Source organism: Vibrio sp. 10N.247.311.13 (genome assembly GCF_041467595.1).
GTDB lineage: Bacteria > Pseudomonadota > Gammaproteobacteria > Enterobacterales > Vibrionaceae > Vibrio > Vibrio crassostreae_C.
Genome location: NZ_JBFSUX010000007.1, coordinates 1 through 57,671 on the forward strand (window position 1 = coordinate 1; position 57,671 = coordinate 57,671).

A 57,671-nucleotide genomic window follows, 5' to 3' on the forward strand; every position below is an offset into this window, starting at 1 on the left:
GCTTGTACGGTGGTGTGAGAGGACGGAGGCCGTGAGGCCTCCTCCTACTCGATTTCTTTCTCTCTTTTCTTTAGCCAATGATCGATTGAGAACAGTTGGTACTTCGCTAATGAAAATCCCGAGATTTGGTTTTCAAGCCAACAATTTCATCGGTAATATCGATAAGTTTTCCCGCGATAACATGCACGACTTCACCTTCTTTTTCTAATATCCCTTGTACTTTTAACGCCTTGGCTGTGAGATAAGCTTGCTGTTGAGCGCGTGCGGTTGCTCCCCATACCACGACATTAATATTGCCAGTGCTATCTTCCAGCGTAACAAAGGTGACACCTGCCGCGGTGCCGGGAGATTGTTTACCTGTGACTAATCCGACAACGGTGACCATAGATTTGTGTCTTTGCTGTATTAAATCTTTCATGTGTGTGAATCGACCTAATCGTCCTGCTTCTTCGAGCAAAGTGATGGGGTGCTTGTTCAATGAAATTCCGACACTGGTGAAGTCTTCGAGTAGATCTTGCATCTCATTGGGCTTGTGCAGTACATGTTCGTCATGTCCTGCCTCAGCATCGTCATAGGCTTGGCTAAACAGAGGTAAATCCGACGCCGAGTCCATGATCGCCCAGCGAGTCTGGAAGCGGTCTCCAGAAACGTTATGTAGCGCATTGGCCGATGCCAGTAGCTCGATATCTTTCTTATTCATCGATAACTGTTTCACCTGACTAGGGTGGCGATAACCGGATGGTGGACGATTGGCGAGCACGCTTTGAATTCCATGCTCGCTGAATCCTTTGATTTGTCGCAGCCCTAAGCGAATCGCTAGACCATTCTGATGAGGGGCAACCGTGTGGTCGTTTTGAGAAGCGTTCACACATACCGGAAGTATCACCACATTGTGTCGTTGTGCGTCTTGTACCAACTGTGAAGGGCTATAAAACCCCATCGGTTGGCTATTCAACAGAGAAGCGTAGAAGCACTCTGGGTAGTAGCATTTCAACCAAGCGGAGCAATACGCTAACACCGCAAACGAAGCGGAGTGGCTTTCAGGAAAACCGTACTCGCCAAAGCCGCATATCTGTTTAAAGATCTGCTCAGCAAACTCTGTCTCATAGCCGCGCTTTTGCATTCCTTCGATGAGTTTGTTTTTAAACTTAAAGACGTTGCCATTTTTCTTCCAAGCGGCCATTGCCCGTCTGAGTTGATCTGCTTCTCCGCCTGTGAACCCTGCAGCGACCATCGCGAGTTTGATCACTTGCTCTTGGAATATCGGTACACCTAAGGTGCGCGACAGTACTGATTCCACGTCTTTAGATGGATAACTGATTGGCTCAATGCCATCTCGACGCTTTAAGAACGGATGAACCATATCGCCTTGAATTGGTCCTGGACGCACGATAGCGATTTGAATCACCAAGTCGTAATAAGTCTTCGGTTTAAGCCTTGGCAGCATGCTCATTTGTGCGCGTGACTCAATTTGGAATATCCCGACTGTGTCTGCTCGCTGAATCATGCCGTAAACCTGAGGATCGTCCTTAAGGCGAGTGATCTCAGCAATGGTCAGTGATCGCCCGTGAATACGTTTGATCAGGTCGAAACATTTACGAATCGCAGAGAGCATACCCAACGCGAGCACATCAACTTTCAGCAAGCCTAAGGTTTCTAGATCATCCTTATCCCATTGGATAATGGTTCGATCGTGCATCGCTGCATTTTCGACGGGAACCAGTTCATACAAAGGCCCTGAAGATATGACAAAGCCACCAACGTGTTGAGATAGGTGACGTGGAAAGCCGATGATCTCATTCACCAAGTGGATAAACTGTTGCCCCTTCAAAGAATCAGGTTGTAGACCCAATTGAGTGAGCTGAGCCTGCCAACCTAGGCTTTTGTCCCTACGGTTGGTGTTCTTGATGAAGTAGTCGAGCTGGGTTTCTTGTAGCCCTAATGCTTTACCGACATCTCTTACCGCACTTTTAAAGCGATAAGAGATGACCGTTGCGGCAAGTGCAGCCCTTTCTCTACCGTATTTTTGATAGATGTATTGAATAACTTCTTCACGGCGTTCGTGTTCAAAATCGACATCAATATCGGGCGGCTCATCGCGCTCTTTACTGATGAAACGTTCAAATAGCACTGAAATCTGCCTTGGGTCGACTGAGGTGATTTCTAAGCAATAACACACCACGGAATTGGCAGCTGAACCTCGACCTTGGTAAAGAATGCCTTGGCTTTTAGCAAACATCACGATGTCGTGAATGGTGAGAAAAAAGAAAGGGTAGTCAAGCTCGTCAATTAATCCCAATTCTTTATCTATGATTTGTTGAATGTCATTAGGGACACCTTGTGGGAAGCGAGTTCGTTTTCCCTTTTCGACCAACATGCGCAGATAACTCATGGGTGTCTCACTTTGAGGAATCAGTTCACTGGGATATTCGTATCGTAAGCTATCTAAATCAAATTCACACAACTCAGCGATGCGGTTGCTCTCTTCTAGCCACTCCGCTTTGAAGATATGAGAGAGCTTATTGATACTCCGTAAACAACGTTCTGCATTAGCGAGTAAGTGACTGCCCACTTCGGTAATGGGTTTTTGATATTTAATCGCAGTGAGTGAGTGCTGCAAGGGTAAGCGATTCGCATTGTGCATCAACACACCACCACAAGCTGTAATCGGCAGTTGGTGATGTTGTGACAGCTCAACGCAGTAATCTGTGTACTGCTGGTCGGTTTGCTTTAGGTGTCTTTGTAAGCCGATCCACAACCGACCTGAATGATGCTGGGAGAGCCATTGCCCCCAGTGTGCGTCTTCATTTTTCTGTTGAGGAAGCCAAAGAATAAAGCAGTGCTTAGCCGACATGATATCCCACTCAGAGAGCTGATAATGTCCCTTGCTGCTACGACGTCTCGCGTTGGTAATAATACGGCACAGCTCGGCGTAGGCTTGTCTGTTTGGGCATATCAAGACCACTTGGCACTCTTCATTTAGCCAAAACATGCTCCCGACAATTTGCTTGAGTGATAGTTTATGTTGCTTGATCGCAGAGTGAACCTTAACGATGCCCGCGACTGAGCACTCATCAGTAACCGCGAGTGCTTTGTAACGCAAGAAATCGGCCTGTAAAACAAGCTCCTCTGCGTGTGAGGCTCCCTCAAGGAAGGAGTAATTGCTTTGGCAAAATAGCTCTGAGTATTGCTGAGACATAACGTAATCTCACTTAACCATTGCGAGTGAACATGATTGAAAAGGGACGCTGAAATTGAATAAGTAGAACGGAGGAGCTAACAAAGTTTCTTGCTGACTTACGTTCTTACCGACTAGCTAAATAAGCCGTGCAAAAACCACTGTTTATCTGGCGTTCTAAATATCCAGAGCCACCGACCGTTTTCGCTGTGAGCAATAAAGTAGTCACGAATGACCTTCTCTCCGTCCCACCAGCCAGACACAATGCGCTCTGGGCCTTGAGATAAGGTGACGCTTTCGGTTAAGGCTTCGGGCTCTGGTAGTAAAATACTGGGCCTGAGCCGCTGTTGAACGACGCTGAGAGCTATGGTTTGTTGCTCGCTCTCTGGGGGTGTTTGCCTTTTTGTCACAGACTTACTCAGTGTTGGGAGCGAATACTGATTGGCCTTTTCTGGCCTTGGGTCGTGCTGTATTTTTGGTGTTTGAATACAGGCTTGTCCAAGCTTTGCTTGCAGTAGTGAGAGCAAATCTAACGCGGCAAGTGTTCCGGTATTACCATCAAAAAGATCATGGTAGGCCATTTGGGGTTCTCCATGACGAACCAAGCTGAGGGTCAGTCCTTGAACCGGTGCGGTGAGCTTGAGTGACTCTAAGGTGAGATGAGTAAGGTTCGCCCATTTTTCAGCAAGGTAATCACCTTGTGCCGAATAAAAAGAGACAGGGTGATCGTCTTTATCTCTTAGGTGTAAAGTCAGAGTTAACTCGAAAGCCACTCGATCGCGTAGCTTCAAAAAACATTCGAGTTGATTCAGTAATTTCAGCAACGGCTTTTCGATAAATAGGATGTTTTCAATATCAAACAATAGCTCCAAATATTGCTGGAAATTCTCTGGTGGATGATAGAAATCAATCGGGTGCTTGAACTGGCCGTTAAGGCGACCGACATAATTCACCAAGTCGATATCAAAGCGGCGTGCGACCTCTTGCAAAGGCAGCTTTAATAAGTCTTCAACGGTATTGATACCGACACGGTTCAGGCGTTCCACTTGCTTGGTCGGTAGCTCACTGGAAATTAATGCTTGTTGATTGACCCAAGTTTTCATCTGCTCAATATTGTTTGTTGCTTGGTTGATCGCTTGCTTACCCAAAAGGATCGCAGAAAGCGGCGAATAACCCGTAGCGAAGCTGAACTGGATATTGAGCGTTTCTAAGTGGCTTTTGAGCTCATGCCAGTAGTTATCTAGCCCGTCGTAAAGTGACAGCATGTTAGAGGCTTTAATCAACAAACCATTAGGTGGCAATAACGCCATGTCGGAAGTGACCAGATACGCCCATTGAGCGATCTCTTTAAGCTTACTTTTCTCCAGTTCAATACTGTAAGGGTGGACGTGTAAGTTGTGGCACAAAGCTGCTGCAGACCCTAAGCCCATACCAAGCGAAATTCCCGATTGCAGCGCAGCTGGGTTTGCTTGCAGTACATGGTGATCTTTTTCATCCACGATGATAATAGGTTGTTCGCGTGAGTCTTCGCTCGAACCCAATTCATTAGAGTTAAACAAGGTATCCAACTGCAGAGATGGAAAGTGCAGATAAAGCCACAACATACGTTAGCCTTGCTTCGCAATAGGAAAAGCCAGCACAGTGTTACCAGACAAAGCGCGGTCTGAATTGTCTTCATAAACGACTTTCTCTGTGAGTAACGGCCAGTAGTGTGTCATGTCTAGAATAAAGCTGCCATACGACCAGCTGCCTTTTCTCTTAGTCACTTCAACCTTTAATCCCTGCGCGTGAGAAGAGAGTTTCATGCTTAAGGAAACGGGCAGGGATAATTGATTATGGCTGGTGGCTTTAAAGTGAAACTGCAGGCACTTACCGGTTTCACTGGCTGCTTGTAGGCGCTTTGTTTGGTGTATTTCTAGATCGGCTCCCCATAGCAATACAGAGTGACAAGCGCCGCTTTTGAGGCACTGCTCAGCTGCCCACAACGCATCGAGATCGCGTTGAGGCTGGATAACGAGAATGTTTTCTAATTCAATGCCTTGGCTGTTAAAAAACTCAGCACAGATCTTCCCTGGCGGGTTAATGAATATGGCCAGTTTTTGCGAGTTTTGTTGAGATAAATAGGGCGTAAGGAGGCGAAGCTCGCCGATCCCTTGTTGTGATTCAACTTCAATAACGCCGTGCGTCGGGAAGCCGCCATCAAGCTGTTTATCCAGTTGAGGATAGCCTGTTGAAGTGGTACTTCCTTGCGTTGTTGATTGTAACCCTTTCCAGATTAGCTGGCGGTCTTGTAAGTTTTTTATTAGTTCATGCATAATTAAATACCTGTATATCTATACAGTATATTTAACAATGAAAAAGATGCAAAGAGAAATGATGAAAATTAGCGGCAGTAAGTATTAGATGGTTGATTTAGATACAAAAAAAGTCGCTATGGAAGCGACTTTTTACTGTTGGTTAATGATATCAGTTACTTAGGTTGAGCATCGATACATTGGCCATTAATATCTGTCACGCTTGGGTTCATTAAATGTAGGTACAGTGGGATGATGTCGAGTGGCGTTTTTAGCTTATTCGCATCTTCTCCTGGGTACGCTTTTGCACGCATGCGTGTTTGAGTGCCGCCCGGGTTGATTGCGTTAACACGGATGTTCGTGTCTTCAAGCTCGTCCGCTAAGATTTGCATCATACCTTCGGTAGCAAACTTAGAAATTGCGTAAGTGCCCCAGAATGCACGGCCAGAGTGACCAACCGTTGAAGAGGTAAATACGATACGACCTGCTTCTGCTTTTTTAAGTGCAGGTAGCAGAGCTTGAGTCATCAAGAACTCAGACTTCACATTGATCTGCATAACATCATCAAAGGTTTCTTCATCAATCTGCTCAAACGGGCTCAGAGTGCCAAGAACGCCAGCATTATGAAGTAGACCGTCTAAACGACCGAACTGTGATTGAATGGTTTCAGCCATATCAACGTAGTTCTGCTTTGTCGCACCTTTTAAATCCAATGGGATAATCGCAGGTTGTGGGTAACCAGCGCTTTCGATTTCATCGTAAATGAATTCAAGGTTTTTAACATTGCGGCCTAACAGAATGACAGTTGCACCATGTTGAGCGAAGCTTAGTGCTGCTTGGCGACCAATGCCAGCACCGGCACCTGTAACCAAAATTACTTTATCTTTGAGGGCATCTGTAGAGATTGGGTAATCCACTGTGCTTATCCTTCTTTCTTTTATTATGTTCGTCATTCCATTGATGTTTAATCACACAGATAACCGCAGGAATGATGAGAAATTCTTGGTAATCGTGACAAGATGGTTACAATACACTAATTCATACAATAGGGGATATGACATTGGAATTTTTGTTGGACTACGGCTTGTTTTTAGCCAAGATTGCGACCGTTGTAATCGCCATCATCGCAATTTTAGTGATTGCTAAATCTGTGGGTGGGAAATCAAGCGCGATTAAAGGTGAGCTGGAAATCACGAACCTATCTGAACATCATAAACAGACGATTGAACAACTAGAGCACCATCTACATGATGATGCTTTCATCAAAGCCCGTGATAAAGCAGAAAAGAAAGCGGAAAAAGAGAAAGTAAAATCACGCGGTAAAGAAGTGAAGAAAGCAGCGAAAGAGGGTGAGCTTGATAGTAAGCGTGAACCACATCTATTCGTTCTTGATTTTAACGGCAGCATTGATGCGAAAGAAGTGGCTTCATTACGTGAAGAGGTAACGGCGGTTCTGGCTGTGGCTCGTGAAGGTGATGAAGTATTGCTGAAACTTGAGTCTGGCGGTGGCATGGTTCACGGCTATGGTTTAGCGTCTTCTCAACTTGATCGCATCAAAGCGGCAGGTTTGCCTCTGACTATCTCGGTAGACAAAGTGGCGGCAAGCGGCGGTTACATGATGGCATGTATCGCAGACAAAATTGTATCTGCACCGTTTGCTATTGTTGGCTCTATTGGTGTTATCGCTCAACTGCCAAACTTCAACAAACTACTTAAAAAGCACGATATTGAGTTCGAGCAGCTAACGGCGGGTGAGTACAAGCGCACACTGACTATGTTTGGTGAGAACAGCGATAAAGCACGTGAGAAGTTCAAAGAAGAGCTAGAAGAGACACACGGCTTATTCAAAGACTTCATTCGTGACCATCGTCCAGCGCTAGACCTTGATAAGGTTGCAACGGGTGAGCACTGGTTTGGTACACAAGCACATGAACTTGGGCTGGTGGATGAGATCCGTACTTCTGATGACTTAGTTGTTGAAGCATGCAAAGACAAGACGGTTCTAGCGATTCACTATGTACAGAAGAAAAAGCTGTCAGACAAGCTAGCTGGCGTGGCAGGTAAATCTGCAGACAGCGTGCTGATGAAGCTGATTGAACGCGGTCAAAAGCCGATTGTTTAAGCTTATTGAGTTCTAGTTCTAGTTCTAGTTCTAGGCTTGGTGCCTTACGTTCATTTACAGACGTTTGAGCCTTAAAAAGAAAGCGCATAAGTCATCAGACTTATGCGTTTTTTTATTGCTCCACTTCCGAGCGGGTGACCACTATGTTGTAGGGGGAGCGGAGTTTTATACCAAACACTGACTTACTGTGATTGATATTAAATCTTGGCTCCATAATCATTACGTTTTGGACAAGTCGTCAGGATTTCTCGATGACCCGTGTCTTTGAGCTCTTCCAAAATCACATCAAAGCCCCACAAGCGATAGAGATGCTTCATCACTTCGTCGTAGCCTTTATCAAGCGGGATGCGGTCGTGAGGCACATATTGCAGTGTCATTGAGCGGTCACCACGAACATCGACATTAAACACCTGAATGTTTGGTTCAAGGTTACTTAGGTTGTATTGCGCCGCAAGCTTCTCACGAATCAGGCGATAGCCCGGATCATCATGAATAGCACTCACCTCAATGGTATTTTTACGGTCGTCGTCGAGTACAGAGAACAGCTTAAAGTCTCGAATGATTTTTGGAGAAAGGTATTGGCTGATGAAACTTTCATCTTTGAAGTTGTGCATCGCAAAGTGCACCGCTTCTAACCAATCACTTCCGGCTAACTCAGGGAACCACTCTCTATCTTCATCGGTTGGCTCTTCACAGATGCGTCGGATGTCTCTAAACATCGCAAAGCCAAGCGCATAAGGGTTTATCCCGCTGAAATAAGGACTGTTGTAGGCAGGTTGTGCGACGACACTGGTATGGCTGTGTAGGAATTCTAAGATGAACTTATCACTCACCAAGCCTTCGTCGTAAAGGTGGTTAAGAATGGTGTAATGCCAGAAGGTTGCCCAGCCTTCGTTCATCACTTGAGTTTGTTTTTGAGGGTAGAAGTATTGGCTCACTTTGCGAACGATGCGAACACACTCTCGTTGCCAAGGTTCAAGCAGTGGTGCGTTCTTCTCGATAAAGTAGAGAATGTTTTCTTGAGGCTCGCTAGGAAAGCGGATCTTGGTCTCTTCTTCCTTACTTTTATTTTGAGGAACGGTTCGCCATAGCTCATTCACTTGAGATTGCAGATAAGCTTCGCGTTCTTCTTGTCTTGCTGTCTCTTCTGCAATGGAAATCTTCTCAGGGCGTTTGTATCGGTCTACGCCGTAATTCATAAGTGCGTGACAAGAATCAAGGAGCTGCTCGACTTCAGCAACACCATATTTCTCTTCACAACCACTGATGTACTTCTTAGCAAACAACAAGTAATCGATGATGGAACTGGCATCGGTCCATGTTTGGAACAGGTAGTTGCCTTTAAAGAAAGAGTTGTGGCCATAACAAGCGTGAGCCATTACCAGCGCCTGCATTGTGACCGTGTTCTCTTCCATCAGGTAAGCGATACACGGATCGGAGTTGATTACGATTTCGTATGCCAAGCCCATTTGGCCATGCTTGTAGTTTTGCTCGGTTTGAATGAATTTCTTACCAAAAGACCAGTGGTTGTAATTGATAGGCATACCAATGCTCGAGTAGGCATCCATCATCTGTTCTGAAGTAATCACTTCAATCTGGTTTGGGTAAGTATCTAAACGGTAATGCTGCGCAACACGTTTGATTTCTACGTGGTATTTCTCCAAGAGGTTGAACGTCCAATCTGGACCATCAGGCAGCATCTTGTCGTTTTTCTTTTTTGCAGCTTTGTTTTTCTCTGCAACGTTTGATTTCGCTGTCATGGCAAACTCCCTTACGCTGTCTCTTTCTGGAACAGTTCTCTAAACACAGGAAAAATATCATCCACCGTTTTAATGTTTTTCATGGCGAAGTTGTCAAAGCTACTCTCGAGTTTTTCGTATTCGTGCCAAAGTGTTTGATGAGAGCGGCGTGTTATTTCGATGTAAGAGTAATATTGGCAAGTTGGCAGAAGCGTATTGACCAGTAACTCTTTACAGCGAGGAGAGTCATCAGCCCAGTTATCGCCATCAGAGGCTTGTGCTGCATAGATGTTCCACTCATTAGCAGGGTAGCGGTCTGCGACAATTTCCTTCATCAGTTTCAGTGCGCTTGAAACAATGGTGCCACCCGTTTCTTGTGAGTAGAAAAACTCATGTTCGTCGACCTCTTTAGCCTGAGTATGGTGACGAATAAACACAACATCGACGTTTTCGTAGGTGCGATTTAAGAACAGATACAGAAGAACATAAAAGCGCTTCGCAATATCTTTTGTGGCCTGATCCATAGAGCCCGATACATCCATTAGACAGAACATCACGGCTTGGCTAGATGGAATAGGGCGCTTCTCGTAGTTTTTAAAACGTAAGTCGAAGGTGTCAATGAACGGCACGCTTTCAATCTTTTTACGTAACTCGGCAATCTCTTCTTTGAGGCGACCTTCCTCAAAAGGTTGTGCCGGCTCCGTCATTTTAACTTGGTCAAGCTGTTCCATCAGTAGGTTAAGCTCGCGCTTTTTACCTGCTGTCATCGCGGTTCTACGAGCCAGAGATTGCTGTAGTGAACGAACGATAGCGATGTTGGATGGAATCCCCGCGCTTTGGTAACCAGAGCGGTGAGTTTTCCATTCGGTGATTTTGTTGACCTGATTTTTCTCTAGATTAGGTAGAGCTAAATCTTCAAAGAGAATATCAAGATACTCATCTTTTGAAATTTGGAAGGTAAATTCATCTTGGCCTTCGCCATCAGGGCTTGCGTCGCCTTGGCCTGAGCCACCACCTTGACCACCACCTTTAGGGCGTTCGATTTTATCGCCAGTGATGAACTGATCATTACCTGGGTGAACGCGCTCTCTTACGCCGCCTTGACCTTGGTGAAAGTTCGGCTCTTTGATGTCTTTATGGGGAATAGTGACGTCTTCACCTGTTTCTGTATTGGTGATTGAGCGTCGGTTAACTGCATCGGCCACAGATTCTTTGATTTGCTCTTTATGGCGTCGTAAGAAACGCTGTCTATTCACAGCACTCTTATTTTTGCCATTGAGCCTCCGATCGATAAATTGTGCCATAAGAACTCCCTCTCAGCTGATGTCGCGATCCTACTTTTTATTCGGGTATAAGAGTTATTGATTTACTAAGGTATAAAAGTTATTGGTTTATACGAGCTGCTCAGTTGAGCAGCTCAATACCGTTTAGTTATGAGGATTTACGAACTCTTAGGTACCACTCAGATAGCAGTCTCACTTGCTTCTCGGTGTAGCCTTTTTCCATCATACGAGCAACGAAGTCGTCATGTTTTTTCTGATCATCCGTTGAGGTCTTAGCATTGAACGAAATAACAGGAAGTAGCTCTTCTGTGTTAGAGAACATTTTCTTCTCAATCACAGTGCGCAGTTTCTCGTAGCTCGTCCACACTGGGTTTTGACCGTTATTGTTGGCTTTGGCACGAAGCACAAAGTTCACAATCTCATTTCGGAAGTCTTTAGGGTTACTGATACCGGCTGTCTTCTCGATTTTCTCTAGTTCACCATTCAGAGAAGCACGGTCAAATAGTTGGCCTGTTTCTGGGTCGCGGTACTCTTGGTCTTGAATCCAGAAATCTGCGTAGGTGACATAGCGGTCGAAGATATTCTGACCGTACTCAGAGTAAGACTCTAGATAAGCGGTTTGAATTTCTTTACCGATGAACTCTACGTAGCGTGGCACTAGGTATCCTTTCAAGAACTCTAGGTACTTCTCGGCGGTCTCTTGAGGGAACTGCTCCCGTTCGATTTGCTGCTCAATAACGTAGAACAGGTGCACTGGGTTCGCGGCCACTTCGGCTTGGTCGAAGTTAAACACACGAGACAGGATCTTAAAGGCGAAACGCGTTGATAGCCCAGACATGCCTTCGTCAACGCCAGCATAATCTCGGTACTCTTGGTAGCTCTTCGCTTTTGGATCGGTGTCTTTTAGAGTCTCACCATCGTAAACACGCATCTTAGAGAATAGAGATGAGTTTTCAGGCTCTTTTAGTCTCGAAAGAATGCTGAATTGCGATAGCAGATCGAGTGTGCTTGGTGAGCAAGGCGCTTGGGATAGCTCACTGTGCTCAAGCAGTTTCTTGTAGATCTTAACTTCTTCAGACACACGCAGACAGTAAGGGACTTTTACAATGTACACACGGTCGAGGAATGCTTCGTTGTTTTTGTTGTTACGGAAGGTCTGCCACTCAGATTCGTTCGAGTGAGCGAGAATCATACCGTCAAATGGCAGTGCAGAAAGCCCTTCGGTACCGTTGAAGTTACCTTCTTGTGTTGCCGTAAGTAGAGGGTGTAATACTTTGATTGGCGCTTTGAACATCTCCACGAATTCCATCACACCTTGGTTGGCTTTACAAAGCGCACCAGAGTAGCTGTAGGCATCAGGATCATCTTGAGAGAAGTGTTCAAGTTTACGAATATCAACTTTACCAACCAGAGACGAGATATCTTGGTTGTTTTCATCACCTGGCTCCGTTTTCGCGATCGCAACTTGATCGAGAATAGAAGGGCGCAGTTTGATGACTTTGAATTTGGAAATATCACCGCCAAAATCGTGCAGACGTTTCGCTGCCCACGGAGACATAATTGAGCGAAGATAGCGTTTCTCAATGCCATATTCATTCTTCAATAAGTCGCCGTCTTCGTTAACGTCGAATAGACAGAATGGGTGATCGTTTACTGGGCTTCGTTCACCGTCAGCAGACAATACATAGATTGGTAGTTTCTGCATCAGGGCTTTGAGTTTTTCAGCGAGAGAAGATTTACCACCGCCCACAGGGCCAAGTAGGTAAAGGATTTGTTTACGTTCTTCTAAACCTTGCGCAGCATGTTTTAAGTAAGAAACAATCTGTTCAATCGCATCTTCCATACCGTAGAAATCTTTAAATTCGCTGTAGCGTGAGATGACACGGTTCGAGAAAATACGACTCAGTTGAGGGTCTTGAGCAGTGTCAATAACCTCTGGTTCGCCAATGGCTAGTAATAAGCGCTCGGCAGCATTAGCGTAAGCACTTTTATCGTCTTTACACAGCCCTAAGAACTCCTGCAATGTCAGCTCTTCTTCCTTGGCTGCTTCATAACGTGATTGATAGTGGTCAAAGATACTCATAGTCACATTCCCCTTGTTAACCAGTCAAAACTGACGAGCGATTGAAAAATAGGCTCTCCCTACATTTTAAGGTTAGACCCGCTTCCACAATTTTGCTTAACAATTATGTATTTATTTACAATTTTGCGTGTGAAAAACGTGGCGAGCGCAATAGGCAACTTGAGGCGCGTAGAATCAAATTATTTTCCATTCGAGGGGATCTGGTCGTTTGTTTTGAGATTTTAGGTTGCTTAATAATACCCGTGCTGGATTTATGTATGTTAGATACATAGCCGAGCCTTATTGATAATCTTGCATGATGAACGGTCTAATGCGCTTGGCTATCAGAAAATAACAAGAGAATGTGAGAATGGTTTATCAAAAAAGTCGTTATTGATTCTCATTATGTTTGAAATGGTAAATTGATACTCTAGAAGGTTACTGCGTTATTTGACGCTGCTTGCGTTTTCTAGTTCAAGTGATTCGAATAAAAAAAGGGTTACTCATGATGAGTAACCCTTTTTCTTGAAACTTTTTAAAAGTTATCGCTGATCTATTAACGAATTAAGCGCTAAAGATTTGAGATAGCTCTGTCGCACATAGGTGGTACTGACGAGGGCAGTTGCGCCATGTTGTTAGCATGCGACGGTACTTCTCTAGCATTGGCATCTGGCTATTGAAGTGGTGATCGGCTTTGTCGAATTGAGGGTAAAGACCTTCAGAATCAACAAGGAAACGCACGTAGTGTACGATCTGCGCTTCAGAAGCGATATCAAAACCTAAGAACTGCAGGCGACGTTGGTCTACTTCAGCACGCTCTTGCTCTGCAAGCATTTTGTTCGACTCTTGCATTGCATGGTACATCTCCATGATGTCGATAATTTCGCGACATTCTGCTTCAGTCAAACAACCAAACTCTTTGTTAAGCTCACGCATTTGGAGTTCGTAACCACGTTCTACAATCGTTTGTAGACGTTGGTATTTAGCGGAGTTCTCAGGATCCATTTGAGACATTAGGTAGTATTGATTTGATAGAATTAGACGCTGAGCATTGGTCATTTCCATGGGAGGAGCCTCACTAAAAAACTAAATGTTGTATTCTTTTGTTGCAGTAAGAGTAACAGCATTCCTACGAGTGGAAACATGATCTCAACACGGATTTAATATGATTTTTTGAATTGATAAACAAAAGTTGTAAAGAAAAGTGAAAGGATTGTTTGGCTCGAAAAGAAAACGCCCCAATCGAAATTGAGGCGCTTGAAATCACTATGAACGTCAGTCTAGATTAGTATTTTACGTTTGAATGGTACTGGCTAAGAACAGCAACAATCTCGTCCATTTTCTCTTTGCTTGGCGGGTTTGTACCTTCAAGAGGGTAGTCAAAACCAAGTGCTTCCCACTTATGTGCACCAAGCTTATGGTATGGAAGCAGTTCTACTTTCTCGATGTTATCCATGTCTTTGATGAATTCGCCTAGCAGATGAGCATCTTCAGGTGTGTCCGTGTAGCCAGGGACAATCACATAACGAATCCACGTCTTCTTACCGATTTTGTGTAAGTAGCGTGCGAAATCCAGAGTACGTCTGTTTGATACACCAATGAAATCGTGGTGAATCTCATCTCGCATGTGCTTAAGATCCAACATAACTAGATCAGAGGCTTCTAGGACTTCATCAACCACTTCAGTGTGCTTACGAATGTAGCCATTAGTATCAAGACAAGTGTGGATGCCTTCAGCTTGAGCTGCGCGGAAAAAGTCACGAACAAACTCAGGTTGTAGCATCGCTTCACCACCAGAACAGGTGATACCACCGCCCGATGCTTTCATGAAATGACGGTATGATTTTGCTTCGTTGATGATCTCTTCGACCGTTACTTCCTTTCCGTCATGAAGATCCCATGTATCACGGTTATGACAGTACATACAACGCATTAAGCAGCCTTGAAGAAACACAATAAAGCGGATACCAGGGCCATCGACAGTACCACAAGATTCGAATGAGTGAATGCGACCAGTTGTAGACATGAGCTATTCTCGTAGAGGAATTTATACCGTTTATTTTATTACAAAAACGGTACATAAAATAGGGTCAAATGGTAACGAGACCTTTAAAAATAAAGGCAACCACCTGTGAAGATGATTGCCTTTATTAAACTTGAAAAGTAAAGGACGAAAGCCCTTACTGGTGGCTAGAAGAAAGCAAACATTGTGATACCGCCAGTGGTGTACACTGACTCTTTCGCTTCTTCGTAATCCGGTGTTTTTGCGGTTAGCGCTAAAGAGGCACCAACGTATCGGTTATACCAAGCGACACCCAATACAGCAGTTGCTTGAATGTTCTCTAAAGTCACATCGTAGATCGCTGGATCTTCGTTGTTTTTATTAGCGTACTCATCAACACCTGAGCGATCGCCTTCGATAGTCAGGTCGTTGAATCGGTAGCGACCTTCGAGGCCTGCATAGGTAAACCAACCAGCGTTTGATGCGCCGATCATGCCCGGTTTGAATGGGTTTTCTGTGGTGATGTTAGCTGCACCAAAGTTACCGCCTAAGTCTGTACCCCAACGAAACATGAAGCCCGTTGAAATGTCACTTCTAAAGTTACCGACGTTGATTTCAGAAACGTTAGAGATTTCGTAGTCAGTATTCGCAAGAGCTTGATTACGCATTAGGTTGAAATGGCTTAGGTAACCAACGCTTCCCGCCCATTCATCATCGACTTGGTATTCCCAACCCATCGGCTCATCCGACTTAGTGATTGAGTGAACCAGCTTTTGAGCATCTTCAGACAGTGCACGTTCGCCCGTAGTACCAAACGTGATATTAAAACGCTGGGCTTGCTGTGGGTTTAAGCTGATGTAATTGAATTCAGTGTGAAGGTAACCTGCGTATGGGCGATCATTAGGCGATGGCGTTTCTAACTCAATGTCAGAAGGCGTATACATCTTGTGGCCAATGGTGATTTCCCACTTGTCTAGAGAGCTTGCGCCCCAGTAGGAAAGACTCAATGGTTTTACCCAGTTATATGGCGTAATACTTGATGATGTGTAACCCAGAAATAAGCCGTTGGTATAGTCTTGGTCGACACCAAAAATACCATCATTATCTAAAGCAAAAGTTAACGTAGAACGCTCAGAGGCTAAAGATGAGAAAGAGAGAAGAATCAGGGGTAAACAACGCAGGTATTTCATGGAGCAGTTACTCTTAAATTATGAACCGCGATATTACCGTAATTTGACAGAATTTGTGGAAAAAAAGTGAATGGCAGGGTGCTTTTTTGCTCAACCTAACATTTCGCGGGATAGGTGAGTGTAGTGCGATTTATTTCAGATATAAAAAAGCCCCGCACATTGGCGAGGCTAATATTATTTACTGTCTATTGAGCGTGAGCTTATAGAGACTCAGTAAATGTACGTGCGATTACGTCAGCTTGTTGCTCTGCAGTTAGAGAGTTAAAGCGAACAGCGTAACCAGATACACGGATTGTTAGCTGAGGGTATTTCTCAGGGTGCTTAACTGCGTCTTCAAGAGTTTCGCGGTTAAGAACGTTAACGTTAAGGTGTTGACCACCTTCAATGCCAGCTTCGTGGTGGAAGTAACCATCCATTAGGCCTGCAAGGTTAGCACGTTGGCTGTCTTGTTCTTTACCTAGTGCGTTTGGCACGATAGAGAACGTGTAAGAGATACCATCTTGTGCGTCAGCAAACGGTAGTTTACCTACAGACGTTAGTGAAGCTACAGCGCCTTTCTCATCACGACCGTGCATTGGGTTTGCACCAGGAGCGAAAGGAGCGCCAGCACGACGACCGTCTGGAGTGTTACCTGTTTTCTTACCGTAAACCACGTTAGACGTGATAGTAAGAACTGACTGTGTAGGGATAGAGTTACGGTAAGTCTTAAGCTTACGGATCTTGTTCATGAACGTAGAAACTAGTTCACAAGCAATATCATCTACACGAGAGTCGTTATTACCGTATTTAGGGTAATCGCCTTCAATTTCGAAGTCAGTTGCAATGCCATCTTCGTCGCGGATTGGTTTAACAGTCGCGAACTTGATTGCAGACAGTGAGTCAGCTGCAACAGATAGACCAGCAATACCACAAGCCATTGTACGACGAACGTCACGGTCATGAAGAGCCATTAGAGACGCTTCGTAGCTGTACTTGTCGTGCATGTAGTGAATGCTGTTTAGTGCAGTCACGTATTGCTTAGCTAGCCAGTCCATGAAGTGATCTAGACGGTCCATTACTTTATCGTAATCAAGAACAGCGTCAGTCATTGGAGCTTCTTTAGGACCAACTTGCATCTTAAGTTTTTCGTCCACACCGCCGTTGATTGCGTAAAGCATTGTTTTCGCAAGGTTAGCACGAGCACCGAAGAACTGCATTTGCTTACCAACGATCATTGGAGATACACAACAAGCGATAGCGTAATCATCAGACTCAAGGTCAGGACGCATTAGGTCATCATTTTCGTACTGGATAGAAGAAGTATCGATAGATACCTTCGCACAGAAACGTTTGAAGCCGTCAGGTAGTTGCTCAGACCAAAGAACAGTGATGTTTGGCTCTGGAGAAGGACCCATAGTGTATAGAGAGTTTAGGAAACGGAAGTTCGAACGCGTTACTAGCGTACGACCGTCGATACCCATACCACCCATAGACTCTGTTGCCCAGATTGGGTCGCCAGAGAATAGCTCATCGTACTCAGGAGTACGTAGGAAACGAACCATACGCAGCTTCATTACGAAGTGGTCGATCATTTCTTGTGCTTGGTCTTCTGTGATTTTGCCAGCAGCGATATCACGCTCGATGTAGATGTCTAGGAAAGTCGAAGTACGACCTAGAGACATTGCAGCACCGTTTTGAGATTTAACAGCAGCTAGGTAGCCGAAGTAAGTCCACTGGATAGCTTCTTGAGCAGTTTGAGCTGGCTCAGAAATATCGAAACCGTATTTCTCAGCCATTTGCTTGATTTGACCTAGAGCACGATGTTGCTCAGAAATCTCTTCACGCAGTTGCATTGTTTCTGCTAGGTTTTCACCGTTTTCGAATTGCTCTTGAAGAGAAGCAAACTGAGCTTGCTTGTCTTTCATTAGGAAGTCGATACCGTAAAGTGCAACACGACGGTAGTCACCAATGATACGACCACGGCCGTAAGCATCAGGAAGACCAGTCAGAACACCAGACTTACGACATTTTAGGATATCAGGAGTATAGATATCGAAAACGCCAGCGTTGTGTGTTTTACGGTATTCTGAGTAGATTTTTGAAACCATTGGGTCAAGAGTTTCACCGTATGCTTTACAAGAACCTTCAACCATACGTACACCACCGTTAGGGATGATTGCACGTTTTAGTGGCTTCTCAGTTTGTAGACCAACGATAGTCTCAAGATCTTTCTCGATGTAACCTGCATCGTGAGCAGTAATGGTAGAGATAACAGAAGTATCGAAATCTACAGGTGCTTTAGTTGCGTTTTCCTGTTTGATACCTTCCATTACCGAAGACCAAAGCTTGTTAGTTGCTTCAGTACCCTCAGAAACTAGGAAAGACTCGTCGCCTTCATACGGCGTGTAGTTCTTTTGAATGAAATCACGAACGTTTACTTCGCTTTGCCACTCACCTGCAGCAAAATCTTCCCAAGCTTTAGCAAATTGCTCTGCCATGACATACCTACCTTTTTAGTAGAAAAAATACGTACATTAACACTGTTGAGCCAGCGCCCCTCGTAAGGGTAGTACACTCTTATTAATAACAATATATATGAGCATATAAGCATCATATGGTTATATATATTGTCACTACCTTTTATATGTTGTCTTTACTCTATGTATTCAAGACTACGCTAAAAAATTTCTGCAAACCTTAAACTAAATCAATAAATGCCAAAAAAAGTTGAAAAAATTTGAGTGGCAGGGGTTGCCACCCAAACTTTTTTTTAATCCTAATACTACTTTTGTGTAGTAAGGACTATTATAGCCAAGCTTTTAGACCATACTGACCTTCTAGCATACCAACTGCAAGCATTGCCACTAGACAGATAACTAAAACGCCAACAGGGATAACAATCTTATCTACAAATGATAGACGCTTTGCACGCTCTTTATCACCAATTAGACCATTATTATCAAGAAGCATAGTTAGTGCCCATGCTAATACTGGGTTAACAACCGCTGAACCAAAGATACAGATACCAGCCGCTTGAGAATCTTTTGAATCCTTGACCATTTGCATACCCGCTTCAAGTAGAGGTAGTGATACACCTACAAGTAGTGCTACACGCATTACTGGTGGCCATACTGCAACGTCCATTGGGAAACCAAGGATTGCAACAATAATACACAGAGAACCAAGCAAGATAGCGCCGCCAGGGATTGGACGTTTCGCGATTGCTGCTGGGATCATGTAAGTACCCCAAGAAGATGTGATGTTACCACCACCAACTGCAGTACCCACCATTTGACGAACTGAACACATAGTCATTGTGTCATCTACGTCCATTAGTACTTTTTCAGAACGTTTAGGGTAGTTAAGTTCTTGGAAGATACGGTGACCTAGGAAGTCAGGTGACCACATTGCTACAGCAAGGATTGCAAATGGTAGAGATGCAATGAAGTGTTCAACGTTTGGCAAGCCAAGCATCCAACCTTCAGAAGTAGAACCCCACCAGTAAACTGGGTTTAGGTTTGGAATGCCCATTTCAGTTTCGAATACGATGTCGAAGCCAGCACCTAATACTAACGCAATAGCAAGGCCTGTGAATGCACACACTGGAATAGCTAACCAACGCTTGTTCACTTTTGCTAGGAAAGCGTAGATAGCAATAGTAATAGCAAGAACGATTAAGCCAACGTAACCCATGCTGCCCGCTTCAACAGTAGAAGATTGAAGACCAACCGCCCATTCTTGAATCGAATTGATTTGGCTCATAGTACCCGTTAGGCCTAAGAAGATAAGCAAGCCACCTGCGGTACCTTCCGAAGTCAGGTTAACCAGCTTGGAGCCGCCTTTTAGGAAACTTAGGATTAGACCGAAGACACCGATAAGGATTGCCAATGCAAGAGGGTGAGCACCAGCGAGAGCGATGGTACCAATAAGAGGAATCATTGGGCCGTGGTTACCGGCAAGGTTTGCTTTAGGGTTAAAGAAACCAGAAGCAAGGATACAGAACAGCAGTGCAGGGATAAGCATTTCTACACGAGCGACTTCAATCGCAAACTCTTTACCTAGGTTTACGTGATCCCAAGCTTGAGTTAGGCCATCAGCCCACGACATCATTACTGCAGAGTACATCGCGATGATACCAATGGTACCAGCAAGTGCAGGAACAAGGTCTTCAAGTTCAAAGCGGAAGTCACGACCTGGAAGGTTTAGACCGAAGCGGCGAGGCTTCATGATTTGAAGCTCGTGATCTAGATAATCTGAGCGGCTCTCAAATTCAGAAGCAGGGCGGTGTAGCTCTTTATAGCTTTTCTCTTCTACTTCAGAGTTCGCATTGTTCACAACGTCTGACATAGATTCCTCATATTTTTATGTTAGTAATTCTAAAATTGAATTCTATAAGTTCGCGTAATTGCGTTATTTCTTAGTTATAACTCATTAACATTATGTTGCACGGCTTTGATGTGCTTTATGCAGCTAAGTTAAAAGAAATGTTTGGCATTTTTAATGCCTTATTCTTTGCTGGGGAGTCTAACAAGCTTACCCTTTAGGGTGATTGATCTTGATCACTTTATGAGTTTATGTGAAAGAAAGCTACAAAACGCAGCGATTCATTAACTTCCCATTGATAAATAGTGTAATTAGTTTTCACAAACTGTCGTTTTCTTATCTTCTCCTAGCCTTTACCGCTATGGCATTGGCTGAATGCTTTATGTTTACTGAGTTATCTCACTATTACTCGCTTGCCCCACGCTCTGAGTAAAATACTCACAATGTAATAACCTTAAAATAATTGTGTCTTATGGTGAGGTTGGTGTGCTGAATGCATGCGCTATATTTTGTCGACAGTAATGTTTATAAGTTCACAAAACGTGTTTTTCTTGTGAGACATCCAGCTACGAGAATCTCATTTTGATTAACTTTATTTAAACAATGCAAGGGGTGTAATTACAGCTTATTGATAGAACCCATTCATTAAATTGAGGCGAAAACGCTACCTTTTGCATAATAAGTCAGAGTGAATCGCTATTTATTCCAAATTATTAGGTTAATAATTTGTTGCATGTTATTCCGTGTGGTGCTAGTTTGTATCGCATGAAAAGGTCGGAGTACCTTGCATTTTCACAAACTTGGGAGAGAAAGCGCATGAAAGATGTACCAGCGCTGGACATAAAGGATCTACACAAAACGTTTGGTCAAAATGAAGTTTTAAAGGGAATTTCACTTTCTGCGCATAAAGGCGATGTAGTATCGATTATCGGATCTTCAGGGTCGGGTAAGAGTACTTTCCTTAGATGTATCAATATTTTAGAGACACCTACTGCAGGCGAGATTTGGGTTAATGGCGAATTAATTCAAATGAAAAACAACCGCCAAGGTGTTTCTGTTCCTGCCAATGAAAAACAAGTACAGCGAATCCGCTCTCGTCTGGCGATGGTTTTTCAGGGTTTCAATCTGTGGTCTCACCTGACCGTTCTTGAAAATGTTATCGAAGCGCCTGTTCACGTCTTAGGTGTACCTAAAGCACAAGCGATTGAAAATGCAGAGCTACTACTGAAGAAAGTCGGCCTGTATGAGCGTAAAGATTACTACCCGGGTCATTTGTCTGGCGGCCAACAACAGCGTGCTGCTATTGCGCGAGCGCTAGCGGTTGATCCTGAAGTTATGTTGTTTGATGAACCTACATCAGCATTAGACCCTGAGTTAGTAGGCGAAGTGCTTGGCGTAATGCGCGATCTAGCAGAAGAGGGCAGAACCATGCTCGTGGTAACGCACGAAATGGCTTTTGCTCGTGACGTATCTAACCATGTGATGTTCTTGCATCAGGGGTTAGTGGAAGAACAGGGCGATCCAGCTAAACTGTTTACGGAACCTGAATCTGAGCGTTTACAACAATTTATCTCATCGATTTACTAATCAGAATTGAAATGCCGTTGCCAAGGTAAACAGCGACGGTGTGAACAATAAAACACAACAAGTAAGTTAATAAGTAGCAACAAACACAATATTAAAACTAGCAAAACATAAAAACCTAAATCACAGGAGTAGGGATATGAAAAAGTGGTTATTAGTCGCGGCACTTGCTGCAACTGCTGCAACGGGCGTAGCTCAAGCAAAAGAATGGAAAACAGTACGTTTCGGTATTGAAGGTGCTTACCCTCCATTTAGCTGGACAGAAGCTGACGGTTCACTGAAAGGCTTCGATGTCGATATGGCTAACGCGCTTTGTACTGAAATGCAGGTGCAGTGTAAGATCGTTGCACAAGATTGGGATGGTATTATTCCTTCTCTACTTGCTCGTAAATATGATGCGATCATCGCGGCAATGTCTATCACGGAAGAGCGTAAGAAAAAGATCGACTTCACTGGTAAATACGCACTTATCCCAAACAACTTCATCGCTAAGAAAGGTGCAGACCTTAACTTTGATGACCTAAGTGGTAAAAAGATCGCCGTTCAACGTGCAACAACGCACGATAAGTACCTAACAGACAACTACGGTGACACTGTAGAAATCGTTCGTTACGGTTCATTCGATGAAGCTTACCTTGATCTAGCTAACGGTCGTGTTGCTGCTGTACTGGGCGATGCATCTGCTCTAGAAGAAGGCGTACTAAACAAAGCTGGTGGTGAAGACTACGAGTTTGTTGGTCCATCACTAACAGATCCTAAGTGGTTCGGTGAAGGTTTTGGTATTGCTCTACGTAAGCAAGACAAAGATCTGACTAAGCAATTAGATGCTGCAATCCTTTCACTACGTGAAAAAGGCATCTACCAAGAGATCGCTGCTAAATACTTCAACTACGACGTATACGGTGAGTAATCTCTAGCATCACTTCTTAAGGGAGAGGTTCTCCTCTCCCTGTCTTACCAACTTTTTCGCAGTTCTGTTGGAATTCATTATGTTTGATTTACAAGGATATGAAGCGTCGATCCTGAAAGGGGCGGTGCTCACAATCGAAGTTGCCTTGCTGTCGCTAATTTTAGCTATGGTTCTTGGTATGCTAGGTGCCTTAGCAAAACTAGCGCCTTATCGCTGGGCTCGTGCTATCGCAACCCTCTACACAACCGTTATTCGAGGCATTCCTGATCTAGTCTTGATGATGCTGATTTTCTTTGGTGGACAAATCCTTTTAAACAACAGTTTGTATTCCATCAATGAGTGGCTCAATGAGTGGTTCACATCAAGTGATCCTAACCACGAATGGACCGCTTACTTACCTGATTATATTGATGTCAGTCCATTTGTTGCTGGTGTCTTAACCATTGGATTCATCTTTGGCGCTTACATGGCTGAAACCTTCCGTGGTGCAATCATGGCGGTTGATAGCGGTGAAATGGAAGCAGCAAAGGCCTATGGCATGGGACCTGTTCTAGCGTTTCGTCGTATTCTATTACCGCAAATGATTCGTCACGCGCTACCGGGTTTTGGTAACAACTGGTTGGTTTTACTTAAAACTACCGCGTTGGTTTCCATTATTGGCCTAGAAGATATGGTGCGTGTTAGCGCACTGGCAGCGGGTTCAACCAAAATGCCATTTACCTTCTATATGACAGTGGCGATTATCTTCTTATTCTTCACCAGTGTTTCGACGGGCTTACTTAAGCTGGTTGAACGTAAATTCAGTATCCACGCGAGGTAGTTATGGACTTTTCATTGATAATTGAAAGCCTGCCGATTTACCTTGGTGGTTTATGGACAACGGCTTGGATGGTTTGCGTTGCTTTGATCATTGGCTTATTCGTCGCCATACCACTAGCTATCGCTCGTAACAGTCCAAATATGCTGATTAATGCTCCGGCTTGGTCATTCATCTATTTCTTCCGTGGTACGCCATTACTGGTTCAGCTGTACCTGATTTACTACGGTATGGACCAATTCTTCCCAGTGAAAGACACATTATGGGAAAACGCATGGTTCTGTGCTTTGGTGGCATTCATTCTTAACACGTCAGCTTATACCGCAGAGATCATTCGTGGTGCGATTAACGGCTTACCTAAAGGTGAAGTCGAAGCAGCAAAAGCTTACGGCATGAGTACACCTAAGACTTACCGTCGTATCATCTTACCAAGCGCTCTACGTCGTGCATTACCGGCTTACAGTAACGAAGTTATCTTCATGCTTCACGGCTCTGCGGTAGCTGGTATCGTAACCATTATGGATCTAACCGGTGCAGCTCGTTTGGTTAACTCTCGTTACTATGCCCCATTCGAGTCTTTCCTAACGGCAGGTCTGTTCTACATGGCACTAACGTTCATCATCATCGCGATTTTCAAATTCGCAGAGAAGCGTTTCCTTGCTTATCTAAGACCCCTTAGCTAATTGCACGGTATTCACACAGTTAACAAAACGGCGCTCATTGAGCGCCGTTCTTATTTAGGGTTTGTATAGGAATTAGTTGAGTAGCTCTTTGAAGCAAAAAGGACTTATTACACAAGCAATAAGTCCTTTAACTTTGTTTCTGATTTACTAGTTCAAAAAGCAATTAAACTTCATTAACGCCAATGAAATCACCATCAAAGGATGCATCAGTGTAGATGATGACTTCTTTGCCTCCTTTGGTGAAGCTATAAGCGGTAATCGTTTCAGTTCCATCGAGTCCAAGTTTATCTTGCATATCTTGGTCTAGCGTCACTGATGTTGCGGTTTGGTATTGGAATCCTTGAAGATGACTTGCGTCGATATCTTCAATTCCTAAAGCAAAGAATTCAGCAACTTGGTCGTCGTTCTTTGCTCTATTACCATCAAGGTCATGGTTTTGATTGAAGGTTTTACCTAGAGAAATAGTCAGTTTGTCATTAGCTGAGTCTCCCCCTATGACTGCTTCAAACCCATTGATGTTTGACCCCTTCGACATGTCGATATCGACACCACCAGGGTCATTGGCGACCAGTACATCGAACCCTTTACCACCATGAATTAGAGTATCCTCTGCATCAAAGGCTACTGTATCGTTGCCTTTACCAGCACGGATTTCGTCTGCACCACCACCACCAATGATGATGTCATCGCCTTTACCGCCTTTGATATGGTCGATTCCGTCTCCGCCATCAAGCCAATCATCGCCTTTACCACCAAACAATTGCTCTGGTTGGTCGTCGATTTCAACGGTGGTTACCACATCATCGAAGTCACCATCACCGCCAGGGTTGTCATTCCAGAACTGATTTCCGAGTTCTGTACCCGGATTGAAGTTGTTAATGCCGCTAACATCTAAGGTAAGGTTGCCGTTACTACCGACTAAATCTTGTACGCCCAGCAAGAAGGGGTGGTCACTATTGTTAGAGCTGGTCGCTTGTTGAGTGTTTAAGTCAATTGCGATACTTTCGCCTGAGACGAAACCGTCATTCCCGCCATCTGGGATAATGAAGAACCCGAGCGTATCAACGCAATCATCACAGTGCCCCAAATCGAGACTAAAGCTGTTGCCAGCTTCAGAGTTTGGAAGGTGATCTTTCACATTCCCCCAAATGACTTCAGCGTTTACATTGCCTTCACTGTCTTTTGTGAAGTAACCAAACGAATTTTCGAAGCCCGCTTCGGTGCCTTCCATAGTGACGTCAATAGTCCCTCTGAAGCTACTTACATCGTAGTAACCCGTCTCAGGATCGAGTTCAGGTATGCCACCTTTGGCGTTGTCACCACCAAGAATGACATCGTCCCCACGACCACCGCGCAATATATCGGTTCCGTCACCCGTTAGGCCATCGGTGGTAACAGAAGTGACGTAGTAGTCACTTGAATCGGCATTAGCGTCTCCGTTTTTGTCAAATGCAGGACCAACGGCAGTAAACTGAAGTTCATCAAAGGCTTTAAAGCCAGTGTCATCAGGACCGATGTTTAGATAACCGCTGTTGTTATTGCCATCCGCTAAATCGCTCGCAATGAAATCGCCCTCAGCGACCAGAATACCTTCCCGATATGCTGCCCAATGGCCTGCCTCATCTACGCCATTGTCGCCTTCATTTAAGTAGAGGTTGGAAATGCCGACTTTAGCAATCATTGTATGTTCGTCTAAGCTGACGGAAAACATCTCTGATGCACCTTCACCGGTAACGCCGTCGTAGCTGAAGCCAATTTGAGCAAGCACGCCAGCCTCTGCTGCGCCATCTACCCCATAACCTGTACCGCCAGAGCTTGCATTACCTGTATCAACGGTGCCGACAGAACCATCAGCGTTGTAGGCGGTTGAATTTGCTGATAGGTCGACGGATGTCGTTGGCTCCGCTAATTCAAACTCGCCGGTTCCTTCGTTAAACGACAGCGCTTCAAAGTTATCGCCGATAATTACGTCATTCCCTTTACCGCCTCGAATCAAGTCGTTCCCAGCGGCGCCTTCATTTGCAGCGTCTGGCCCGTTATCACCAATGAGCACATCGTTATGCAGTACCTGCTTCAATGACACATTATCAATCAGAGCCCCAAAGGTGTCTTCTGCGCCGTCGGCAATAAAATTGAGTGAGTAATTTCCTGAAGAGAGATCGACATCTTCGCTAAACAGATCCCAATCATCATCGACGCCGTCAATGTCTTGGAAAGACTTCTCGAATACAACGTCGGTGCCCGCCATTATTTGGACTGTGAAAGGAGCGGTGGTGCTATCGCCTCCTTTATTACGGAAAGCGTAGGAAAAATCGAGTTGATATATACCGTCGTCATCGACCGTAAATGTTTGGGAGACGGTTGAATTTGAATTCGCGCCATGCGAGTCTAATTCTAGGAAGTGACCACTGGCGATATCAGTCCCGTAACCATCAGCTGGGACACCGCCATGCAGTTGTTCTTGAATCTCGATACTGCCAACCTCTGCGTTCCATGCACCGGCGCTTGGCGCTGTTCCCCATGTATTGCCAAGGTCAAAAGCTTCAAAATCACCATCGCTGATTAGGTTTTCGCCAAATTCTGCACCAGCGCCTCTGTCACCATAAATAATGTCATTGTTCGCACCGCCTTCAACATAATCATCACCGGCACCTGCAACCACAATGTCGTCAACACACTCTTCTCCTAGCGCTTCTAAATCTTTATCGCGTGCCGCGCTTAAATCGCGGTTAACGCCGGCTTCATCACCAGCATTGAGCGAATGATTCCAAGCTTCAACCACATCGTTTCCGGCACCTGCTTTAATTGTGTCCGATCCACGTCCAGCAGCGATAAAGTCATCGCCGCTGCCGGCATGCACAATGTCGTCGCCTTTACCGGCTCGTACTTCGAGGTTATCGCCGCTGAGGTTAGAAAGGTCATTGTTGACATCTCTAGATTCTGGGGTGGGGAGGTTAGGACCATCTACTAGTGTATTGGTATCATTGCTACCATTACTTTTCAGTCCTGCTGCTGTATTGGTTACTTCTGCCATCGTTTTTTCCTCACATATCATTCGATACATAGAGGCAGCCCAGCCATCTCGGCTTCATCCCTGAGATCTGGAGCTTTCCGTCCTCACCTCACGATGAGTTTGGCTTTATCTTCTTTGTGCGCTTGGTTAAATTTCTCTCATTGCCTTATAGGCGCTCACAGAGAGTGGGTTGAGTAGATACTCGAGCGGTGTTTGTTGCTCAAGTAATATCATCACTTCTGCGGGCATGCCCGGATACAATGAGATGTTTTCTAATGCTTCTAGCTCAGACTTATCTAACGATACTCTCGCTAAGTAAGCAGAAGATCCTGTAGCTTGATCGCTAATGCGGTCAGCCGAAATATGGACTAATTTTCCACGAATCGGTGGTGTTTTACGGAAACTGTATGCAGTCAGTCTTACTTGGGTATCCAACCCAATTCGTAAGGCTTCAATGTCTTCTGGCTTGACTAACGCTTCTACAATCAACTCGTCATTTTGCGGAACCAATTCCATTAAGGTTTCACCGGGTGGAACAATGGCATTTTCGGAGACCACATTAAGTCCAACCACCACACCACTTTGAGGTGCTCTTATTTCAACCCGGGTAAGAATATCTTGAGCATTGACCATAGCTTCTCTGGTTTCATTCAGCTTTCGTTCTAAATCTTGTATCTCTTCGCCGAGCGTTTTGGCGTAAGTATAATCCGCGTTGATCAGCTCTAATTTCGCTTCGGCGATGGTGCGCTTGGCGTGTCCGATTCTAGCTTTGAGGTCAGCAACGTTACCTTGTAATTGAGAGCGTTCTCGCTGTAAATCCAATAAGCGAGATTTGGATGTGTTACCGGAAACAAGCAAATCTTGGTGCATTTGTACCTGTTCTTCTAAATACTTCAGGCTTCGATTTCCGGCTAAGAATCGTTGTTGGAAGCCTTGCAGATCAAGTTTTGATTGCTCGACTTTTTGCTGTAACACATCGGATTCACCGGATTTTAACGATTGTCTTTTGCTGAAAAGTTTACTCTGCGTATCAAGTAAGCTTGATACGTTTGGGTCACTCATAAGGGAGAGTAATCTCATATCAAATTGAATTTCTTGATGACTCGCTAACTCTGATTGTAAGCGGTTCAGCCGCGCTAAATCACTTTGCCACTGAGCTCTTAGCCTTAGAAGCGATGCTTGAGCTTGTGTGTGACTTAACGTGATGAGCAGTTCGTCTTTTTGAACATGGTCGCCGTCAGAAACATGGACGATTTCTACAATCCCGCCTTCTAAGTGCTGAATGGGTTTTCGCTTTGATTCTACGATAATCACGCCTGGCGCAATGGCAGCAGAAGAAAGCGGGGCTAGGTATGCCCAAGCAGCAAAGCCACCAAGAGTAGTCACAAGAACTAACCAGATGAACACCTGTATTTTGAATGTAGAAAAGATCAGTTTTCTACCATCGTCGAAGTGAATACCTTTATCGTCATGATGAATACTAGCCATTCGACACCTCCGAGGAAGCGACATTGAAGAGCGACCGGACAACTTTACTCGCTTCGCCTGCTTGCGTTATCTGGCCGTTTTTCAATTCAACAACCCAATCGACATGTCTGAGTAAGCTTGGGTTATGCGTTACCATCACGACAGAAATGGATTTCTCTTTCGCCAATTGTAATAGCGAAACAAGAAACTCTTCGCCTTCTTTGTCGAGATGGGAATCAGGCTCATCAAGCACGAGTAGCTTAGGTGAGAAAACCAATGCTCTTGCGATGGCAAGTTTCTGGGCTTGTCCACCAGATAACTGATGACCAAAAGAACCGATAATCGTTTCATATCCATTCGGTAATGCGACAACAGCATCATGCACACCGGCTTGAATAGCGGATCTGACGATTTGGCTATCCGTAACGTTGGAATCAAATCGGGCGATATTTTGTTTGACAGTGCCATGTAAAAAGTCGATGTGCTGAGGAACATAACCGACGGTGTGTTTGAACTGATTCAGATTCCACAACTCAACATTGAGTCCATCGATAGAAATGCCACCTTTTGAGGGCGATATGCCGTTAGTGATCATTTTGCAGATGGAAGACTTACCTGACCCGCTAGGGCCTATCAATGCGACTCGATTTCCTGATTCCAGTCTTAGCTTCAAACCATTAAGAGTCGGCTTGTTAAGTTTTTCAGACGCGAACCATGTGACGTTGTCGATGACCAGATCACCTTTAATTGTTTCCAACTCGGTTCGCTCGGTATGTTTAGTATGAGAAGCAAATTCCTTAGCTAAGCGTTTGTTTGCATCCAAACCAGTTTTCCATGCTTGAATACCACTAGAGAGCATCTCAATTGGCTGGAGTGCTCTCGCCATTAGGATTGAACCCGCAATCATTCCACCAGCAGACATGGCATTTTGAATGACTAGACTTGCTCCGACAGCCATGATGATGAGTTGAAGGACCATACGTATGTAACGAGAAAATGCACTCAGTGAACAGGTGGCTTGATCTAAATGGCTTCGAGACCAGCTCTTCTCCGCCAATATTTCTTGGTAGGTCTGACTTAAACCTTGTTGTTGATGTTGGCTAAAGATCGTGGCGTGTTTTTGAAAGCACTCGTCGTTTTTTCTTTGTGTTGCGAGCTGGCTTAAGTAAGTGGTTTTAAAGTGCTTAGATTTAACCCAATGAGAAAGCAATGTTGTCATGAGAATAAAAACAACGGCACCCACACCGACTAATCCTATATATGGATGAATCGCAAACATAATAATAAGAAAAAGGGGAGTGAATGGCAGATCAAACATGACAAAGTAGGCTGGAGAAGAGAGTAGGCTCTTTACCTCACTTATATCGTTGAACAGATGTTTTTCTTTTGATTTCGATGAGAAGGAGGTTTGTTCAAATAGCTGCTGAGACGCGATAAATTCAAATTTGATCGCTTTCTTTTGTGCATACTTGGCTCTAGACGCGTCAAGGAACGCTTGGGCTGTAAGTAGGAACACAGCAATGAAAGCCAAGAATAGAAGCGTATCTAAACTTTGACTTGAGAGGACTCGATCAAACACTTGAAGGCTGAATAAGGGAACGACTAACATCAATACGCTGATCGCTCCGCTGACCACCATCATCGGAAGTAAACTACGCAGATTAATTGGATTTATACCGGCCCAAGGCTTTGCGTCCATACAAAACTCTCTCCATTGGTTGTCCAAATAGTATAGATGGGCAGTGGCGAGAATGTGAACTATCTCAAGCTTTTTGAGTGGATTTGAGCTAAGTAAAAAAAATGCACAAGCTAAACAAAAGCTTGTGCATTTTTGATTTGAAATTTAATTTGGATTTTATTTAAACGTCGACCAAATCGGAGCGTGATCTGACGGTTTTTCAATGCCGCGTAGCTCGTAATCGATGCCAGCTTCAGTACACTTATCGGCAAGCTTTTGAGTCGCTAGGACTACATCAATACGCAGGCCGCGGTTGTCTACGAAGCCTTTTGAGCGGTAATCAAACCACGAGTATTGATCATTCACTTCAGGGTGCAGCAAGCGGAAGCTGTCTACAAAGCCCCAGTCCATCAATGTTTTCAACCATTCTCGCTCTTCTGGTTGGAAAGAGCATTTACCTGTTTTTAACCAACGTTTCGCATTAGGTTCACCAATGCCGATGTCTGCGTCGATAGGGCTGATATTAATGTCGCCCATCACAATCACTTGCTCATCTTTGTTGTGATAATCGTTTAAGTAAGTCATTAAGTCTTTATAGAACTGGCGTTTGTACGGGTATTTTGTTTCATGCTTGATGTTATCCCCTTGAGGGAAGTAGCCATTTAGCACGGTAACCTTTTCACCATCTTCATCTTCAAACGTCGCCATGATCATGCGTTTTTGATGGTCTTCATTATCTGTTGGGAAACCCTTCTGCACAGAAATAGGCTCTTGCTTACACAACATTGCCACACCGTAGTGGGCTTTTTGACCGTGGAAGTAAACCTTATAGCCCATTGCTTCAACATCAGCAATTGGGAAGGCTTCATCGTGCACTTTTATCTCTTGCAGACCAATCACGTCGGGTTGGTGTTTGTCGATAATAGCTTGCAGTTGGTGAAGGCGGGCTCTAAGACCGTTGATGTTGAAGCTAATTACTTTCATTTGTTTTTATACCTCTCGTAAACCTTTGTCACTGCTTGTTTTTAAAGGTTTTTGATTTGGTGGATTTCATGGTTCATCGTATTTAACCATGCTTAATAATTTCTGTCGCCACTTTGTAGAGACAAAATGGCGACATTAAATGATGTGAATACTTACAGTTACGTAGAATCTATTGAGTCTTAAGTAAATCCAAAAAGAACGCGTATTCAAGTGCGTCTTCTTTTAATCGTTTAAATCGGCCAGAAGCGCCACCGTGACCGGCTTCCATATCGGTTTTGAACAGCAATACGTTGTTGTCTGTTTTCATTTCACGCAGCTTCGCAACCCATTTCATTGGCTCAAAGTACTGCACCTGTGAGTCATGCAGGCCTGTCGTTACCAACATGTTCGGGTAGTTTTGTACCTTAATGTTGTCGTACGGTGAGTACCCCAGCATGTAATCGTAGTAGGCTTTATCGTTCGGGTTACCCCATTCGTCATACTCATTGGTGGTTAGAGGGATCGATTCATCGAGCATGGTTGTCACAATGTCTACAAACGGAACATGTGCACCAATACCACGGTACAGTTCTGGTGCTTGGTTGATGATTGCTCCCATCAATAGACCGCCAGCAGACCCCCCAACGGCGAACACTTTATCTTTCGCGCCGTAGCCTTCTTCAACAAGCTCTTTGGTTACATCAATAAAGTCGTTGAACGTGTTTTGTTTGGTCAGTTTTTTGCCATCTTCATACCAAGGGCGACCCAGCATTTCTGAACCGCGGACATGTGCGATGGCATAAACAAAACCTCTATCCAGTAGGCTTAGGCGAGTTGAGCTGAAGGTAGGTTCAATCGTAGAGCCGTAAGACCCATAGCCGTATTGGTAGATTGGGTTAGTGCCGTCTTTCTTAAATAAGTCTTTACGATAAACCAAAGAGACAGGAACTTGCTTACCATCGCGAGCCGTAATCATGATTCGCTCTGATTGGTAGTTATCCGCTTCGAAATCACCTAATACGGGTGTTTGCTTCATGAGCTCGGATTCACCTGTACTTAGGTCGAAATCATAGTAAGTACCTGGCGTGGTTAAGCTGCTGTAATAGATACGAACTTTTGCGTTATCTAATGCATAGTTACTCGTTAGGTAAGCGGCAAATGCGGTGTCGTTAAATTCAAGTGGAAACTCGTGGCCTGTTGAGAGTTGGCGAACTTTCACTGTAGACAAGCCATCCGCGCGTTGCTCGTAGACAAGATGGTCATCAAACAACTCGAAATCTACAAGCTGAGTATTATCGTCTGCTGGGATGACATCGACCCATTTTGAGCGATCATGCATCTCTTCGGTTGTGACTTTCATTAAACGGAAGTTGACCGCTTGGTAGTTGGTGTAGATGTAATACCAATCACCTAGCTTAGCGATGCTGTACTCTATGCCGGTCTCTTTTGGGTAGAAAGCCTCAGCTGTAGCCTTTGGGTTGTTGGCATCGATGACTGAGACACCGCTGGTTTCTGTGCTCGAATGCCAAATGTAGACCTGTTCACCATCTTTGCTTTTACTCAAAGAGGTGTAGTAAGCACTATCGGTCTCTTCGTAGATTAACTGATCGCTTGCTTGAGCGCTGCCTAAAACGTGGCGGTAAACTTGATAACCCAGCAATGTTTGTGGATCTTTTTTGATGTAGTAGAAGGCTTGGTTGTCGTTCTGCCACGCGATAGCACTTGAAGCGCCTTCAATTTCATCTTTTAGGTATTCACCTGTTGTGAGGTCTTTGATCTTGATGGTGTAAATGCGGCGGCTTAGCGTATCTTCGCCATAGGCCAACAAGTTTTCGTCTGGGCTGATCGTTAAGCCACCAATACTGAAGAATTCATGCTCTTTTGCTAGCTCGTTTACATCTAAGATGACTTGCTTGTCTGTGCCTAAAAAGTTTTTTTCACGCAGGTGAACTGGGTATTCGTTATCGCCTGTGACCTTATTCGAGTAGTAGTAACTGCCTTTGCGAACCGGTACCGAATTGTCGTCTTTCGCGATTCGGCCTTTAATCTCTTCAAATAATTGTTTTTGTGCTGCTTCTGTATGTTTCAACACCGTATCTGCGTACTGATTCTCTTGCTCAAGTTGTTGCAATATCTCTGGATCTTGGCGTGCATCATCGCGCATCCAATAGTAATCATCGATTCGGGTTTCACCATGAATCGTCATTGCGTGAGGGACTTTCTTAGCAACGGGTGCTTGGGTTTGCTGAGCGACGAGCTGTGATTGAGAGTAGTGGTTCATGGTTGATATTCCTTGATTGCTGCATCCGGCGACAAGCGCTATTGATACGACTAATGTGGTTAAAGCGATACGCATCTATATATCCCTAGTGTGCACCTTACTCTTTTTGATGCCAGCATCCTTTGTTGGTTGGGTATCTTCCAGTGATATTATTTATAATTGGATTCTGGATATGCACCTTCATCGTAAGTGTCTGTTATTGTTTTCAAAAAATCAAAGTAATGTTAAATGAAATTACTGATACGTGAGAGTGGAAGGAATAAATGTGCAACAAAAAGGGACACACTTTTCAGTACGTCCCTTTCCTTTGTTTGGGCAGGATTCGAGCTTTACGTTAAATAGCCAATGGCATTTCATTTGAGTGGTCAGGTTTACGATTAACCCAACGTAAACCAAGCATAGCGATGAATGACATTGCAATCATCAAGCAACCGAGTGGCAGTTGGTCTTGAGCTGGGAAGAACGATGCCAATAGTGTTGCGATGCCAGCACCTAGGTTTTGCATACCACCTAAAATCGCACCTCCAGTACCAGCGTGGTACGGGAATGGCGAAAGTGCCCCTGTTGTTGCTGCTGGGAATAATATGCCAGCGCCCAAGAAGTAAATTGTGGCACCGCCAATCAAAGTTAATGCTGTTGTTTGACCAAACAGACCCGGTATCAATACCACTGTTGAGCCTACCAATATCGCAACCAGACCAACATTCAATGCACGGCGCTCAGAGCGACGTTGTGCGATGTAACTAGATAAGCCTGCACCGACTAAGTAACCTGGAATAGGCAAAACAAACAGCAAGCTTACTGTGGTTGCCGGTAAGCCAAGTACGCCACCAAGCAACACACCTGCCGCTGCTTCAAATACGGCTACACCAGCAAAGGTTGCGACTAATACCAATAAGAAACCTTGGAAACGTTTATCAGACAGAACGAACTTGTAGCTGTTGGCAACCGATTCATGCTTGCGTCGTTCTTTCGGCAGTGTTTCCATCATGCTCGTCATCATAGTGATCACAACAGCAATACCAAACAGCGCAAGGAATAAGTAGCTAGAACGCCAGCCGAAAACTTCTGTTAGGTAACCACCCAGTACAGGAGCCATCAATGGTGAGAAAATCACACACATGCTAATCAAGCTGTTTGCACGGTGCAGCTCTGCGCCTTCAAAACAGTCGCGAGTCAATGTACGAGACATCGCACCACCACAACCGATGCCCAAACCTTGGATAAAGCTGCCCGCTAAGAACCATTCATATTCGTGAGCGAACAATGCTACCAAAGTACCGATGATGTAGATGATCAAACCAATCACGATGATCGGTTTACGACCTAGGCGATCTGAAAGTGGGCCGTAAACAAATTGCGACAGACCATAAGGGATCAAGTAACACGCCATCACTGCCTGCAGTGAAGATGCCGAAACTAAGAACTCACCTGCCATATGACCGATAGAAGGCACGTACATCGTTTGAGTCATTTGACCTACGGCAGTCAGAATAGCGATTAAAAAGGTAAGTTTCGCTAATGGAAACGAGGCGGACATTTGCGTATCTCTCCAAAAATTAAGACGTAAAAAGCCTTAGCGCTCCATTAAAGGAGAGCCAAATGAATAAAGTGTTCAGGGAATCTAGGCGCGAGATATTAGAGCTTGATTGCGGGCTTAGCAATCGAAAAGTGTGAAGTTGAGCAAGATAAAAATCTATAACTTGGATTATAAAAACTAATCCGAAATTGCTGCATTTTAAAGAGGGAGAGGGTGGAGTGGGCTTCCTTTAAATATCGATGTTCTGGCTATGTCCAAAGCGCTAAAACCTAAGCAACACAGCCAATGATTATATGAGTACATCATTTTAAATCACAGAAAAAAGGAAGAAAACACGCTCTATTAACATTTGTATAAACTTTCGTTTTATATGTAAGCAATTTGTGCTGTAATTATCCGCTAAGCTATTCGTCTAACTTGTTTACATTTTGTACAGCAATTCGTTGTCGATGTGATAGTTATGGTTATGGAAGTCTTTTGGCTTAAATAAGGATATTAAATGCGCTCTCTATCGGTACAGTGGAAAATAACCCTCTTAGCAGGTTGTTGTTTAATCATTACGTCACTGTCTCTTATTGGTTTCTCGATCTACAACGCAACGAGCAATCAACAAGTCATCAAATCTCAAAGTTCAGAATCAGTTATCAATAAAACTCAGCAGCTGCTGGCGTCTGTTTCTCAGCTTAATGCTCAAGAAACTCAACGTTATGTAGACGAAGCTATTTACCGCGCAGAAATGCTTGCGGCCAGTGCTCAGTTTCTAAAAAACAATGCAGACGAAAACTTTACACCAAGTGAAGAGCTTCGTACCGCCTTGGATGAAATGGTTCGTCGCTCGGTTTTAAACTTCGACTCTATTCAAGGAGCGTATCTAGTTTTCAAGCCTGACTTGCTCGATAGTGAAGATGCGAATTATGTCGATGCTGATTATGTTGGTTCTAACGAAAAAGGTCGTTTTGCTCCTTACTGGAAGGTGGCAGATAACGGTGAAAATGTTCTAGCGAACGTTCTTTCAGAATCTATCTTGAATGATGACAGCAATAGCGAACGTTTTTACTGTCCTTTGTCTTCAGGGCAAACGTGTATTAGTACGCCGAGAGTCGTGAACAGCGGTGGTGTAGCACTACTTACGTCCTCTATTTCAGTCCCTATTTTGGTTGACGACGTTGCTATTGGTTTTCTTGGTATTGATCTAAGACTTGATGGTTTAACCAGTGTGATTACTCAATCTGACCAGAGCTTGTTTAACGGTGCGGGTAAAGCTTACGTGGTTAGTCTAGATGGTTCGGTCATCGCTTCTGATGATTCAAGCATTGCAGTCGGTTCAACTTTCCAAAGTGGCAATACAAACAGTGATTTAATGACCGACTTTATCTTTGGTGGTGAAGTGACAACGCAATGGAGCGAGAACGGTGAGTGGTTACTTGCCTTTGCACCTGTTGTTGCAGCTAACCAAACTTGGGGGGTGTTGTTTGAGATCCCAAGAGACAGTGTCGTCGCTGACGCAAATAAATTGGATTCCATCATTAGCACTAAGCTAAGTGAAGGCATCAAAACAGAAGTGATCGCCGGTACAGTGTTTATTATCTTTGGCTTAGCCATTATCGCGTTTGCCTCGTTGTCTATTGTGAAGCCGATTCGTCAGGTTGTGGAAAGGTTGAATGACATCGCTTCAGGTGAAGGTGATTTGACGCAGCGCTTGGAAGTGAAGTCTCAAGATGAAATCGGTCAGTTGTCAAAAGGATTTAACCTGTTCCTAGATAAGCTGCAACACACAATCAAAGAAGTCATTCACACCACAGAACAAGTGGCAAATACTACCAGCCAAGCGAAAGCATCAGCATCAAGTACTCGTGAAAGCAGCGAGTCTCAATTTAAAGAAGTGGATCTAGTCGCGACAGCGGCCGAAGAGATGACTCAAACTGCGGGCTTAGTGGTACAAAATGCAGAAGTGGCCGTTGATGCAGCGTGCGAAGCGAATCGTTCTGCTCAACAAGGGCAACAAGTCATCGAACTTTCAGCAGGTGAAATGAGAAAGCTGGTGGAGCGTATGTCGAGTGCTGTTCCTATTGTTGAAGAATTGGCAAAAAATAACGGAAACATCACCGAGATCTTAAGTGTGATTGAAGGGATCTCTGAGCAAACTAACTTACTGGCATTGAACGCGGCGATTGAAGCGGCTCGTGCTGGCGAACAAGGTCGAGGTTTTGCTGTTGTTGCGGATGAGGTAAGAAACCTCGCAAGTCGCACCCAGTCATCGGTTGGTGAGATCAGAGCGGTGATCGACAAGGTTCATGCTGGAACTCAAGATGTCGTTGAAGCAATACAAGAAGGCAATATCCTAGCTAACGATACAGCACTACACGTTCAGAAAGCAGTTGAAGATCTGGGGTCGATCTTTACTTCTATTGAGGCGATCAGTGATATGAACAGTCAGATCGTTCGAGCAGCCGAAGAGCAACAATCGGTTTCCGGTGAAGTAAATCAAAGCGTGGTTAATATTCGCGATTTGAGTGCGAAGATCTTGGAGCAAGCCGCGGCTTCTGAGCAAGTCGGCAATGAAATTGACCAACTGTCTCAACAACAACAGAAGTTGGTCAATCAGTTCAAGGTATAAGCATTAAGCCTTAACCAGTTCTTGAATAGAAAAAGGGACAAATGAAGATTTCATTTGTCCCTTTTTTAATTGTTTATTTAGAGGCTAGGCAATAACCAGCGGTTGACGCTGCTTACTCTTCGATAAACCAGTAGCCTTTGTTGACCAATTCAGTCACGACAGTTATGCCCGAAGGAGATAGGGCAGTAGCCGAGGTAATCATGGTCTCATCGCAAAGTATGTTGAGTAACGAAGAATCCGCTTCATCCACCTTAACCACTTCGCCATTGATGTAAGCAGTGTTGCTTTCATTTTCGTGGTAGAGCGCCTTTAAGCCTGATACTCGGTGAATCTCACCTTCAGACTCTAAGTGTTGAGCGATCTCTTCTTGAGTCCATAGTGGCTCTGGAGCAACGATATCAAGCTGGTGGCGTGATTGGCTTAGCAGACAACCCATGAATTCACTGATGGTTTCAGGTTGCTCTAGTGCAGATTTCAACATGTCTGTGAGATTGCTTAAATCCGATGAACGAATTTTTCCGTAGCCATCTTGCGTTTTGAATTCTGGATCGTGAAGATGAACGTCACCCATATCATGTGCAAGTACAAAATCGGCAAAGTTGCTGATCAGTTCTTGTTCTTTAGGCGAGCGGTAGCCAATAGAGTAGCTCATTGACGGCTCTAACGTGTTCCCTTCATGTGGGAAACCTGGTGGGATATAAAGGATATCGCCCGGCTCTAAAGTTTCATCGATGATTGGGTCAAAACCTTCAATTTGACGAAGTGCAGAAGCTTGGACAGTCTCTTTATATTGGCCAACATCTTTAGCGCCAACCTTCCATTGACGTTTGCCTTGACCTTGAATGATGAAGACATCGTATTGATCAATATGTGGGCCTACGCCGCCTTCAGGTGCTGAGTAGCAGATCATGAGATCGTCGAATAACCAGTTTGGTAACGCTTGGAACGCCTCAGTCAGTTGATTTGCGCCTTGGTGCCAGTGGTTCGCTGCTTGAACGATCAGCTGCCAATGAGTTTCGGTTAACTCGCCAAATTTTTCTTCAGAGAATGGACCGTGTTCTGCAGTCCACTGATTGTCGAGGTTAGAGACAAAGCGAGAATCCACTTCTTCTTCCATCGATAAACCAGCAAGTTCTTCCGGCGAAATTGGGTCGACGAAGTTTTGGAAGCCACCCTTTAAGATGGTTGGTTTTTTATGCCAGTAGTTTTCAAGAAACTCGGGCATAGAAAAGCTAAGTTGGTACATGTGAATCCTGTATATTTTTATGCTAGATGCTAGATGCTAGATGCTAGATGCTAGATGCTAGTTTGGCTTGTAAATCTTGCTGGACAATTTTGATTGCTTCTAACGCGACTTTTGGATCGATTTCGTTGCTTTCGAGCAGATAGATCAGGTCGACAGCTAATTTAACTTCTTCTGGTGCGTTATCCAGTGGTGATGGTGTGTTATCAGTGTTCATTTCGCTTAGGGTTCTCTAAGTTAATCAGTCTCTCAATATTTTTCATTGAGTCTTCACAGCGTTCTAATCGCTCTTTTGCTAACTGCCAAGCCTCTTCCGCTTTTTTCTTACTGTGGCGAGGCGCAGAATCAAACGCTAACTTTCGTACTCGTACTAAATCGACCAATCGCTTTTGCCAGTCTTGGTGCTGGGCGAGTTCGTTGTATAGGTCGTTCAGGGTTTTCCCTGACTTGCTTTTTCGGTCCAAGCGTAAATCGTGGTTGGCTAACTCTCTTTGGATTGCTGCAATCTGATTGGTCAGCTTTTCTGTCAGGTAGTTGGCTCTGGACGCGGTCAGTTGATTTGAGGTTTGTTCACGTACAATGGTGCGGTACGTTGCCTGAGTTTCAAGTGCATAGGGAAGCAAAACAGAGGCGCCGCATTTAAATAAGGCTCGGTCAAACAAGGCTTGATGATAAGCCCCTCGAGATTTGTCAACCTGCGAGCAATGGCCAATCAAGGTATCAATAACACTTTTTAGCTTTGAAAATTGATTCATTTCACTTCCCGTTGGCTACTGCCTATAAGTTCACAAACCAAGCTTCGTATGCCAGTTTAATTGCAAGTACGCTTACAACTGTAACAAACACAGGTCTTATAAATGTAGCACCGAACCGAATAGCAGAGTGAGCGCCAACAAATGCACCGGCCATCAAACAAAGGCCCATGGTTAAACCTAGAACCCAATCAATATGACCAAGAATCGCGAAGGTCACCAAAGAGGTAAAGTTACTGGTAAAGTTCATGGCTTTGGATAGACCAGAGGCAAGTAAGATGTTTAAGCGATAAAGCGCCATAGAGCTTACCGTCCAAAACGCGCCAGTTCCTGGGCCAGCAACCCCATCATAAAAGCCAAGAATGAATCCTTGGTACTTTTGTTTTCTCTTAAGCACAGGGCATGGCTTAGGAGACACATTATGGCTCACATCTGGAGTCTTATGAAAAATGGTATAGACCGCTGCGGCAAGAATGACTAACGGCAATACCTTCTCTAACCACTCGGTGCTAATGGCATCAACAGTGAGTGTGCCGATTGTCGCACCTATTAAAGTAGATATGAATGCATTGACCCAACACTCAGGCTTGAACAGCTTTTTACGGTAGTAAGTGAATGCAGCTGTAGATGAAGCGAAAGTCGCTGCAAGCTTGTTAGTACCCAATGCGATGTGTGGCGGTAAACCAAGCGATAGCAAAGCTGGAACGGTTAACATCCCTCCGCCACCTGCGACAGCATCAATAAAGCCTGCTGCAAATGCAACCAGAGCAAGTATGACCAACATGGTTGGCTCAATCATTTCCATAAATAGCTAGTGTTCTCGTTATCGGCTGATAGGGCAGCCACATGAAAAATCTATGGATTAGTCATGTTGGGTTGTGAATGCAAGGGCCTAGCGATGAAGGCCCATAACTACCTCAAGGGCAGGGGATATTAGTATTTTATTGTTCTTTTAAAAGGCGGTAGTGAATCGAGTAGGGACTTTCCGTATCGCTTCGTTACTATGCGTCTATCAAGGATCGTGACTTTACCAGAATCTCTTTCCTTACGCAGTAGTCTACCCACAGATTGAATAAGCTTTTTACTCGCATCTGGAACAGTAATCTGCATAAAAGGGTTACCACCGCGTGATTCAATATATTCTGAATGTGCTTGCTCTACGGGAGAGGTAGGAACACCAAAAGGAATCTTGGTAATAACGAGGTTTTCAAGAAGCTCACCTGGTAGATCAAGACCTTCAGAAAAGCTGCCAGTTCCAAAAAGAACGCTGGTTTTACCTTGGTCTATTAGCTTTTTATGTTTTTTTAGAATTTCAGTTCGTGAAGTATCGCCTTGAACCTGCAATGCCCACGACTTTTTAACGAAATCTGTTGTTAAAGCCTCTGCAACTTTGTTCATTTGCCAGTAAGAAGAGAATAGAACGAGATTGGCTTTTTTGTCTTCTATTACCTTAGGCAAAATTTCAATAAGATATTCGGTAAACTGAGGTGCTTGTGGTTCGTACTTCATTGCCGGAACGATCAGCTCAGCTTGATTCTGGTAATCAAACGGTGATGCCAAAGCCAAAAACTGTACGCCATCTTCTGCTTTCTGGCTGATACCTGCTTGATGACAGAAAAAGCTAAAAGAGTTGAGCGCTCTCATGGTCGCAGATACTAATACCGCACCAACACAACGGCTCCAGATTTGTTGATCCAGTTGCCAACCCACCTCGAGTGGTGAAACATTCACAACGAAATCACCTTCGCTTTCTTTATTCAGTTCGAGCCAACGAGCTAAAGGAGCGCCTTTTTCTCTCTTCGATTCAGCCATTAAGCGCCAAACTTGAGCAAGGTTCTCTGTTCTTTGTATATAGAAGCCAATTTCTGCCAGTGCCGGCTCTGCAAGTTTTGCTGAAAGCTCGCCGTCTTTAACTCGTTCCGCAATCAGGTCTGCAATCTTCGCAACTGCTTGGCTCGCCTTTTGTGTGAGTTGCTTGAGGTCTTTTGATTCATTCTCAAGCCACTCAGGTAAGTCGCCATGTTCGAAGCGATACAAGCCGTCTTCAAAGTGGTTAGCGTCAAACTGTTTACTCATTTGAGTCAGGGTAGGGATCAGCTGTTGCACTGAGTCTTGCAGCTCATTTCGAAATCGATGGACACGTTTCTCGTCAGCGAGGCCTGAAAGCTTAGTGATTGATTGATTCAAACGCTCCAACCACGATGCTGCGCCTTTTAAGCTGGCAGCTGCAGAGGAGTGATCTCGAGCGACATGAGGTAAATGGTGTGCCTCGTCGAATATATAGATGCTGTTTTCTGGCTCTGGAAGAATAACTCCGCCACCTAGGTCAGCGTCGGCCATCACCAAACTGTGATTAGCGATAATCACATCTGCTTTATCTAGCTCTGAACGCGCTTTCTGGAAAGGGCAATCTCTGTGAGTTGGCATACTGTTATTACAGCTGTGCTTATCACTAACAATCATCTGCCAAATCATGTTGTCGATGGGTTTTGGCCACGAATCACGGTCACCATCCCATTTACCTTGGGTTAGGCTACGATACATGGTTTGAAGTTGGTCGATATCCTTCTTCTTTGGCTTAGATTCGAACATGGCCATTTGTCCGCCATCAACCCCGCAGGCAGCGGCTAGCTTTTCGGAACAACAATAACGCTGTCTGCCCTTCGCTAATATGAAAGAAAACTCTCGATCAGTCAGTCTTCTATATAGAGGGAGATCTTTATTGACGAGCTGTTCTTGTAGCGCAACCGTCGCCGTTGATATGACTATTTTTCGGTTATTGAGCACAGCGACAGGAATAGTTGCCATTAAATAAGCCAGTGATTTCCCGATCCCTGTCCCAGCTTCTGCAACAATCATGCGATTACTTTTGTGGTATTGACCACAAAGTGTCTTCGCTATTTCTGCAACAAGGTAATTTTGAGCACGTCTAGGTACAAAGTTGTCCAACTGATCTTGGAGGTTTTGATAACTGGTGCGAATAGATTTTTGAATTTTAGTAGTTAGCATACTGTGACCTACGTAACGGAGCGAGGATAGTAGCACATATCACTAGTCGGTACATTTACGGTGAAATAGCTTGCTTTTGAATCAAAGGTAGATCTTGTTCACAAAAAAAAACTGAACCATCAGGAACTTAACTATTTTATTTATGTTGCGAAATATAAATATTAAAAAAGACTTGCTTGTAGGTGTTAAATCCTGAGATGTGGCGTTTTTACAAGTTGTTTGTGGTGTTAAATGCTGTTTTGTTCTTTTTTTGGATTATTATATTTCCTGATAAAACTAAGGATAAGCTGCTCGTAAAACTATGAAAAAAAATGTAAGTAGTTGATTTTGATTGCTTTGTGTTTTTTTTAGGTTTGTTTTTAGTTTATTTGACACGCAGGATAATCTTTTGCAATCTAGACCTCGAAATTTAGTGACGGTGATTAACCAACAAAGAGTGGTAATGACCAGTCATAAAAATAAAAGGGAACCGGGCAAGGATCTCCCATTCTTAGAAAAGGCAGTGGATTTATTATGAAAAAGACTCTATTAGCGCTAGCTATCGCAGCTACAGCAACTTCTGTAAACGCAGCAGAAATTTACTCTAACGACGATACTAAAGTTGGCCTAAAAGGCGAGGTAGATATCTACCTATCTCAATCTGAAGTAGACAAAAACCTAACTGAAACAACTAAGAACGAAGCTGACGTTTCTACTTGGGCTAAAATCCAACTTGACGCTGAGCAGAAGCTTAACGATCAGTTCACAGCATTCGCATCTTTCGAAATCGAAACTGACGGCAGCAACGCTAAGTTCGATGACGTTCTAGCTGGTTTTAAAACTGACACTTGGGGTATGGCTTTCGGTGAAACTGGCGACCTAGCAGAATCTGCTGACGCTATCCAGAAAGATGATATCACAAACGAAGGTAACTACATGGGCTCTACTGGTGGTCACCACCGCGAGTCTTCTGGCCACGGCGCTGTATTCAAAGGTCAATTCGTTGAAGGTTTCACAATCGTAGCTGACGTTAACACTGATTCTACTGAAGACGTTGACAACACTTACGGTATCTCTGCAGATTACGCATTCAGCAACTTCTCTATCGGTGCTTCTTACATCACTGGTGACGCTGCTAAAGACGTAGATTACTCTCTTGCTGGTGTTTCTGCTTCTGCTGAATTTGGTGGTTTTTACTTAGCGCTTACTTACGCACAGTTTGAAGGCAACCAAGGTTACGGTTACTGGGATCTAGCTGACGTTGCTGGCGCTGGCAACTTCGGTAATGGCGAAACTATGGGTATCGCTGCTGCTTACCAAATCGATGCTGTTCGTCTATACACTACATACTCTGTAGCAACAACTGACGAAATCGCTACAGCAGCGGGTACTTCTAAGATCTCTGATATCGACTCTACTAACCTAGTTGTTGGTGTTGATTACGCATTCCGTGACAACATCCTATTCCTAGCTGAATACCAAACTGCTGATTTCGAATACGCATCACAAACTCTAGATGCTGATGGCGTTATTGCTGGTGTTTACTACACTTTCTAATTTGTAGTTAACTATGCTATATAAAAGCCAGCGTTAAGCTGGCTTTTTTACATTTATTGATTAAGGAATCGTACATGAACAAGTGGTATTTAAGTTTTATCTGTCTGCTCTCTGCACCATATGCAACAGCTTCTCTAGAGCTGGCTTCTGGTATCACTCTAAATACTTTGAACGGTGAGGTGATTGATAATGTGGAAGACGCGGTATTGACCTCTGGAGAAAACCAGCTCGTTTTAGATTACACAGGGTATTTGAGCGATAAAGGCAAACGCGAGTTTATCAGTACAGTTCCTTACATTATGGTAGTTAATGTTCCCGAAAATGCTGATGTTGATATTGATCTTCTAAGTAGAAAGTACGCTAAAATCGAAAAAAATGTAGACAGAGAACTTCCTATATTCAGTATCTCTGTAAACGGTGATGATGCAGAAGTCGTGCAAGAAGTTTTGCCTCCATCTCAAGGTGCACTGCCTTACAGCGATATCCCTCAGTTGGTTAAAGACTACAACCAAGAAAGAGGCTTAGTTTTTGATTCAGGCAAGATTCGTTCGTTGAAAGAAGAGCTAGCGGCGGTACAAACTGGTGCAGTAGTTGGAGCAACGGTAGCTGGCGACAGTACTGTGCAAGAGTCTGAAAATACGCTTCAACTTAAGCTATGGTATTCAAGAGCAAATGAAGAAGAGCGTAAAGCATTCCAAAAATGGTTAATTGACCAAAAGTAATCAATCTTCACGTACAAAAAAGCGAGACGTAAATCTCGCTTTAATATATTGCTATGAGTTAAATCTCTTTCCACTCACCAGGCTGCAGCTGCCCCACATTCATATTACCCATTGAGTAACGGATAAGACGCAGGGTAGGGAAGCCGATATTGGCTGTCATTCGTCTTACCTGACGGTTACGTCCTTCAATGATTGTAATAGCCAACCATGTTGTCGGTATCGCGGCTCTGAAGCGTACTGGAGGATTTCTATCCCACACAACAGGTTCAGACATCACCTCAACCTGAGCGGGCAGTGTCATGCCGTCTTTTAGTTCGACACCTTTTCTCAATTTATCTAAATCTTCCTCAGAAGGTGCGCCTTCAACCTGTACCCAGTAAGTCTTTGGGGATTTTGAGTTTGGTTGAGTTAGCTTAGCTTGAAAAATACCATCGTTGGTCAAGACCATTAACCCTTCGCTGTCGCGGTCAAGGCGACCTGCAGCATAAACGTCTTTCACTGGAATAAAGTCCGCTAGCGTTTTTCTCCCTTCGCCATCTGTAAATTGGCTTAGAGTATCGAAAGGCTTGTTGAACAGAATTACTTTGCGATCTTCGAGCGCAACCTTATGTTTTGCATTGGTAGGCTTGCCTTTATATCGGTGCTTGCTTGAGTGAGATTTGTTGTGCGAATTGCCAGTGTTATTCTTATCACTGCTTCGGCTTTGTCTATTACCGCTTTGTTTTAATGTTGCACCAGAACGAGCCGGTTTGTCTGAACGAGATGCGCTGCGTGAGCGAGTAGACATGTTAACTACCTTGCAAAAATGTAAACGAAGTGTGCTGAAAAGTTTTCACTTAAACGGAATTGAGCTATCATTTGCGCGCCTAAAAGACACAAAATAGAACAAGTTGATGGACTCTTAAGCCTGATTTGTTTAATTATACCTTCGTGTTTTATTATAACAACGCACTCACGGATTTGGTTCATGCTGTCATCAAGATTGTATGAAAAATAAGATAGAGTACGACTATCGAGTAAGCAGTTTTCACTCTTAGAGTGGCTTACTGGTCAATTTATAACACGCTCACTACTTTAAATGAGCTTGTAAGAACTATAGGGAAATTTCATGCCTACTGAAAAACCAACGATCATCTATACCATTACAGACGAAGCTCCGGCGCTAGCAACATACTCTCTGCTGCCTATCATTCAATCTTTTACAGCTTCTTCTGGTATTAACGTTGATACTCGCGACATTTCACTTGCAGGGCGTATTATTGCCAACTTCCCTGACTATTTGAACGAAGAGCAACGTATTGGTGATGCATTAGCAGAACTAGGTGAATTGGCTAAGACACCAGAAGCAAACATTATCAAGCTTCCAAACATCTCTGCATCTGTACCTCAGCTTCAAGCAACAATCAAAGAGCTACAGTCAAAAGGTTACGCACTTCCTAATTACCCAGAAGAAGCAAACACTGACGAAGAGAAAGCAGTAAAAGCGACTTACGACAAAATCAAAGGCAGTGCAGTAAATCCAGTATTGCGTGAAGGTAACTCGGATCGCCGCGCTCCACTTTCTGTTAAAAACTACGCGAAGAAGAACCCACACTCAATGGGTGCTTGGTCTGCAGATTCTAAGTCGCACGTTTCAAGTATGGACGACAAAGACTTCTTCGGTAGCGAAAAGTCAGTAACCATTGAAGGTGCTACAGAAGTTAGCATTGAATTCGTTGGCAAAGATGGTGCGAAGAAAACATTGAAGCCGGCTTTTGCACTGCAAGATAAAGAGATCATTGATGCGTCAGTGATGAATAAGGCCGCTTTGGTTGCGTTCTTCGAAAAAGAAATCGCATCGGCTAAAGAGCAAGGTGTATTGCTTTCTCTTCACATGAAAGCGACGATGATGAAAGTATCTGACCCAGTGATTTTTGGTCACGCGGTTAAGGTTTACTACAAAGACGTATTCGCTAAACACGGTCAGCTGTTTGAAGAGCTAGGTGTTGATGTTAACAACGGCATCGGTGATGTATACGCAAAAATTGCTGCGCTTCCTCAAGAGCAGAAAGAAGCAATCGAAGCTGACCTGCAAGCGGTATACGAGACTCAGCCACCACTAGCGATGGTTGATTCGGACCGTGGCATTACTAACCTACACGTACCAAGCGATATCATTGTGGATGCATCTATGCCTGCAATGCTGCGTTCTTCTGGTCAAATGTGGGATCCAGAAGGTAAGCAAAAAGATACCAAAGCAATGATCCCAGATCGTAGCTACGCGAGCATTTACCAAGCGGTTATTGATTTCTGTAAAGAGAACGGCGCGTTCGATCCAACAACGATGGGTAGCGTACCAAACGTTGGCTTGATGGCTCAAAAAGCGGAAGAGTACGGTTCTCATGATAAGACTTTCATCCTTGAAGCTGCTGGTCAGGTTCAAGTTGTTGACGCTTCAGGCGCTGTGCTTCTTGAGCAAGACGTAGAGGAAGGCGATATCTTCCGTATGTGTCAGGTTAAAGATGCACCAATCCAAGACTGGGTTAAGCTTGCGGTAACGCGTGCTCGTGCATCGGGTGTTCCAGCGGTATTTTGGCTAGATGCGTCACGCGCACATGATGCTCAGCTTATCAAGAAAGTTGAAGCATACCTTCCTGAATACGATACCGATGGTCTTGAAATTAAGATCCTTGCTCCACTTGAAGCGACTCAATACTCACTGGTTCGTATCAAAGAAGGCCTAGATACTATTTCGGTTACTGGTAACGTATTACGTGATTACCTAACTGACTTGTTCCCGATTTTAGAGCTTGGTACATCAGCTAAGATGCTATCGATTGTTCCACTAATGAACGGTGGTGGTCTGTTTGAAACAGGTGCTGGCGGCTCTGCTCCTAAACATGTTCAACAAGTAGAGAAAGAAAACCACCTGCGTTGGGATTCTCTAGGTGAATTCTTGGCACTAGCGGCATCTCTAGAGCACCTGAGCGTAGTAACAGGTAACGCTAAAGCACAAGTTCTAGCTGATGCGCTTGATAAAGCGACGGGTGAGTTCCTTGATAACAACAAGTCTCCTTCACGTCGAGTCGGTGAGCTTGATAACCGTGGTAGCCACTACTATCTAGCGGCATACTGGGCTAAGGCGCTTGCTGAGCAAACGGCTGACGCTGATCTTGCTGCTGAGTTTGCAGGTGTGGCAAGTCAACTGGCTGAAAGTGAAGAAGCGATCGTTGCAGAGCTGAACAACGCTCAAGGTGTGGCTGGCGACTTAGGTGGTTACTACCTACTTGACGATGCATTGGTTTCAACACTAATGCGCCCAAGCTCAACGCTAAACGCGTTTATTGATGCATAGTGATTGGACTCATCGTTAGTCACTCATGAACGTGATTTGCTAACGAGTTGCTTAGGCTGATAGCTAAGTTATAGATAAAGTCAAAACGAAAGACGCTTTAACGATAATGTTAAAGCGTCTTTTTTCTGTCTAATACTTCTTAAGACCTAGCTTAAGGGGAGTAGCTCTTCGAGCTCATTGTCCAGTGAGCAACTTTAGAGCCCCCAAAACGAAAAAAACCGCTCACGTAATCCTGTGTTACAGGTATTAAATGAGCGGTTTCAATATTCTGTTTACCTATCAGCCGTTAATGACGACTGATAGAGGTTAACATGAGTTTGCATTCGCCTATTTTGCGGCGCTGCCTTCTACAGGAACAACGGAGCTAGCATGCGAGCCTTTAGGTCCACTTTCTACTTCATAGTCGACCTGCTGACCAGCCTTTAAGGTTCGATAACCTTCCATTTGTATTGTGGAGTAGTGCGCGAAAATATCGCCGTCTTCACCTTCTGGACAAATAAAGCCAAACCCTTTGGCATTGTTAAACCATTTTACTGTACCTGTAGCCATGCTATACATCCCTCATGCATTTTGTTACTAACGTTGTTATATCAATTGTTGTAAGTGCGATTGATATCATTCCTACCAGCTAAAGAATTTCAGCTAATAGCTTGAATCTCGTACATTGCTTACGGAAATTAACGCTACCCTGCGTAATTATTCCTTATTGTTAATTTTTGAAGCGTGTTACTGATTTTAATTCATGTTGCAAAAGTGTATTAAAAAACCTTTTAGCTCCAATGTAGCTAATGATTGAGCACAGTCAATAGTAAATTGGTATAAAAGTGATCAATTTTAATAACAAATCACATTCGAGATTAACCGCAAACTATTAACCAAATAGTAACTTAGCGGTAATCTTATCGTTAGTATCAATAGTTATGGCGTCTTTTTAATCAATCACATATGTTAATCTTGTTAATCGAGATCTTTTATTTGCAGCGATGGAAATGGTGGATTAGGCTCAGTATAGAGGAATATTTTTTGGTACTGTTTCTAGATGCAGTTTCTTAGTACACGGTAAAGCGTGAATGTGGTAAATTTGAGTTAGGTAAACACTCACGACTTCCGAAAAATAACCCTTAGCAAAGCGATATGAGCAGAAACTTTGAATGGGCATCTCCAGGCTCAGATTTACTGGAGAAAGAAGCAACAAAAGTAAAGCCACCGGCGATGTATAACGTTGTGTTGAATAACGATGACTACACGCCCATGGACTTTGTAATCGAGATCCTAGAGCGATTCTTCTCACTAGATATCGAAAAAGCAACGGAAGTGATGCTCAAGGTTCATTATGAAGGTAAAGCTATATGCGGCACATACAGTGCTGAAATAGCGGAAACAAAGGTAGCGCAGGTCACGATGTACTCAAAGGAAAATGAGCATCCGCTACTATGTACAATGGAGCAAGTATAAATTGCTCGAACAACACTGTTGTTCCCTTAGGAGGTACTTATGCTAAATAAAGAATTAGAGACGAGTTTAAATGGCGCATTTGCTCGTGCGCGAGACAAGCGACATGAATTCATGACTGTCGAACACCTCCTACTAGCATTATTAGAAAATGATGCGGCCAAGGAAGCGCTCCAAGCTTGTCAGGCTGATCTCGATGCTCTTCGCAATGAGCTCGATATTTTTATCGATCAAACGACCCCACTTATCCCTGAAAGCGACGAAACTCGCGAAACTCAGCCTACGTTGAGCTTCCAACGAGTACTTCAACGCGCTGTTTTTCATGTTCAATCTTCAGGTCGCAGCGAAGTAACAGGTGCTAACGTACTTGTTGCTATTTTTAGTGAGCAAGAATCTCACGCGGCATATCTTCTTAAGAAAAACGACATTAGTCGCTTAGATATTGTTAACTTCATCTCACACGGTATTACCAAAGCGAGCAACGAAGGCGACAGTCCTTCATCATCCGATTCATTTGGTGGTGCAGAAAATGCTGAAGAAGCTAACTCTGAAGACCGTTTAGAAAATTTTGCTACTAACCTTAACGAAGTCGCAAAGCAGGGCAATATTGACCCACTAATCGGTCGTGACAAAGAGCTAGAACGCACTATCCAAGTTCTGTGTCGTCGTCGTAAGAACAACCCTCTGTTAGTGGGTGAAGCGGGGGTAGGTAAAACTGCCATCGCGGAAGGTCTTGCATGGCGCATCGTTGAAGGACAAGTGCCTGAAATCATTCAGAGCAGCGTAATTTATTCTCTAGATATCGGTTCACTGTTAGCCGGAACCAAATATCGTGGTGACTTTGAGAAACGTTTTAAAGCGATTCTTAAGCAACTGGAGAAAGAAGAAGACGCGATTCTGTTCATCGATGAGATCCACACCATTATCGGTGCCGGGGCTGCATCGGGTGGTCAGGTTGATGCGGCAAACTTAATTAAACCACTACTAAGCAGTGGCAAATTACGTTGCATCGGTTCAACAACGTACCAAGAGTACAGCAGTATTTTTGAGAAGGAGCGCGCTTTAGCTCGTCGCTTCCAGAAAATAGATATTATTGAACCATCGCTAGACGATACGACCAAGATCCTGATTGGCTTGAAGCCAAAATACGAAGCTCACCACGAAGTGCGCTACACCAACAAAGCGTTGCGTGCCGCTGTGGAACTGTCAGCTAAATACATTAATGAACGCCACCTTCCTGATAAGGCCATTGACGTAATCGATGAAGCGGGCGCTCGTAGTCGTTTGGCACCTGCAAGCCGTCGTAAGAAAACGGTAAGCGTGGCTGATATTGAGTCAATGGTTGCGAAAATGGCGCGTATTCCTGAAAAGTCAGTATCGTCTTCAGACAAAGATACACTCCAGAAACTGGATGAGCGCATGAAAATGTTGGTATTCGGACAAGACCCTGCAATCGATGTATTGAGTGAAGCGATTAAGCTGACCCGTGCTGGATTGGGTGCAGACAATAAACCTGTTGGTTCATTCTTGTTTGCTGGTCCTACTGGTGTCGGTAAAACAGAGGTGACTGTTCAGCTGTCTAAGTTGATGGGCATTGAGCTTCTGCGCTTTGATATGTCTGAGTACGGTGAGCGACACTCAGTGAGCCGCTTGATTGGTGCGCCTCCTGGTTATGTTGGTTACGACCAAGGTGGTTTGCTAACGGATGCCGTAATCAAGAACCCGCACTCTGTTGTGTTACTGGATGAAATCGAGAAAGCTCACCCAGATATCTTTAACTTGCTACTGCAGGTAATGGATAACGGCACGCTAACTGACAACAATGGTCGCAAAGCGGACTTCCGCAATGTGATTCTAGTGATGACGACCAACGCAGGTGTGGCTGAAACCGAGAAGAAATCGATCGGCCTGATCCAACAAGATCATGCGCCAGATGCGATGGGCGAAATCAAGAAGGTATTTACTCCTGAGTTCCGTAACCGTCTTGATAATATCATTTGGTTCAACAGCCTTGACCCAAGTGTGATTAGCCAAGTAGTTGATAAGTTCATTGTCGAGCTTCAGGTTCAACTGGACGCTCGTGGCGTGTCTTTAGAGGTTTCTGAGGATGCTCGTCACTGGTTAGCTGATAAAGGCTATGACAAGACCATGGGTGCTCGTCCAATGGGACGTGTGATTCAAGAGAAGCTTAAGAAACCACTTGCTAACGAGTTACTGTTCGGTAGCTTGGTTGATGGCGGTACGGTTAAAGTATCCCTGAAAAAAGACGAATTGGATTTCATCTATGTTGGTGCTAAAGAAGAGGTCATGCACTAACGAAGTGATTGATAAATCAAAGGCTTAAATATAAAACGCATGACTTAGGTTGTGCGTTTTTTTATGCTTGCGAGATGCGAGATGCGAGATGCGAGATGCGAGATGCGAGATTGATGTGCTTGTGTAGTAAAAAGCTCAGGCAATAAAAAACGGAGCCTTAAGCTCCGCTTCTTATTGTATTCGCTAATTAAAAATTAACGAGCACGGAAGACGATGCGGCCTTTAGAAAGGTCGTATGGAGTCATCTCAACAGTTACTTTATCACCAGTAAGAATACGGATGTAGTTCTTACGCATTTTACCAGAGATGTGTGCTGTCACTACGTGACCGTTTTCAAGCTCAACACGGAACATTGTGTTTGGTAGAGTATCAAGGACAGTGCCTTGCATCTCGATTACGTCTTCTTTAGCCATCTAATCCTCTTTCGAAATTTGGCGGTTTTCAACGGCTTGATTGTGCCGTTAAAATCAAAATATGTAAAGTTGTCGCGTATTCTACCCTTGCCACCGCTGATTTACTAGCCTTTGATGACGTTGAAATCGTACTTTATAGTTCATCGCAGGGCATTCATCGATTTGATAACCCAAATATAACCATTGTTTTTGTTCTTTCTGGGCATGTTGGATCTGAAATAGAACGCCAAGTGTTCCCATCGAAATGTCTATATCAGGAGCGAAGAAGGTATAAAACGCGCTCGTACAGTGAGCCATGATGTCGGTTACGGCGATACCAACCAACTTGTTCTCATCATAGATGTGCATGAACTTTGTAGTAAGCCACTCATTTTTAGAGAATTGTAGAAACTCTTCTTTCTTGGGTGGGTACATGGTTCCCGAACGGTGACGAGCGGTGATATAGCGACTGTATAAGTCAAACCAGTTGTCATCCATCTCATCTTTCAGTTCCCAACGTAGTGATTTTCCTTTGTTAAGGATCCGTCGTTGGCTTTTGGAAAGCTTAACCTCAGGAATTGAAAGCCGAATCGCTTGGCATGCTGAGCAATTATCGCAATGTGGCTTATAAATGGTTGAACCACTGCGGCGAAATCCATTCGCAAGCAGAACTTCATAGTTATCTGAGGTGTGCATGTGTTCGTCAAGCGTGACCGCCACTCTCTCTTCGAAGTGAGGTAAGTAGCTGCAAGCGTGATTGTCTGTTAATCCAATTCTGATTTGTTGTAAATCTGGATTCATTAAGGCATTTCCTTTAGCCATTGGGTTTTAAAGCATGCATCGTCAACGGAGAACTCTTTGAGTAATTGCAGAGAGCCTAGGAATTCATCCCTATCAACCTCGATAGCGCCCAAGGATTCCAAGTGAGGGTTCATGACTTGGCAATCAATCAGTTGTCCGCCGAATCGGGTAAAGTGTTTACAAAAGTACCACAGCGCAATTTTAGAGGCATTGGTCTTTAGGCTGAACATCGATTCACCGCAAAAGACTTGGCCTCTTTGTAAGCCGTAAAGTCCACCGATCAGTTCATCATCTTGCCAAACCTCAACCGAGTGGCAGAAACCTAATGAAGCGAGTTTGCGGTAGGCTGACTGCATGTCGCTGTTTAGCCAGGTTTCTTCTTCGGGTCTTAGTGAAGAGCAATAACCAATTACTCTGTCCGTCGCTTGGTTGATGCTGACTCGGTAATTGTGTTTTCTTTGAAACTTTTTAAGACTTTTTGACGGTTCGAATGTCTTAGGATTAAATACCGCTCGCGGTGCAGGGCTCCACCAAAGTATAGGCTCACCTGGGCCATACCATGGAAATATACCTTGGCTATAAGCGTTTAAAATTCGCATTGGTGATAAATCACCACCGAAGGCGAGCAGACCGTTGGGGTCATCAAGCGCGTCGAAAGGCGAAGGAAACTCTATACTAGTAGTATCAAGTTCGGTTAGGTATATAGTCATAAGTACCGCATTACAGATTAATCACTGACCAAGAGGTCTTTAGGAGTTTTACCATGAAGAAGTTGCTTTGGATTTTACTTGTTTTGCCCATGTTGGCAAATGCAGCTTACAACAGAAACCAAGCTCGACCAGTAAACGAGGTGGTTTATGGTGAGATTGATACGGTCAGATACATCACTCAGCAAGAGATCGTTGAGTCGAAAGCGAATGGTTGGGAAACCTTGTTAGGTGCGGCGATTGGTGGCTTGATTGGTAACCAGTTTGGCGGCGGCACTGGTAAAGAAGTGGCGACAGCTGTAGGTGCAGTAGCAGGTGCGGGTATTGCTCGTAACCGAGGTAACACACAATATAAAGTAGAGTACAAACTGGTCGAGTTATTGGTCAAAACCAAAGACGACAAGTTGGTCAACATTATCCAAGATGTCGATAACTCGATGCTGTTCAACAGAGGCGATGATGTACGAATTCTCTATTTTTCAGATGGTGTTCGAGTTGATCTCGTGTACTAGTATATAAATACGATTGATTGGCTAATTAATCACCGGTTTGGGCTGGATTAGCTCTGGAGTTCGTTGGAAAAGTTCGTTAGTCTGCAAGTACGAAGAATTATTCATCACCCGAAAATAAATACGCGCCAGTGACTTCGGGTGGTACAAGGACTATAAGATTTAATGGAAAGCCTTACGTTACAACCAATTCAAAAAGTGAACGGGGAAGTTAACCTACCTGGTTCAAAAAGCGTTTCCAACCGTGCACTTCTTTTGGCTGCACTTTCTACGGGAACCACTCGCCTAACAAACTTGCTAGACAGTGATGATATTCGTCATATGTTGAATGCATTAACTCAGTTAGGTGTTGATTATCAGTTGTCTGCAGACAAAACCGTTTGTGAAGTGACAGGTGTTGGTGGTGCATTTTCAAGTGACAAAGCCCTAGAGCTTTTCTTAGGTAATGCGGGTACGGCGATGCGTCCGTTGGCGGCTGCACTATGTTTAGGTCGCGGTGAATACGTTCTTACTGGTGAGCCTCGTATGAAAGAGCGCCCAATTGGCCACTTGGTAACAGCACTGCGAGAAGCCGGTGCCGATGTTGAATACTTAGAGAACGAAAACTACCCACCATTGAAGATCACAGGTACAGGTCTGAAGAGCGGTACAGTTTCTATCGACGGTTCGATCTCTAGTCAATTTTTGACGGCATTTTTGATGGCTGCGCCTTTAGCTGAAGGTGAAGTGACCATTAAAATTGACGGTGAATTGGTTTCTAAACCTTACATCGATATTACGCTGCACATCATGAAGCAATTTGGTGTGGACGTGATCAATAATGATTACCAAGAGTTTGTGATTCCTACCGGGCAATCTTACTCGGCACCGGGTGATTTCTTGGTTGAAGGTGATGCATCATCTGCGTCATATTTCCTTGCAGCCGCTGCTATCAAAGGTGGTGAGATTAAGGTCACTGGTATTGGTAAAAACAGTATCCAAGGTGATATCCAATTCGCTGATGCGCTTGAGAAAATGGGTGCGGAAATCGAATGGGGTGACGACTACGTTATTTCTCGTTGTGGCGAGCTGAAAGGCATTGATATGGACTATAACCATATCCCAGATGCTGCGATGACTATCGCGACAACCGCATTGTTTGCGAAAGGCACAACGGCAATCCGTAATGTCTACAACTGGCGTGTGAAAGAGACAGACCGCTTGGCTGCAATGGCAACAGAGCTACGCAAAGTCGGCGCTGAAGTGGAAGAGGGTGAAGATTACATTATTGTTAACCCTGTGGCTGAACTGACTCATGCGGCGATTGATACTTACGATGATCACCGTATGGCGATGTGTTTCTCGCTGGTTGCTTTGAGCGATACGCCTGTGACGATTAATGATCCAGGTTGTACGTCAAAGACATTCCCTGATTATTTCGACAAGCTGAAAATGCTAAGTCTATAAAAATGCTTAGTATGTAAAGGTTTAGGAACAAAAAAGCTTGCCTAAGTGGCAAGCTTTTTAATTATTGCTGAATTGTAAATTCTTTCGAAAGGTGGTGCGCTAAGTATTTAAACATGTTAAATACCGCGGTTGTATTCTCTGTCGGCATTCCATTGCTGTCTAAGAAGTATTCACCTTTGAAGACGAGTACATCGTCTTTTTCTACTACGCTGTTTGCGCGCATGCCTTCAATGTAGTCATCATGTGATTGGATAATTTGGTTTGCGATAAGCAGTAAATCAAATTCTGCTATTACTTTCTTTGTCATGAGTTTATCTCTGATAACTGAATATAACGTTGAGTTTATGGTGTCGAACTAGAAATTCAATGATTTCACAACCGATTAAGAGAGTCTTTTCAAACATCCACAATTTATTTTGTGATTTACGGCAAAAATAATTGAATGGGGCTCGCGTTAGATTCGCGGACAAGCTTAGTATGAGCCCGTTTAGACGTAATGCCTGATGAATAGGCTCTTGCAAGTATTCTTAGTGAGTACTTTATAGCTTCTTTATATTGTGACCCTTTTATCTATGAGTCGTCGAATTGTCGAGCGATCAGATCCAATTTTGAAAAAAGCGGTTGATCTTCTAGTAATCTCGCACAATAGTAAAAAAAGAAGCAATGAATTTAGAATATCATGCGTAAAAGCCCACAAGCTAAATTGTTGGTGCTGAAGCATCGTGATTAAGGACGTTAGAGTCAATATGGGTAAATCGCTCGTTATAGTGGAGTCGCCAGCCAAGGCTAAAACTATCAATAAATATCTTGGCAAAGACTTTGTCGTTAAGTCGAGTGTAGGTCACGTACGTGATTTACCAACGGCAGGTCAAAGTACTGGTCAAAAGGCTGCTGCAGTTTCAACCAAGGGTATGAGCCCAGAAGACAAAGCTCGTATCAAGAAAGAAAAAGATCGCAAAGCTCTTATCAAAAAGATGGGTATCAACCCGTATAAAGAGTGGGAAGCGAACTACCAAATCCTACCTGGTAAAGAGAAAGTCGTCGCTGAATTGCAAAAACTGGCTGAGAACGCAGACCATGTTTATCTCGCAACCGATTTGGACCGCGAAGGAGAAGCTATCGCATGGCACCTTCGTGAGATCATCGGTGGCGATGAAACGCGATACAAGCGAGTGGTTTTTAACGAAATCACCAAGAATGCTATTCAACAAGCTTTCGAAACTCCAGGTGAGCTAAATATTGATGGCGTAAACGCACAACAAGCACGACGTTTTATGGACCGTGTTGTTGGCTTTATGGTGTCACCTCTGCTTTGGAAAAAAGTAGCACGAGGCCTGTCCGCTGGCCGTGTTCAATCAGTAGCGGTAAAACTACTGGTAGAGCGTGAGCGCGAGATCAACGCCTTTATCCCTGAAGAGTTCTGGGATGTGCATGCTGATACTAAAACAGCAGAGAAAACCGACTTTAGACTGCAAGTTGCACAGAAAGACGGTGTTGCGTTTAAACCTGAAAATGAAGCGCAAACACAAGCTGCTGTTAGCGTTTTAGAAAAAGCGCAATACGAAGTATGTAAACGTGAAGACCGCCCAACAAAGAGTAAGCCGTCTGCACCTTACATCACGTCGACGCTGCAACAAGCGGCGAGTACGCGTCTTGGTTATGGCGTAAAGAAAACCATGATGCTGGCTCAACGCCTGTATGAAGCGGGTTACATCACTTATATGCGT

At 44.1% G+C, this 57,671-nt stretch carries 43 protein-coding genes and 1 riboswitch (1 of these 44 running past the window's edge); of the genes, 14 read left to right on the plus strand and 29 right to left on the minus strand.

Features of this window, described 5'->3' with window-relative positions; all coding sequences use genetic code 11:
* Nucleotides 1-106 precede the first annotated feature (106 nt).
* From AB6E52_RS04665 to AB6E52_RS04680, 4 genes are all read right to left on the minus strand, one after another.
* On the minus strand, nt 107-3,199 hold the full coding sequence (locus AB6E52_RS04665) for an error-prone DNA polymerase (protein WP_102319686.1): 3,093 nt from the start codon (nt 3,197-3,199) through the stop codon (nt 107-109).
* A gap of 113 nt (nt 3,200-3,312) precedes the next feature.
* Complete coding sequence (locus AB6E52_RS04670) at nt 3,313-4,782, minus strand: DNA polymerase Y family protein (RefSeq protein WP_102319685.1); 1,470 nt, start codon at nt 4,780-4,782, stop codon at nt 3,313-3,315.
* Between the two features lie 3 nt (nt 4,783-4,785).
* Nucleotides 4,786-5,493: a translesion DNA synthesis-associated protein ImuA gene (gene imuA, locus AB6E52_RS04675; RefSeq protein ID WP_017063488.1), complete on the minus strand. Its 708-nt coding sequence runs from the start codon at nt 5,491-5,493 to the stop codon at nt 4,786-4,788.
* A gap of 155 nt (nt 5,494-5,648) precedes the next feature.
* Nucleotides 5,649-6,389 carry a YciK family oxidoreductase gene (locus AB6E52_RS04680; protein WP_017062135.1) on the minus strand — a complete coding sequence of 247 codons (741 nt, stop codon included), beginning with the start codon at nt 6,387-6,389 and terminating at the stop codon, nt 5,649-5,651.
* A 143-nt stretch (nt 6,390-6,532) separates the two neighbouring features.
* Here AB6E52_RS04680 and sohB point away from each other — a divergent pair, with 143 nt between their 5' ends.
* Nucleotides 6,533-7,594, plus strand: a complete 1,062-nt coding sequence (gene sohB, locus AB6E52_RS04685; protein ID WP_004737399.1) for a protease SohB — start codon at nt 6,533-6,535, stop codon at nt 7,592-7,594.
* A 197-nt stretch (nt 7,595-7,791) separates the two neighbouring features.
* On the opposite strand, the gene AB6E52_RS04690 is transcribed toward sohB, so the two are convergent.
* The 8 genes from AB6E52_RS04690 to AB6E52_RS04725 form a co-directional block, all read right to left on the minus strand.
* A complete protein-coding gene (locus AB6E52_RS04690) occupies nt 7,792-9,354 on the minus strand; it encodes a SpoVR family protein (protein WP_017062134.1) in 1,563 nt (520 codons plus the stop codon).
* Nucleotides 9,355-9,365: 11 nt separating this feature from the next.
* The gene (locus AB6E52_RS04695) at nt 9,366-10,637 is read right to left on the minus strand and encodes a YeaH/YhbH family protein (RefSeq protein ID WP_017062133.1); all 1,272 of its coding nucleotides are present in this window, start codon (nt 10,635-10,637) and stop codon (nt 9,366-9,368) included.
* A 127-nt stretch (nt 10,638-10,764) separates the two neighbouring features.
* On the minus strand, nt 10,765-12,699 hold the full coding sequence (locus AB6E52_RS04700) for a PrkA family serine protein kinase (RefSeq protein WP_017062132.1): 1,935 nt from the start codon (nt 12,697-12,699) through the stop codon (nt 10,765-10,767).
* A 543-nt stretch (nt 12,700-13,242) separates the two neighbouring features.
* Entirely contained in the window at nt 13,243-13,743 is a 501-nt protein-coding gene (locus AB6E52_RS04705) for a YfbU family protein (RefSeq protein ID WP_017066932.1), read from the minus strand.
* Nucleotides 13,744-13,963: 220 nt separating this feature from the next.
* Nucleotides 13,964-14,704: a pyruvate formate lyase 1-activating protein gene (gene pflA / locus AB6E52_RS04710; RefSeq protein WP_010437353.1), complete on the minus strand. Its 741-nt coding sequence runs from the start codon at nt 14,702-14,704 to the stop codon at nt 13,964-13,966.
* A 164-nt stretch (nt 14,705-14,868) separates the two neighbouring features.
* Nucleotides 14,869-15,870, minus strand: coding sequence for a lipid A deacylase LpxR family protein (locus tag AB6E52_RS04715; protein ID WP_017063491.1), 1,002 nt, complete (start codon nt 15,868-15,870; stop codon nt 14,869-14,871).
* 200 nt (nt 15,871-16,070) lie between these two features.
* Nucleotides 16,071-18,347: a formate C-acetyltransferase gene (gene pflB / locus AB6E52_RS04720; protein ID WP_017062127.1), complete on the minus strand. Its 2,277-nt coding sequence runs from the start codon at nt 18,345-18,347 to the stop codon at nt 16,071-16,073.
* Nucleotides 18,348-18,654: 307 nt separating this feature from the next.
* Nucleotides 18,655-20,196, minus strand: coding sequence for a DUF3360 family protein (locus tag AB6E52_RS04725; RefSeq protein WP_076656986.1), 1,542 nt, complete (start codon nt 20,194-20,196; stop codon nt 18,655-18,657).
* Between the two features lie 792 nt (nt 20,197-20,988).
* Between AB6E52_RS04725 and AB6E52_RS04730 the strand changes: the two genes are divergently transcribed.
* The 4 genes from AB6E52_RS04730 (at nt 20,989) to AB6E52_RS04745 (ending at nt 24,166) form a co-directional block, all read left to right on the plus strand.
* A complete protein-coding gene (locus tag AB6E52_RS04730) occupies nt 20,989-21,759 on the plus strand; it encodes an ABC transporter ATP-binding protein (protein ID WP_102319683.1) in 771 nt (256 codons plus the stop codon).
* A 136-nt stretch (nt 21,760-21,895) separates the two neighbouring features.
* Entirely contained in the window at nt 21,896-22,666 is a 771-nt protein-coding gene (locus AB6E52_RS04735) for an ABC transporter substrate-binding protein (RefSeq protein WP_017066930.1), read from the plus strand.
* 79 nt (nt 22,667-22,745) lie between these two features.
* Entirely contained in the window at nt 22,746-23,486 is a 741-nt protein-coding gene (locus AB6E52_RS04740; RefSeq protein WP_017066929.1) for an ABC transporter permease, read from the plus strand.
* A gap of 2 nt (nt 23,487-23,488) precedes the next feature.
* Nucleotides 23,489-24,166 (plus strand): ABC transporter permease, encoded by a 678-nt coding sequence (locus AB6E52_RS04745; RefSeq protein WP_017062123.1) that lies wholly within the window; start codon nt 23,489-23,491, stop codon nt 24,164-24,166.
* Nucleotides 24,167-24,329: 163 nt separating this feature from the next.
* Here AB6E52_RS04745 and AB6E52_RS04750 read toward each other — a convergent pair whose 3' ends face one another.
* The 6 genes from AB6E52_RS04750 to emrD all read right to left on the minus strand — a co-directional run bounded on the left by AB6E52_RS04750 (nt 24,330) and on the right by emrD (nt 35,108).
* Entirely contained in the window at nt 24,330-27,200 is a 2,871-nt protein-coding gene (locus AB6E52_RS04750) for a hypothetical protein (protein ID WP_102319682.1), read from the minus strand.
* Between the two features lie 30 nt (nt 27,201-27,230).
* Nucleotides 27,231-27,314, minus strand: a riboswitch (cyclic di-GMP riboswitch).
* Between the two features lie 12 nt (nt 27,315-27,326).
* A complete protein-coding gene (locus tag AB6E52_RS04755; RefSeq protein ID WP_017070029.1) occupies nt 27,327-28,667 on the minus strand; it encodes an HlyD family type I secretion periplasmic adaptor subunit in 1,341 nt (446 codons plus the stop codon).
* Nucleotides 28,660-30,345 carry a type I secretion system permease/ATPase gene (locus AB6E52_RS04760; protein WP_017062120.1) on the minus strand — a complete coding sequence of 562 codons (1,686 nt, stop codon included), beginning with the start codon at nt 30,343-30,345 and terminating at the stop codon, nt 28,660-28,662. The genes AB6E52_RS04755 and AB6E52_RS04760 overlap by 8 nt, the downstream gene beginning before the upstream one ends.
* Nucleotides 30,346-30,501: 156 nt before the next feature.
* Nucleotides 30,502-31,308, minus strand: a complete 807-nt coding sequence (gene xthA, locus AB6E52_RS04765; RefSeq protein WP_017070028.1) for an exodeoxyribonuclease III — start codon at nt 31,306-31,308, stop codon at nt 30,502-30,504.
* A 169-nt stretch (nt 31,309-31,477) separates the two neighbouring features.
* Complete coding sequence (locus tag AB6E52_RS04770; protein ID WP_198594296.1) at nt 31,478-33,568, minus strand: S9 family peptidase; 2,091 nt, start codon at nt 33,566-33,568, stop codon at nt 31,478-31,480.
* 334 nt (nt 33,569-33,902) lie between these two features.
* Nucleotides 33,903-35,108 (minus strand): multidrug efflux MFS transporter EmrD, encoded by a 1,206-nt coding sequence (gene emrD, locus AB6E52_RS04775; RefSeq protein WP_017065927.1) that lies wholly within the window; start codon nt 35,106-35,108, stop codon nt 33,903-33,905.
* A 499-nt stretch (nt 35,109-35,607) separates the two neighbouring features.
* Between emrD and AB6E52_RS04780 the strand changes: the two genes are divergently transcribed.
* Nucleotides 35,608-37,725: a methyl-accepting chemotaxis protein gene (locus AB6E52_RS04780; RefSeq protein ID WP_017070026.1), complete on the plus strand. Its 2,118-nt coding sequence runs from the start codon at nt 35,608-35,610 to the stop codon at nt 37,723-37,725.
* A 112-nt stretch (nt 37,726-37,837) separates the two neighbouring features.
* On the opposite strand, the gene AB6E52_RS04785 is transcribed toward AB6E52_RS04780, so the two are convergent.
* From AB6E52_RS04785 to dinG, 5 genes are all read right to left on the minus strand, one after another.
* Nucleotides 37,838-38,971 (minus strand): cupin domain-containing protein, encoded by a 1,134-nt coding sequence (locus AB6E52_RS04785; protein ID WP_102319680.1) that lies wholly within the window; start codon nt 38,969-38,971, stop codon nt 37,838-37,840.
* A 43-nt stretch (nt 38,972-39,014) separates the two neighbouring features.
* A complete protein-coding gene (gene rsmS / locus AB6E52_RS04790; RefSeq protein WP_017055021.1) occupies nt 39,015-39,185 on the minus strand; it encodes a pleiotropic regulatory protein RsmS in 171 nt (56 codons plus the stop codon).
* Nucleotides 39,175-39,723, minus strand: coding sequence for a primosomal replication protein (locus tag AB6E52_RS04795; protein WP_017070024.1), 549 nt, complete (start codon nt 39,721-39,723; stop codon nt 39,175-39,177). The genes rsmS and AB6E52_RS04795 overlap by 11 nt, the downstream gene beginning before the upstream one ends.
* Before the next feature lie 22 nt (nt 39,724-39,745).
* Entirely contained in the window at nt 39,746-40,525 is a 780-nt protein-coding gene (locus tag AB6E52_RS04800) for a TSUP family transporter (protein ID WP_017062114.1), read from the minus strand.
* Between the two features lie 128 nt (nt 40,526-40,653).
* A complete protein-coding gene (gene dinG, locus AB6E52_RS04805) occupies nt 40,654-42,729 on the minus strand; it encodes an ATP-dependent DNA helicase DinG (RefSeq protein WP_102319679.1) in 2,076 nt (691 codons plus the stop codon).
* Nucleotides 42,730-43,242: 513 nt separating this feature from the next.
* Here dinG and AB6E52_RS04810 point away from each other — a divergent pair.
* Together AB6E52_RS04810 and AB6E52_RS04815 are read left to right on the plus strand one after the other, a co-directional pair.
* The gene (locus AB6E52_RS04810) at nt 43,243-44,265 is read left to right on the plus strand and encodes a porin (protein ID WP_102319678.1); all 1,023 of its coding nucleotides are present in this window, start codon (nt 43,243-43,245) and stop codon (nt 44,263-44,265) included.
* Nucleotides 44,266-44,339: 74 nt separating this feature from the next.
* Nucleotides 44,340-44,987 (plus strand): DUF2057 family protein, encoded by a 648-nt coding sequence (locus AB6E52_RS04815; RefSeq protein ID WP_102319677.1) that lies wholly within the window; start codon nt 44,340-44,342, stop codon nt 44,985-44,987.
* Nucleotides 44,988-45,045: 58 nt separating this feature from the next.
* Here AB6E52_RS04815 and AB6E52_RS04820 read toward each other — a convergent pair whose 3' ends face one another.
* Nucleotides 45,046-45,774, minus strand: a complete 729-nt coding sequence (locus AB6E52_RS04820; RefSeq protein ID WP_102319676.1) for a pseudouridine synthase — start codon at nt 45,772-45,774, stop codon at nt 45,046-45,048.
* A gap of 321 nt (nt 45,775-46,095) precedes the next feature.
* On the opposite strand from AB6E52_RS04820, the gene AB6E52_RS04825 reads away from it, so the two are divergent.
* The gene (locus AB6E52_RS04825) at nt 46,096-48,321 is read left to right on the plus strand and encodes an NADP-dependent isocitrate dehydrogenase (RefSeq protein WP_050648555.1); all 2,226 of its coding nucleotides are present in this window, start codon (nt 46,096-46,098) and stop codon (nt 48,319-48,321) included.
* Between the two features lie 327 nt (nt 48,322-48,648).
* Here the strand turns inward: AB6E52_RS04825 and cspD are convergent, their stop codons facing one another.
* Nucleotides 48,649-48,870 (minus strand): cold shock domain-containing protein CspD, encoded by a 222-nt coding sequence (gene cspD, locus AB6E52_RS04830; RefSeq protein WP_004736548.1) that lies wholly within the window; start codon nt 48,868-48,870, stop codon nt 48,649-48,651.
* 585 nt (nt 48,871-49,455) lie between these two features.
* Here cspD and clpS point away from each other — a divergent pair.
* Nucleotides 49,456-49,776 carry an ATP-dependent Clp protease adapter ClpS gene (clpS, locus tag AB6E52_RS04835; RefSeq protein WP_004737430.1) on the plus strand — a complete coding sequence of 107 codons (321 nt, stop codon included), beginning with the start codon at nt 49,456-49,458 and terminating at the stop codon, nt 49,774-49,776.
* Between the two features lie 39 nt (nt 49,777-49,815).
* Entirely contained in the window at nt 49,816-52,089 is a 2,274-nt protein-coding gene (gene clpA / locus AB6E52_RS04840) for an ATP-dependent Clp protease ATP-binding subunit ClpA (RefSeq protein ID WP_017062108.1), read from the plus strand.
* 194 nt (nt 52,090-52,283) lie between these two features.
* Here the strand turns inward: clpA and infA are convergent, their stop codons facing one another.
* From infA to aat, 3 genes are all read right to left on the minus strand, one after another.
* Nucleotides 52,284-52,502, minus strand: coding sequence for a translation initiation factor IF-1 (gene infA, locus AB6E52_RS04845; protein WP_001040192.1), 219 nt, complete (start codon nt 52,500-52,502; stop codon nt 52,284-52,286).
* A gap of 81 nt (nt 52,503-52,583) precedes the next feature.
* Nucleotides 52,584-53,282 carry an arginyltransferase gene (locus tag AB6E52_RS04850; RefSeq protein WP_017062107.1) on the minus strand — a complete coding sequence of 233 codons (699 nt, stop codon included), beginning with the start codon at nt 53,280-53,282 and terminating at the stop codon, nt 52,584-52,586.
* Nucleotides 53,282-53,992: a leucyl/phenylalanyl-tRNA--protein transferase gene (gene aat / locus AB6E52_RS04855; protein WP_017063504.1), complete on the minus strand. Its 711-nt coding sequence runs from the start codon at nt 53,990-53,992 to the stop codon at nt 53,282-53,284. Before aat ends, AB6E52_RS04850 begins: the two co-directional genes overlap by 1 nt.
* Before the next feature lie 53 nt (nt 53,993-54,045).
* On the opposite strand from aat, the gene AB6E52_RS04860 reads away from it, so the two are divergent.
* Together AB6E52_RS04860 and aroA are read left to right on the plus strand one after the other, a co-directional pair.
* Nucleotides 54,046-54,501, plus strand: a complete 456-nt coding sequence (locus AB6E52_RS04860; RefSeq protein WP_004736438.1) for a glycine zipper 2TM domain-containing protein — start codon at nt 54,046-54,048, stop codon at nt 54,499-54,501.
* A 162-nt stretch (nt 54,502-54,663) separates the two neighbouring features.
* On the plus strand, nt 54,664-55,944 hold the full coding sequence (gene aroA / locus AB6E52_RS04865; protein WP_017062105.1) for a 3-phosphoshikimate 1-carboxyvinyltransferase: 1,281 nt from the start codon (nt 54,664-54,666) through the stop codon (nt 55,942-55,944).
* A 61-nt stretch (nt 55,945-56,005) separates the two neighbouring features.
* On the opposite strand, the gene AB6E52_RS04870 is transcribed toward aroA, so the two are convergent.
* On the minus strand, nt 56,006-56,251 hold the full coding sequence (locus AB6E52_RS04870) for a YciN family protein (protein WP_017062104.1): 246 nt from the start codon (nt 56,249-56,251) through the stop codon (nt 56,006-56,008).
* Nucleotides 56,252-56,690: 439 nt separating this feature from the next.
* On the opposite strand from AB6E52_RS04870, the gene topA reads away from it, so the two are divergent.
* Nucleotides 56,691-57,671: the 5' end (the start) of a type I DNA topoisomerase gene (gene topA, locus AB6E52_RS04875; RefSeq protein ID WP_017067846.1), read on the plus strand. Its footprint extends 1,650 nt past the window's final position; the window shows 981 of its 2,631 coding nt (coding positions 1-981); its start codon is at nt 56,691-56,693; the stop codon falls past the right edge of the window.

What these genes read in the sequence shown, in the direction of transcription:
- AB6E52_RS04810 (WP_102319678.1), top strand. Translation starts at nt 43,243, where the DNA reads ATGAAAAAGACTCTATTAGCGCTAGCTATCGCAGCTACAGCAACTTCT.
- cspD (WP_004736548.1), bottom strand. Translation starts at nt 48,870, where the DNA reads ATGGCTACAGGTACAGTAAAATGGTTTAACAATGCCAAAGGGTTTGGC.
- aroA (WP_017062105.1), top strand. Translation starts at nt 54,664, where the DNA reads ATGGAAAGCCTTACGTTACAACCAATTCAAAAAGTGAACGGGGAAGTT.
- AB6E52_RS04815 (WP_102319677.1), top strand. Translation starts at nt 44,340, where the DNA reads ATGAACAAGTGGTATTTAAGTTTTATCTGTCTGCTCTCTGCACCATAT.
- AB6E52_RS04750 (WP_102319682.1), bottom strand. Translation starts at nt 27,200, where the DNA reads ATGGCAGAAGTAACCAATACAGCAGCAGGACTGAAAAGTAATGGTAGC.
- AB6E52_RS04870 (WP_017062104.1), bottom strand. Translation starts at nt 56,251, where the DNA reads ATGACAAAGAAAGTAATAGCAGAATTTGATTTACTGCTTATCGCAAAC.
- AB6E52_RS04695 (WP_017062133.1), bottom strand. Translation starts at nt 10,637, where the DNA reads ATGGCACAATTTATCGATCGGAGGCTCAATGGCAAAAATAAGAGTGCT.
- AB6E52_RS04735 (WP_017066930.1), top strand. Translation starts at nt 21,896, where the DNA reads ATGAAAAAGTGGTTATTAGTCGCGGCACTTGCTGCAACTGCTGCAACG.
- clpA (WP_017062108.1), top strand. Translation starts at nt 49,816, where the DNA reads ATGCTAAATAAAGAATTAGAGACGAGTTTAAATGGCGCATTTGCTCGT.
- AB6E52_RS04745 (WP_017062123.1), top strand. Translation starts at nt 23,489, where the DNA reads ATGGACTTTTCATTGATAATTGAAAGCCTGCCGATTTACCTTGGTGGT.
- AB6E52_RS04755 (WP_017070029.1), bottom strand. Translation starts at nt 28,667, where the DNA reads ATGGCTAGTATTCATCATGACGATAAAGGTATTCACTTCGACGATGGT.
- AB6E52_RS04800 (WP_017062114.1), bottom strand. Translation starts at nt 40,525, where the DNA reads ATGGAAATGATTGAGCCAACCATGTTGGTCATACTTGCTCTGGTTGCA.
- AB6E52_RS04730 (WP_102319683.1), top strand. Translation starts at nt 20,989, where the DNA reads ATGAAAGATGTACCAGCGCTGGACATAAAGGATCTACACAAAACGTTT.
- imuA (WP_017063488.1), bottom strand. Translation starts at nt 5,493, where the DNA reads ATGCATGAACTAATAAAAAACTTACAAGACCGCCAGCTAATCTGGAAA.
- AB6E52_RS04850 (WP_017062107.1), bottom strand. Translation starts at nt 53,282, where the DNA reads ATGAATCCAGATTTACAACAAATCAGAATTGGATTAACAGACAATCAC.
- rsmS (WP_017055021.1), bottom strand. Translation starts at nt 39,185, where the DNA reads ATGAACACTGATAACACACCATCACCACTGGATAACGCACCAGAAGAA.
- dinG (WP_102319679.1), bottom strand. Translation starts at nt 42,729, where the DNA reads ATGCTAACTACTAAAATTCAAAAATCTATTCGCACCAGTTATCAAAAC.
- AB6E52_RS04780 (WP_017070026.1), top strand. Translation starts at nt 35,608, where the DNA reads ATGCGCTCTCTATCGGTACAGTGGAAAATAACCCTCTTAGCAGGTTGT.
- AB6E52_RS04705 (WP_017066932.1), bottom strand. Translation starts at nt 13,743, where the DNA reads ATGGAAATGACCAATGCTCAGCGTCTAATTCTATCAAATCAATACTAC.
- AB6E52_RS04825 (WP_050648555.1), top strand. Translation starts at nt 46,096, where the DNA reads ATGCCTACTGAAAAACCAACGATCATCTATACCATTACAGACGAAGCT.
- AB6E52_RS04725 (WP_076656986.1), bottom strand. Translation starts at nt 20,196, where the DNA reads ATGTCAGACGTTGTGAACAATGCGAACTCTGAAGTAGAAGAGAAAAGC.
- AB6E52_RS04715 (WP_017063491.1), bottom strand. Translation starts at nt 15,870, where the DNA reads ATGAAATACCTGCGTTGTTTACCCCTGATTCTTCTCTCTTTCTCATCT.
- AB6E52_RS04760 (WP_017062120.1), bottom strand. Translation starts at nt 30,345, where the DNA reads ATGGACGCAAAGCCTTGGGCCGGTATAAATCCAATTAATCTGCGTAGT.
- AB6E52_RS04860 (WP_004736438.1), top strand. Translation starts at nt 54,046, where the DNA reads ATGAAGAAGTTGCTTTGGATTTTACTTGTTTTGCCCATGTTGGCAAAT.
- clpS (WP_004737430.1), top strand. Translation starts at nt 49,456, where the DNA reads ATGAGCAGAAACTTTGAATGGGCATCTCCAGGCTCAGATTTACTGGAG.
- AB6E52_RS04770 (WP_198594296.1), bottom strand. Translation starts at nt 33,568, where the DNA reads ATGAACCACTACTCTCAATCACAGCTCGTCGCTCAGCAAACCCAAGCA.
- AB6E52_RS04820 (WP_102319676.1), bottom strand. Translation starts at nt 45,774, where the DNA reads ATGTCTACTCGCTCACGCAGCGCATCTCGTTCAGACAAACCGGCTCGT.
- AB6E52_RS04690 (WP_017062134.1), bottom strand. Translation starts at nt 9,354, where the DNA reads ATGACAGCGAAATCAAACGTTGCAGAGAAAAACAAAGCTGCAAAAAAG.
- pflA (WP_010437353.1), bottom strand. Translation starts at nt 14,704, where the DNA reads ATGTCTACAACTGGTCGCATTCACTCATTCGAATCTTGTGGTACTGTC.
- pflB (WP_017062127.1), bottom strand. Translation starts at nt 18,347, where the DNA reads ATGGCAGAGCAATTTGCTAAAGCTTGGGAAGATTTTGCTGCAGGTGAG.
- AB6E52_RS04665 (WP_102319686.1), bottom strand. Translation starts at nt 3,199, where the DNA reads ATGTCTCAGCAATACTCAGAGCTATTTTGCCAAAGCAATTACTCCTTC.
- AB6E52_RS04785 (WP_102319680.1), bottom strand. Translation starts at nt 38,971, where the DNA reads ATGTACCAACTTAGCTTTTCTATGCCCGAGTTTCTTGAAAACTACTGG.
- AB6E52_RS04740 (WP_017066929.1), top strand. Translation starts at nt 22,746, where the DNA reads ATGTTTGATTTACAAGGATATGAAGCGTCGATCCTGAAAGGGGCGGTG.
- infA (WP_001040192.1), bottom strand. Translation starts at nt 52,502, where the DNA reads ATGGCTAAAGAAGACGTAATCGAGATGCAAGGCACTGTCCTTGATACT.
- AB6E52_RS04700 (WP_017062132.1), bottom strand. Translation starts at nt 12,699, where the DNA reads ATGAGTATCTTTGACCACTATCAATCACGTTATGAAGCAGCCAAGGAA.
- aat (WP_017063504.1), bottom strand. Translation starts at nt 53,992, where the DNA reads ATGACTATATACCTAACCGAACTTGATACTACTAGTATAGAGTTTCCT.
- xthA (WP_017070028.1), bottom strand. Translation starts at nt 31,308, where the DNA reads ATGAAAGTAATTAGCTTCAACATCAACGGTCTTAGAGCCCGCCTTCAC.
- emrD (WP_017065927.1), bottom strand. Translation starts at nt 35,108, where the DNA reads ATGTCCGCCTCGTTTCCATTAGCGAAACTTACCTTTTTAATCGCTATT.
- AB6E52_RS04795 (WP_017070024.1), bottom strand. Translation starts at nt 39,723, where the DNA reads ATGAATCAATTTTCAAAGCTAAAAAGTGTTATTGATACCTTGATTGGC.
- AB6E52_RS04670 (WP_102319685.1), bottom strand. Translation starts at nt 4,782, where the DNA reads ATGTTGTGGCTTTATCTGCACTTTCCATCTCTGCAGTTGGATACCTTG.